Origin of the sequence: Paracoccus sp. FO-3 (assembly GCF_006386455.1) — a bacterium.
GTDB classification, from domain to species: Bacteria; Pseudomonadota; Alphaproteobacteria; order Rhodobacterales; family Rhodobacteraceae; genus Paracoccus; species Paracoccus versutus.
This window is the reverse complement of sequence record NZ_VCBQ01000018.1, coordinates 1-55,356: the sequence shown is the minus strand read 5'-3', so window position 1 is coordinate 55,356 and position 55,356 is coordinate 1. Positions and strand designations below refer to the sequence as shown.

Below are 55,356 nucleotides of genomic sequence, written 5' to 3'. Positions count from 1 at the left end.
CGGGGGCGACGGCGGTGGTGACGGATGTCTGCGTGCCGATGTCGCATCTGCCCGCCGCGGTGGCGGCGGCGGCCGAGGACATCCGCGCCGAGGGCCTGCTGGGCCCCATCGTCGGCCATGTCGGCGACGGCAATTTCCATGCCCAGATCCTGGTGGCGCCCGGCGACGAGGCCGAGCTTGCCGCCGCCAAGCGCGTCGCGCTGCGCATGGCCGAGCGTGCGATTGCGGTGGGCGGCACCATCACCGGCGAGCATGGCGTGGGCATCGGCAAGCGCCCCCTGATGCCCGCCCAGCACGGCGCGGCCATCGGCGTCATGGCGGCGATCAAGCAGGCGCTGGACCCCGAGGGGGTGCTGAACCCCGGCAAGCTGGTGCCCGAGGCCGATTGAGGCCCCTGGGGCCTGCCGTCAGCTGAAGATGAAATCGCCCGCGTCGAGCGCGGCGGAACCGACGCCCACGATCAGGATCGAGGTTCCGCCGGCCAGATCTATACGGCAATCCGCGCCGACATCGGTAAGCACAAGGTCGTCGAACGTCACGCCGCCGCCGGTATTGGTAAGCTGGATCCTGTCGGTGCCGCCCTCGAAATCCATGATGCGGTCGTTTCCTTCGTCGGAATCGTATTTGAAAAGAAAGGTATCGCTGCCGGTATAGCCCGCCAGTGCGTCATTGCCTGCGCCGCCGGACAGGGTGTCGTTTCCTGCCATTCCCAAAAGAAAGTCATCGCCGGCCATGCCATGGATAAGGTCGTTCCCGGCCGCGCCAGAAATCGTGTCGGAGTGCCAGGAAAAATTGAATCCGTAGATGGTGTCGTTGGTCGAACTGCCCCAGATCTGCCCCAGAGCGCCACCTGCTGACTCATAATCTCCTATGCTGGAAACATCGATAATTCCGGCGCCTTCTACCATGAGTTCCTTGTTCGTCCTGTTTTCCAGAACCTCTACCCAAGACACCTTCCCTAGTTTTATGGCAAGCAAGCTGCTGCTGGTGGTCGCTTCTGCCGCTATGGTATCCTCGCCAGAGCCGCCAGAAATATCATCGCCTGCAAGGGAATAATAATCCCTCACGTCGTTTACGATTATGACGTCATCTCCGCCGTCTCCATAGATGGTGTCCTTTCCATTTCCCCCCATGATCCAATCGTTGCCGGCCCCGCCCATGATGATGTCAGCACCGTCCATGCCGTAAATCGTGTCATTGCCGGCGCTGCCCAGGATAAAATCGTTTCCGGTGCCGCCGGTGATGCGGTCATTGCCGCTGGTGCCCGTGTAAGTCGCCATTAACCATCTCCACATGAAACAAAAAATTATAAATATCTTTCAGTTGCTTGCAGGAAGAGGATAGCCTATCAACCAACGATGTGCAATGTTTTTAATTGAACGGAATCGTTTCCATGCAGCTTTCATCTGCCGGTATTGCTCTGACCATCCTCAGCCAGCGTGATCCCTCTGCTGCCATCGCTGGACAGGGTGCGACGGCGACTGATGGCGTTGCCGGGCCACAGGCTGCGCCGATCCTGGACAGTCCGGGCGCCTCTGACAGATATGTTCCGGCCAGTGGCGTGTATGACCCGGCCAGCGGCCTTTACGACAGCGAATATATCGAGCGAATGGTTGCCGAAGGCAAGCGGAAAGCGGAACTCCGATATGCGCTCGGGGACGGTTCCAGAAGCCCGTTCGACCCGGAAATTGCCGATGCATTTGGATTTAAGAATGTGTGGGAGAAAACGCTCTCTGATCCCCGCAAGGTTTTCCCCGGCCATTTCGTAACTGCGCAGGAAATTCCCATGGGAACAAGGGCGCCGCAGCGCGATGCGGATTTTCTGTCGCGGCGTGACGCGATGGCCAATGCGTATCATTTCGCGACCGCATTGGTGAAAGCTGCGCGGGACGTCATCGGTTCCAGGATCGGGATAGAAACCCACAAGGATCAGATGCTGGATGCCTCTGGCAGGCTTTATGGTATCGGCTCGGACGGCCGCGCCGGCAGCGGCGACTGGAAGGCCGCAATAGAACGCGGAACCTATATCATACTGCATGAAATGGGAGAAATGGAAAAGATGGCGGCCTCTCTGGCCAATCTGTTCAGCTTCGATTCGACCAGCGTGACGCAGCCGGCCTATGACGGCAGCTTCCAGGGTTTCAGCATTACCCATGGCACGCTGGGCAAGATCATGGACGTGTCCGCCGACGGGACTCTTACGCTTTACGATGCCGAAGGCACCGCCTATTCGGCCGAGGAATATAACGCGGCCAATATCGACGGCGGCATCCCGCAGCTGCATAACGACCTGATCCGCCAAGCCGACGACCGCGCCGCACTTGCCAGCCGCGGGGTCCGCAGGGAGGCGTCGGGCAGGATCGTGCCCCTTTGACCACGGTCTCCGCCGCCGCTGACAAACTCGTGACTGTCACGCCATCGTGACAGAGCGTCGCACCTTTGCGATAAGGACGGACAGGCGCCGAACACAGGCGCAGGGACGAAGGCGCCGGAAAGGCGCGGGCAGAGGGCAGAGATGACATTCCTGGGCAAGATTATGGCAGTGCTGGCGCTGGTCGCGCTGGCCTCCTGCGGGGGGCCCTCGAGCGGGCCGGCGGTGATGGCGGGGCAGGGCAGCGGCCCGCAGTTCGGCGACAGCGCGCCGCATCCCTGGATCGGCGGGCATCCCTATGACCACCCGGTCCACGGCATCGACATCTCGCGCTGGCAGGGCGAGATCGACTGGCACCGGGTGCGCAGTTCGGGCATCAGCTTCGCCTTCATCAAGGCGACCGAAGGCGGCGACCATGCCGACCCGAACTTCCGCCGCTACTGGCAGGAGGCGGCGCAGGCCCGCATCCCGCGCGGCGCCTATCACTATTTCTATTTCTGCCGCTCGGGCTCGGAACAGGCGGCCTGGTTCATCGCCAACGTGCCCAGGGAACGCGGCGCCATGCCGCCGGTGCTGGACCTGGAATGGACCGCCTCCAAGACCTGCCCGCATCGCCCGGCCAGCCACGAGGTGCTGCGCGAGGCCAAGATCTTCAAGGACATCCTGCACCGGCACTATGGCCAGCGCCCGATCATCTACACGACGGTCGATTTCTACCGCGACAACAACCTCGGCTCCTGGCCCGAGGAGTTCTGGCTGCGCTCGGTCGCGGGCCATCCGCGCATCGTCTATCCCGGCCAGCGCTATACGTTCTGGCAATATACCGGCACCGGCATCGTGCCGGGGATCCGCGGCAACGTGGACCTGAACGTCTTTGCGGGCTCGCCCGCGCAGTGGCGGGCATGGCTGAGCCAGCGCCTGCAATAAGGCGCGGCCTGCTCTGGGCCGAATTCGCGGCGCTCTACCTGGGGGCGCCGCTGGTCATCGCGCTGTTCCTGCCCGGCCACTTGCTGTTCGAGGCGCTGGCGGTGTTCAGCCTGGCGGGGCTGGGCCTCTTGTGGCGCACCGGCGGCTTTCACTGGCACAGCCTGGTGCGCGGCTGGAGCCGCTTGCCCTGGCGCGAGATCCTGGCCATCGCGCTGGCCACCCTGCTGACGGGGCTGGCGATCCTGGCGCTCGACCGGCCGAACTCGATCTTCCAGATCGTGCGGCAGCGGCCCGAGTTCCTGCCGGTGATCTGGGTGTTCTACCCGATCCTCTCGGCCCTGCCGCAGGAGCTGATCTTTCGCCCGCTGTTCTTCCACCGCTACGCCGCGCTGCTGCCGGCGGGGCAGGGGGCGATCGCGCTGAACGCGGCGGTGTTTTCCTTTGCGCACCTGATGTATTGGTCCTGGGTGGTGGCGGTGCTGACCTTCGTCGGCGGCTGGTTCTTTGCCCGCGCCTATCTGGAGCGCGGCTTCCCCTCGGCCTGGGTCTTGCATGCGGTGGCGGGGAATGTCCTCTTTGCCGTCGGCATGGGCGCCTATTTCTACACCGGCAACGTGGTGAGGCCGTTCTGATTGCTTGACTTCGCCCGCGCGGCGCGGTTCATGCGGGGCCGATACGCAAGGGGAAAAACGATGAGCGCCTATCGCAGCCATACCTGCGGCGAGCTGACCGCCGCTGCCGCCGGGTCCGAAGTCCGTCTGTCCGGCTGGGTCCACCGGGTCCGCGACCATGGCGGGGTGCTGTTCATCGACCTGCGCGACCATTACGGCATCACCCAGGTGATCGCCGACAGCGACTCGCCCGCCTTCCCGGCACTGGAAAAGCTGCGGGCCGAGACGGTGATCCGCATCGACGGCCGCGTCAAGCTGCGCGACCCGAGCCTGGTCAACCCCAAGCTGCCCACCGGCGAGATCGAGGTCTATGCCACCGATATGGAGATCCTGGGCGCCGCGGACGACCTGCCGCTGCCGGTCTTCGGCGACCAAGACTATCCCGAGGAGACGCGGCTGGCCTATCGCTTCCTCGACCTGCGCCGCGAAAGCCTGCACAACAACATCATGCTGCGCTCGCGCGTGGTCAAATGGCTGCGCGACGCGATGTGGGACCAGGGCTTCACCGAGTTCCAGACCCCGATCATCACCGCCAGCTCGCCCGAGGGCGCGCGCGACTTCCTGGTGCCCTCGCGCCTGCATCCGGGCAAGTTCTACGCCCTGCCGCAGGCGCCGCAGCAGTTCAAGCAGCTGATCATGGTCGCGGGCTTCGACAAGTATTTCCAGATCGCGCCCTGCTTCCGCGACGAGGATCCGCGCGCCGACCGCTCGCCCACCGATTTCTACCAGCTCGACGTCGAGATGTCCTTCGTCGAGCAGGAGGACGTGTTCCGCGCCGTCCAGCCGGTGATCCAGGGCCTGTTCGAAACCTTCGGCGGCGGCCGCCGGGTCGACGCGACCTGGCCGCGCATCCCCTATGCCGAGGCGATGCTGAAATACGGCTCGGACAAGCCCGACCTGCGCAACCCCATCGAGATGCAGGTGGTCAGCGAGCATTTCCGCGGCTCGGGCTTTGCGATCTTCGCGAAGTTGCTGGAGCAGGAGGGCACCGAGGTCCGCGCCATTCCCGCGCCCACCGGCGGCTCGCGCAAGTTCGCCGACCGCATGAACGCATTCGCCCAGCAGCAGGGCCTGCCCGGCATGGGCTATATCTTCTGGCGCAAGGCCGAGGACGGCACGACCGAAGCCGCCGGCCCCATCGCCAAGGCGCTGGGCCCCGAGAAGACCGAGGCGATCCGCACCCAGCTGGGCCTGGGCGAGGGCGACGCGGCCTTCTTCCTGGGCGGCAAGCCCGAGGGTTTCGAGGCCGTCGCCGGCCGCGCCCGCAACGAGATCGGCCGCGAGCTGGGCCTGATCGACGAGAACCAGTTCAAGTTCGCCTGGATCGTCGATTTCCCGATGTATGAAAAGGGCGAGGACGGGCGGATCGACTTCAGCCACAACCCGTTCTCGATGCCGCAGGGGGGCCTGGATGCGCTGGCGGGCGACCCGCTGGCGGTCAAGGGCTATCAATACGACCTGGCCTGCAACGGCTATGAGCTGGTCTCGGGCGCGATCCGCAACCACCGCCCCGAGATCATGTTCCGCGCCTTCGAACTGGCCGGCTATGGCCGGGACGAGGTGGAAAAGCGGTTCGGCGGCATGGTCAAGGCCTTCCGCTATGGCGCGCCCCCGCACGGCGGCTGCGCGGCGGGGATCGACCGCATCGTCATGCTGCTGGCCGACGAGGTGAACATCCGCGAGGTCATCATGTTCCCGATGAACCAGCGCGCCGAAGACCTGATGATGGGCGCCCCCAGCGAGCCGACGAACGAGCAGCTGCGCGAGCTGCGCCTGCGCGTGCTGCCGCGCGAGTAAGCTTGGCGGCGCTGCGTCGGCAGTCTGTTGCCGCATCGCCGCATGCTGAAGAAAGCGTGAACTGACCTCGGGCCGAGGTCGTGCCATAACCTGCGCATGGGGGCGATTTCCCCTGCAAGGGATGATTGCATGAGCTTTGGATTTCCCGAACTGGCGGCGATCCGGCTGGGCTTTGGTCTGTCGCCGTTGATGCCGCCGCCCGCCGATGTCGAGGCGGTTCTGGCCGGTCCTGCAAGCGCCGGTCCTGGCCCCGAGGCGATGACCACCGAAAAGGCCAGCGCCCTTGCGACGCGGTTTCGCGATGTCCGCCTTGCCCGGCGCGAGGGGCGGCCCGAGCCGGCCGAGGGGCAGGAGGCCGAGCGCCAGCTCGGCGACCTGCCGGTCGAGGGCCTGCGCCGCCGGGTGATCCGCGCCCTGGACGACCCGATCGGCTTCGGCGAAAGGCTGGTGCAGTTCTGGGCCGACCATTTCACCGTCCGCGCGACGGACAAGATGAACAACGCCCTGGCGCTGGCCTTCGTGGACGAGGCGATCCGCCCGCATGTGAACGGCCGGTTCGAGGACATGTTCTTCGCCGCCGACACCCATCCGATGATGCTGGTCTATCTGGACCAGATCTCCAGCCGCGGGCCGGGCTCGCCCGTCGCGCGGCGCCGCCCGGACCGCAATTTCGGGCTGAACGAGAACCTCGCCCGCGAGGCGCTGGAGCTGCATTCGCTGGGCGTGGGCGCCGGTTATGAGCAAGAGGACGTGCGCGAACTGGCCGAGCTGCTGACCGGGCTCAGCTTTTCGCATCGGTCGGGCTTCGCCTTTCGCCCGCCCTGGGCCGAGCCTGGGGCCGAGACGGTGCTGGGCCGGGCCTATGGCGGCGGCCGGCGCGACGGGCTCGACGCCATCCGCGACGCCTTTCACGACATCGCCCGCCGGCCCGAGACCGCGCGGCACCTGTCGCGCAAGCTGGCGGTGCATTTCGTCTCGGACGACCCGTCCGAGGATCTGGTCGAGGCCATGGCGGCCACCTGGCGCGACACGGGCGGCGACCTGCCGCAGGTCTATCGCGTGCTGGCCAGCCATCCCGACCTGGCCTCCGGCCTGCGGCAGAAGGTGCGCCAGCCCTTCGATTTCTGCGTGGCCGGGCTCAGGGCGCTGGGCATCCGCGGCGAAGGGATCGCCCGGCTGGAGCTGCCCATGTTTCGCCGCATCGCCTGGGGCCCGCTCGAGGCCATGGGCCAGCCCTGGGGCCGGCCCAAAGGCCCCGACGGCTGGCCCGAGACGGCCGATGCCTGGATCGCGGCGCAGACGCTGGCCGCGCGGATCAACTGGTCGCTGCGCATTCCCCGCCTGCTGCTGGACGAATTGCCCGACCCGCGCGAGATGCTGGTCTCGGCTTTCGGCGGCACGCAGTCGGCGGAACTGGCCTGGGCCGTGCCCAAGGCGGAATCGGCGGCCGAGGGCGTGGCGCTGATCCTCGCCTCGGGCGATTTCAACCGGCGATAGGAGGGTAGGCAGATGCTGACACTGGACCGGCGCCTGTTTCTGAAGGGGGCGGCGCTGATCGGCTGCTCGGCCGCGGCGCATCCGTTGATGAGTTCCATGACCTTCGCCGCGCTTCCGGGCGAGAACCGGCTGGTCGTCATCATCCTGCGCGGCGCCATGGACGGGCTCGATGCGATCCAGCCCTATGGCGACCCGATGCTGGCCAAGCTGCGCCGCAACCTTTCGGTCGGGCCGGAAAACGGCGCGCTGGACCTCGACGGCTTCTATGCGCTGCATCCGCGGCTGGAGCCGCTGTTGCCGCTGTGGCAAAAGGGCGAGCTGGCCTTTGCCCATGCCGTCTCGACCCCCTATCGCGACAAGCGCAGCCATTTCGACGGCCAGGACCTGCTGGAGGCGGGGACCGGCAACGACCTGCCGGTGGACCGGCGGGTGGGCGGCTGGCTGAACCGGCTGTTGCAGGCGACGCCCGGCGCCACGGCCGAGACTGCCTATGCGGTCGGCGTCGAGCAGATGAAGATCCTGACCGGCAAGGCCGCGCATCTCAGCTGGGCGCCGCGGGCCTGGCTGAAGCTGTCGCCGCAGGCGCAGATGCTGCTGGAGCATGTCTATCACGACGACCCGCTGTTTCGCGATGCGGCGCAGGACGCGGTGCAGATCAGCGCCGAGACCTCGGACCTGGGCAAGATGCCGGGCCCGACCGCCGATGCCGAGGCGCTGGCCGCCTTTACCGCCAGCCGGCTGAACGCCGAAAGCCGCATCGCCGCCTTTTCCCTTGCCGGCTGGGACAGCCATGCCAACCAGCCCGTCGTGCTGGGCCGGGGGCTGGACCGGCTGGCGGCGGCGATCCTGAAGCTGCGCGAGGGGCTGGGGCCGAACTGGGGCCGGACCACGGTGCTGGCCATGACCGAATTCGGCCGCACCGTGCGCGAGAACGGCTCGGGCGGGACCGATCACGGCACCGGCGGCGCGCTGTTGATGGCGGGCGGCGCGATCCGGGGCGGGCGCGCCTTTGGCGACTGGCCGGGCCTGGGCGAGGACCAGCTTTACGCCGGCCGCGACCTGATGCCCACGCGCGACATCCGCGCCTATGCCGCCTGGGCCATGCATGGGCTGTTCGGCATCGGGCGCGACAGGCTGGAGCGCGAGATCTTTCCCGGCCTTGACCTTGGCGGCGATCCGGGGATGCTGGCCTGAGCCCTTGCCGGAGCCCTGCCCATGTCCCAGGATCACCCCGACCGCGCGCCCGCGCCTTTTGCCCAGGGCGACGGCCCGCGGCCGACCGGGCCCCTGGTCGCGGGTTTCGTGCCGCCGCCCCCGCCCGGTCCCGACCGGATCGAGGGCCGCCATGTCCTGCTGGAGCGCCTGGACCCCGAGCGCCATGCCGAGAATCTGTTCGCGGCCAACCGGGGCCAGGATTGGGTCTGGGACTACCTGGGCTATGGCCCCTTCGCCGACCTGCCGGCCTATCGCGCCTGGCAGGCCGGGATGGCGGCCAAGGCGGACCCGTATTTCTATGCCCTGCGCGACCGCGCGACCGGCAAGGTGGGCGGGCTTGCCTCGTTCCTGCGCATCGACCCGGCCAATGGGGTGATCGAGATCGGCCATATCGAGATCGCGCCGCCGATGCAGCGCAGCCCGGCCGCGACCGAGGCGATTTCGCTGATGATCGGCTGGGCCTTCGAGGCCGGCTATCGCCGGGTCGAATGGAAATGCGATGCGCTGAACGCCCCCTCGCGTCGGGCGGCGCTGCGCTATGGCTTTGTCTTCGAGGGCATTTTCCGCCAGCATATGATCTATAAGGGCCGCAACCGCGACACGGCCTGGTATGCGATCATCGACCGCGACTGGCCCGCCCTGGCGCGTGCGCACCAGGCATGGCTCGCGCCCGGCAATTTCGATGCCCAGGGACGCCAGCGGCAAAGCCTGTCGGCGCTGACCGCGGGCTAGGGCCTACGAGATCCGCGCGCTTGCCAGCCGGTCCTGCACCAGCCCGCTGATCCGCGCCAGGTCGGTGGCGAGCGCCCGGCCCTGCGCGTGGTCGCGCGCCAGCGTGGTCGCCGCATCCTCCAGCATCCGGTCATGGGCCGAGCGGGCGACCCCGGCCAGGAAGCGGGCGATATAGTCGATGGCGGCGGTGTCGTCGGCCTGCGCCAGCACGTCGGCGACATGCGCCAGGTCGTTGCGCAGCGCCTCGGGGTCGGCGGCGATCATGTCCTCGGGCAGGGCGCGCAGCCCTTGCGGCCGCGCGTCGGGCGGCAGGGCGGCCAGGATCGCCTCCTGGAACAGCGCCAGGCTTTCGACGGGCTTTGCCAGGAAACCGTCCGCGCCGGCCCGGATCGCCGCCTCGCGCCTGGCCGGATCGCCCGAGATGCCCAGGATCACCGGCACCCGCGGCATCGCGCGGGCGATGGTGGCGATCATGTCGGCGCCGTCGCCGTCGGGCAGGCCCATGTCCACGATCACCGCCCCCGGCCGATAGGTCTGAAGATGCCGCAGGGCCGAGCGGATGCAGTCGGCCCGCCGGATGCGCGCGCCCGAACGCAGGCACAGCAGCCGCACCGCCTCGGAGGCGACGCGCGAATCCTCGACCACCAGCACCGTCAGCCCGGCCAGCGGCCGGTTCGGCAGGGCGGCCCGCCAGGTGGGAAAGTCTTCCGCACCGATGCTTTCCTGTTCCATCTCGCAAAATCCTAACTGGGAATCACCAACTGTCCCAAGGATTGCGCGTTTTCCCTAAGAAGCGGTTAACGGCGGTTTGTTTTCCTTTCCCCGGCTGGGCTCTGGCCTTAGAAGGGCGCAAATGACGGAGGAAGTGATGATCGGACGCCTGAACCATGTCGCCATTGCCGTGCCCGACCTGAAGGCCGCGGCGGCGCAATATGAAAACAGCCTTGGCGCCAAGGTCGGCGCGCCGCAGGACGAACCCGACCATGGCGTCACCGTCGTCTTCATCGAGCTGCCGAACACCAAGATCGAGCTGCTCTATCCCCTGGGCGAGGACAGCCCGATCAAGGGCTTCCTGGAAAAGAACCCCTCGGGCGGCATCCATCACATGTGCTTCGAGGTCGACGACATCCTGGCCGCCCGCGACAAGCTGAAGTCCGAGGGCGCGCGCGTGCTGGGCAATGGCGAGCCCAAGATCGGCGCCCATGGCAAGCCGGTGCTGTTCCTGCATCCCAAGGACTTCAACGGCTGCCTGATCGAGTTGGAGCAGGTCTGATGAGCCTGACCGGGGGCATCGTCCTTTACGCCGTGCTGTGGTTCCTGGTGCTGTTCGTGCTGCTGCCGATCGGCCAGCAAAGCCAGGCCGATGTCGGGCAGGTGACGCCCGGCACCCCCGCCGGCGCCCCGCACGAGCCCAAGCTGAAGAAGAAGGCGCTGTGGGCGACGCTGATCGCCGGGCTGATCTGGGGCGTGATCGCCTATGTCATCATCGCCGGCGTCATCACCCGCGCCGACCTCGAGGCCTGGACGCGCTGAGATGGTAGAGGTGGGTGAACCCCGCCGCCGCCAGCACCGGGACGACCACGTTCAGCACCGGCACCGTCAGAAGCGCCGCGATCAGCACCCCCAGCGCCGTCGCCTGCATGGCCAGGCTGCGGCGCAGGGCGGTCGCCTGCGGCTCGTGCAGGTGGCGCCGCGCCGCCATCTGGAAGAACTCGCGCCCCAGCAGCCAGCCGTTGCCGCCATAGAACAGCAGCGAGGCCAGCGGGCCCAGGAAGGGCGTCAGCGCCAGCGTCGCCAGCGTGACCAGGATCACCGCGCCCATGACCGCCAGCGATTCCCACAGCCCGTCCCAGAAATCGACGGGCAGGCCCTTGGCGGCGGGATAATGCGTCTCCTCGACCGCCTCGGCGACGCGCTCGGCGAACAGACCTGAAAAGCCGGCGGCGACCGGGGTCATCAGGAAGATGCTCATCAAGGGGAACAGCAGCAGCGAGCCCCAGGACAGCGCGGGCGCCAGCGGCACGGCGCCGATCCAGGGCAGGGTCAGCGTCTCGGGGGCAAAGGCGCGGATCGCCCAGAAGGCGCCGGCCTGCAATACCAGGAACAAGGCCAGCGTCAGCGCCACGCCAAGCGCGACCACGCCGAAGATGCGCGGCCGCAGCAGGTCGCCCCAAGCCAGGATCAGCGCCCGCAGCACCATCACAGGAAGGTGGTCTTGGCCGCGACATCCGGGCGCGGACGCTCGGGCGGGGTCGGGCCGCGCCGGCCGATATGGACCAGCCCGACGATCCGCTCGCCCTCGGCCAGGCCCAGATGGGCGCGGGCGAAATCCGCCTCGGCCGCCGGGCCGGTCAGCCAGGCGGCGCCGTAGCCCGCCGCCAGCGCCGCGTTCACCAGCTCCAGGCAGACGGCGCCCGCGGACAGGAACTGTTCCCATTCCGGCACCTTGGGGCTTTCGACCGGGGCCGAGACCACTGCCACGATCACCGGCGAGCCAAAGGCCGAGCGGGCCTTTTCCGCCGCCGCCTCGTCCCCGCCCTGGTCCAGCACGTGCCGGGCCAGCACCGGGGCCAGCCGGTCGAGCGTCGCGCGCTCCAGCACGGCAAAGCGCCAGGGCTCCAGCTTGCCGTGGTCGGGCACGCGGGCGGCCAGTTCCAGCAGCTCCATCAGCGCCTCCCGCGAGGGGGGCGGGCCGGCCAGCAGTTTCGGCGGGTGCGAGCGGCGGCTGGCCAGGAAGGCCAGGGTGGCGGGATCGGCATATTCCATTCGGTCCTCGTCGGGTTCGCGCATGTCCTGGCCATCAGATAGCCGCGCCGGCCCGCCGGCACCAGCCGGCATTGCCTTTTTCGCCGCGCCCGGCTTGAAAGGGGCATGACCGACCTTAGCCATCTTGCCCGGCCCGGCGCCGAAATCGCGGTGCGCGTCACCCCGCGCGCCTCGCGCAATGCGGTGATCCTGGACGGCGAGGCGATCCGCGTCGCCGTCACCGTGGTCCCCGAGGACGGCAAGGCCAATGCCGCGGTGGTCAAGCTGCTGGCCAAGGCGCTGGGGGTGGCCAAGTCGCGGCTGGTGCTGGTCCGCGGGGCCACGGCACGTGACAAGCTGTTCCGCATCGACTAGCCGGACCGCCTGGCTAGCCGCGTTGCAGCCGATAGTTGCCCTCGGGCAGGTTCAGCGCGGCGCGCAGCTCTTCCAGCTGCTCGATGGTCAGGACGATCTGCGCCAGCTCGCCGGTGTCGGGGTCGAATTGCTCGACCACGACGCGGTCGTCGAAGCTGTGGATGACCACATCCTCGTTCAGCGGGCGCGAACCGATCTCGGCCTGTGGCAATTCGTCGATCAGGGTGATGACGGTCGCGTCGAAATCATGCTCGATGGTGAACATCGGGGATCCTTCCCGTTCGGCTTTCCCCGACAATCGCGTGATATTGCGGCCGGGGCAAGTCCGGGGCTTGGCGCGAGGCGGCCGCCGCGGCTAGAGTGGCGCGAACACGGGCAGGCGAGGGCGGCAGATGATGAGGACATGGCAGGCGGTGGCGGCGGTCGTGCTGGTGCTGGCGGGCTGTGTCGCCGCGCCCGTGCCGCAGCCGGGAGTGCCGCAGCCCGGCGGGCCTGACGTCATCATCACGCCCGCCCCGGACACGCCGGCCAATGCCTCGGCCTCGGCGCGCACCTTCGTCTCGGTGGTCAGCCGCATGGAGCCGGCGGTGGAACGCGAATGCCTGCAGCGGCGCACCCAGCCGATCAACTGCGATTTCCAGTTCGTCGTCGACGACCGCGCGGGGCTGGAGCCGAACGCCTTCCAGACCGTCGATCCCAGCGGCCGGCCGATCATCGGTTTCACCCTGTCGCTGATCGGCGAGGCGCGCAATGCTGACGAGTTGGCTTTCGTCATCGGGCACGAGGCGAGCCACCACATCCTGGGCCATATCAGCCGCAAGACCGGCGCCGCGACCGTGGGCGCGGTGATCCTGGGCGGGCTGGCCAGCGCCTATGGCGGCGATCCCGAGGCGATTCGCACCGCGCAGGATTTCGGCGCCCAGTTCGGCGCCCGCTACTATTCGAAGGACTGGGAACTCGAGGCCGATTACCTGGGCGCGATCATCACCCTGAACGCCGGCTTCGATCCCGAACACGGTGCGCTGTTTTTCGCCCGCATCCCCGATCCGGGTGATAAAATTCTGGGCACCCACCCGTCGCGCAGCGCCCGTATGGGCCAGGTTGCGCGGGCCGTGGCCGATTACCGGGCGGGCCGGGTGCGATAGCTCGGCCGCCGTTGCGCTGCTGCATCGGCCACAGGCTAGACGGAACAGTTTGTTTTCTCGTGAGAAAGATGAAATTCAGGCGGGCCGCAGCCGTAAAAGATCAATTTGACTGCCGATTCTCCCTCAAACTGAACGGTTCCGCCAGAAATTGCTTTCATAGGCGAGAAATTGCCGATAGTTTCCCGCTTGGGTTGGGTTACGTCCTTATTGCCGGGTGGCTTTTGTCTTTTAGGAGCTTTCATGATCGGGGTTATTTTATGGAGCAGTCCGGCCAAGGAGAAGGCCGTGATCTGGTGCGAGGATCATGGCGCCCTGGCCTATCTGCAGGGCAGGGAAAACCTGTTCGCCGGAACGGAATGGCCCGAGGCGGGCGACCTGGTCGAGCTTGAGATCGAAATGCAGGCCGACCTGCGCCATGCCCGCTTCGTCAGCATCGTCGGGGGCAACAAGCGGTCGGAACTGCCCAGCCTGCTGCGGAACATGGGCGAAAAACCCGAACCGGCCCGCCCGGTGCTGCGGGTGATTTCGAACCGCGAAGGCGAGGCGCAAGAGCGGCCGCTGAGACTGGCGGCCGCCCGCTGATTCGTCAGGCGCCGCGCGCCAGCGCGGCGACGCCGGTCCGGGCCTGGTCCGACAGGCCCAGGGGCCGCATCAACTCGGCAAAGGCGTCCAGCTTCTCGGGCGTGCCGGTGATTTCGAAGACAAAGCTCTCCAGGGTCGAATCGACCACGCTGGCGCGGAAGATCTCGGCGATCCGCAGCGCCTCGACCCGCTTGTCGCCCTTGCTCGTGACCTTGAACAGGCCCAGCTCGCGCTCGACGCAGGGGCCCTCGACGGTCAGGTCGTGGACATCATGCACCGGCACGATGCGGCCAAGCTGTGCCTTGATCTGCTCGATCACCGCGGGGGTGCCGCGGGTGACGATGGTGATGCGCGAGCGGTGGCCCAGGTGGTCCACCTCGGCCACGGTCAGGCTGTCGATATTGTAGCCGCGCCCGGAAAACAGGCCGATCACGCGCGCCAGCACGCCCGGCTCGTTCTCGACCAGCACCGCGAGGGTGTGGCTTTCGATGGTCTGGGCGTTGGGGTCGCGCAGGTCATAGGCCGAATGGCTGGATGCGCCCTTCTGGATGTTCAGTGCCGCCATGTTCTTCTCCTAACCTCAGACCAGGGCCGCGCCGGCGCCGGTGATGGCGCCTTCGGTCGATGCCTCGCCCAAGAGCATCTCGTTATGCGGCTTGCCCGAGGGGATCATCGGGAAGCAGTTCTCGTGCTTTTCGACCAGCACGTCCAGGATGAACGGGCCGTCATAGTCGATCATCTCCTGGATCGCCGCGTCCAGGTCGGCCGGGTCCGAAACCGTGCGCCCGCCGCAGCCAAAGGCCTCGGCCAGCTTGACGAAATCGGGCAGGCTTTCCGACCAGCTCTGGCTGTAGCGCTCGCCATGCAGCAATTGCTGCCATTGCCGGACCATGCCCAGGCGCTCGTTGTTCAGGATGAACTGCTTGACTGGCGCGCGGAACTGCACGGCGGTCGCCATTTCCTGCATGTTCATCAGCCAGGACGCCTCGCCGGCGACGTTGACCACCAGCGCCTCGGGATGGGCGACCTGCACCCCGATCGAGGCGGGCAGGCCATAGCCCATCGTCCCCAGCCCGCCCGAGGTCATCCAGTGGTTCGGATCCTCGAAATGCAGGAACTGTGCCGCCCACATCTGATGCTGGCCGACCTCGGTGGTGAAATAGGGCTTGCGCGCGGCGGTCAGCGCCTGCAGGCGCTGCAAGGCGTGCTGCGGCTTGATGACCTTGTCCGAGTTGCGATAGGCAAGGCAGTTGCGCGCCTTCCACTGCTCGATCTGCGCCCACCATGCCCGCAGCGCCTCGGCATTGGTCTTGCGGCCGCGGGCCTTCCAGACCTTCAGCATGTCTTCCAGCACATGGCCGACATCGCCGACGATGGGCAGGTCGACATGGATCACCTTGTTGATCGAGCTGGGGTCGATGTCGATCTGCGCCTTGACCGAGCCGGGGCTGAAATCCGCGACCCGCCCGGTGATGCGGTCGTCGAAGCGTGCGCCGATGGCGATCATCAGGTCGCAATCGTGCATGGCCATGTTGGCCTCGTAGAGGCCATGCATGCCCAGCATGCCGATCCATTTCGACCCCGAGGCCGGATAGGCCCCCAGCCCCATCAGCGTCGAGGTGACGGGAAAGCCCGTCGCATCCGCCAGCTCGCGCAACAGCTGGCTGGCGCCGGGGCCCGAGTTGATGACGCCGCCGCCGGTATAGAAGATCGGCCGCTCGGCCGTCTCCATCAGCTCGACCAGCCGGGTGATGGTGGCCAGGTCGCCCTTCTTCGCCGGCTGGTAGCTGGGCGTCTCGATCTGCTTGGGCCCGACATATTCGCCGGTGGCGAATTGCACGTCCTTGGGGATGTCGATCAGCACCGGCCCCGGACGGCCCGAGGTGGCGATGTGGAAGGCCTTGTGGATCGTCGCCGCCAGCTCGTCCGTCTCTTTCACCAGCCAGTTGTGCTTGGTGCAGGGGCGGGTGATGCCGATGGTGTCGGCCTCCTGGAAGCCGTCGGTGCCGATCAGGAAGGTCGGAACCTGCCCGGTCAGCACGACGATGGGGATCGAATCCATCAGCGCGTCGGTCAGCCCGGTGACGGCATTGGTCGCGCCGGGACCGGACGTGACCAGCACCACCCCCGGCTTGCCGGTCGAGCGGGCATAGCCCTCGGCCATGTGGACGGCGCCCTGTTCGTGGCGGACCAGGATGTGCTTGATGTCGTTTTGCTGGAAAATCTCGTCATAGATGGGAAGTACCGCCCCGCCCGGATAGCCGAATACCGTATCGACGCCCTGATCGCGCAGAGCCTCGATAACCATCCTTGCACCCGTCATCTGTCGGGACATGCCCATTCTCCATCTCTGAACAAAAACGCGGCGGGGACAGCCGCCCCGCTGCGACGCGGAAAACTATGGGTGCGGCGAGGCGCGGTCAATGGCGATTGTCCAAGAAAATGACCCGATGCCGCAAATTCTTGAAATATTCTTACCAAGACGCCGGCTTTTCGGTAATCATTTCCGGTTCGAGGGCAGGTTGATCCGCGCCACCTGCTCCACGATGGGGTCGATGGACAGGGGGTGGATGTCCGACGTATGCTGCGCCGGATCGCCGATCGGCTGCCAGACGCCGCCCTTGTAGATCTCCAGCGCCGAGAATTTCGCCTTGTAGTCCATCTTGCGGCTGCCGGGCACCCAATAGCCCAGGTAGACGAAGGGCAGGCCGGCGCTGCGCGCCAGATCGATATGGTCCAGGATGATATGCGTGCCCAGGCTCGCGCTTTCCAGCGCCGGGTCATAGAAGCTGTAGACCAGGCTCAGCCCGTCATCCAGCACGTCGGTCAGGCAGACCGCGACCAGACGGTCGCTGCCGGGCGGCGGCGGGATCTCGCTGCTGTCGCCCTGGTGCGTGCGATATTCGATGACGCGGGTGCGCACCGGCGTCTCCTCGATCATCGCGGCGAATTCGAAGATGTCCATGTCGGCCATGCCGCCGTCGGCATGGCGTTCGTCCAGATAGGCGCGGAACAGTTCATACTGTTCCTCGGTCGCCCAGGCGCTGGTGGCAAGGCGGCGCAGATGCACGTTCCTGCGCGCGATCCGGCGCTGCGTGCGCGAGGGCTGGAACTCGGACACCCGGATGCGCGCCGACATGCAGGCCACGCAGCTTTCGCAGCTGGGCCGGTAAAGCACGTTCTGCGAGCGGCGGAAGCCCTGGCGCGACAGGGCGTTGTTCAGCTCGTTGGCCGAATCGCCGGTCAGCGCGGTGAACAGCTTGCGTTCGGCCCGGCCGTGCAGATAGGGGCAGGGCTGCGGCGCCGTCACATAGAATTGCGGCGCATGAGGCAGGCTGTGCCGCATCAGCCGCGCCCCCGGCGTCTGGGGCGCGCCGCGCCTGGCGGCGCATGCTGCGGTCGGGTCACTCTCATCTCGGCGCGCATTGGCGGCGGTCGGGGCTGCGTTGTGGATTGCTCTTGGGCCGAGCCTAGCAACAGTTGCACCCCGCGCCAAGCAGGGAAAACCGCAAGAATTGAACCTCTCGGTCCATTCGCGCGGCATTGACGCGGCGCCGGCTGCGGCTAGGCTGCGGCCATGGATTTCGCCGCCCGCATCACCCGCCTGCCCATCCCCGCCGACCCCGCCCGCGGCCTTTCCGCGCTGCAAGCGACCGGGATCGCCGATCCCCGGCTGGGCGATCTGATCCGCGGCACCGCCGGTTGCAGCCCCTACCTGGCCGGGCTGATCGAGCGCGAGGCTGACTGGCTGCCCGGCGCGCTGGCGCACGGGGATGTCGTCGCCCGCGAGACGGCGGGGTTCGAGACGCTTTCCGCCGATGCCCTCGGCCCGGCGCTGCGCCGCGCCAAGCGGCGGGTGGCGCTGTGGACGGCGCTGGCCGACCTGGGCGGCGTCTGGCCGCTGGAACGGGTGACGGGCGCGCTGACCGACCTGGCCGACCGCGCCACGGACCTGGCCCTGCGCGCCCATGTCGCGGCCGAGCAGGCGCGCGGCAAGCTGCCCCCGACCGGGGCCGAGGCCGGCGGCATCGTCGCGCTCGCCATGGGCAAGATGGGCGCGGCAGAGCTGAACTACTCCTCGGACATCGACCTGATCGTGCTTTACGACGACGGCGCCTATGATCCCGATGACCAGTATGAGGCCCGCGCCGCCCTGATCCGCGCCACCCGCAAGGCGGCGGCGACGATCTCGGACAACACCGACCAGGGCTATGTCTTCCGCACCGACCTGCGACTGCGGCCCGATGCGGCGGTGACGCCGGTCTGCATCTCGATCTCGGCGGCGCTGGCCTATTACGAGGCCGAGGGCCGCACCTGGGAACGCAGCGCCTATATCAAGGCGCGGCCCTGCGGCGGCGACCTGGCGGCGGGCGCGCGCTTCCTGCGCGAGCTGCGCCCCTTCGTCTGGCGGCGGCACCTGGACTTCGCCGCCATCCAGGACGCCCACGACATGCGGCTGCGCATCCGCGACCACAAGGGGCTGCACGGCCGCATCGAGGTGCCGGGCCACAACATGAAGCTGGGCCAGGGCGGCATCCGCGAGATCGAGTTCTTCACCCAGACCCGCCAGCTGATCGCCGGCGGCCGCGACCCCGACCTGCGCCTGCGCGGCACGGTCGAGGGGCTGGCGCGGCTGGCCGAAAAGGGCTGGGTGCCGCCCGAGGTGGCCCAGGAGCTGACCGCGCATTACCGCGAGCATCGCGAGATCGAGCATCGCATCCAGATGGTGAACGACGCACAGACCCATTCGCTGCCCGCCTCGGCCGAGGGGCTGGACACCATCGCCCGCATGATGGGCGAGGGCGACACCGCCGCCTGGTCGGCGCGCCTGGCCACCCGCCTGGCGCGGGTCGAGGCGCTGACCGGCGATTTCTTCGCCCCCGGCGAGCAGCGGGCCCGCCCGGCGCTGTCCCCCGAGGCCGAGGCGATGGTGGAGCGCTGGCGCAGCTATCCCGCGCTGCGCTCGGCCCGCGGGCGCGAGGTCTTTGCCCGGATCGAGCCGGACCTGCTGACCCGGCTGACCGCCGCCGCCCATGCCGAAGAGGCGCTGGCGCGGTTCGACGCCTTCCTGGCCGGGCTGCCGGCCGGGGTGCAGCTCTTCTCGCTCTTCGAGGCCAATCCGCAGCTGATCGAATTGATCGCCGACATCTGCGGCACGGCGCCGGGGCTGGCGGCCTATCTGGCCCGCCACCCCGAGGTGCTGGACGGGGTGCTGGCCGGCAGCTTCTTTGCGGCCTGGCCCGGCGCCGCCGCCTTGCGCCGCCAACTGGACCAGGTGCTGGATGCGGCGCTGGCCGCGCCGGGCGGCGGCTACGAACAGGCGCTGGACGCCGCGCGGCGCTGGGCGCACGAGGGGCAGTTCCGCATCGGCGTGCATCATCTGCGCAGCCTGATCGGCGCCGAGGAGGCGGGCGGGCAATATGCCGATGTCGCCGATGCCGCAGTCGCCGCGCTGTTCCCGGTCGTCGCGGCCGAATTCGCCCGCCGCCACGGACCGCCGCCGGGTCGCGGGGCGGTGGTGCTGGGCATGGGCTCGCTGGGCGCGCGGCAGCTGAACGCCTCGTCGGACCTGGACCTGATCGTGATCTACGACGCCGCCGGGCAAGAGGCGTCCGAGGGGTCGAAACCCCTGGCGACGCGGGCCTATTACGCGCGGCTGACCCAGGCGGTGATCACCGCGCTCTCGGCGCCGACCTCGGCCGGGCGGCTTTACGAGGTGGACATGCGGCTGCGCCCCTCGGGGCGGCAGGGGCCGGTGGCGACCTCGGTGCAGAGCTTTCGCGACTACCAGATGACCGAGGCCTGGACCTGGGAGCATCTGGCGCTGACCCGCGCCCGCGTGATCGGCACCTGCGGCACCGATGCCGCCGCGCTGGCCGAGGAGGTCGAGGCGCTGCGGGTCGAGGTGCTGCAAACCCGCGGCACGGACCCGCGGGTGATGCCGGATCTGGCCGGGATGCGGGCCCGCATCTTCGCCGCCAAGGCCCCGGATGGCGCCTGGGAGGCCAAGATCGGCCGTGGCCGGTTGCAGGACATCGAGCTGCTGGCGCAATGTTTCGCGCTGCGGGCCGGTTCGGCCGCGCGGGCGGTGCAGGCGCAGTTGCGCACCGGCCCTCGGATCGGGCTGGTCGGGCGCGAGGATGGCGAAAGGCTGGCCTCGGCCCGGCGCTTCCTGTGGAGCCTGCAATGCGCCGGCCGGCTGTTGACCGAAAAGCCCTTGGACATGGACAACCTGGGCAAGGGCGGGCAGACCTTCCTGCTGCGCGAGACCGGCACGGCCTCGCTGGAGGAACTGGCCGAGCGGCTGGCCGCGACGATCGAGACCGCCGGCGCGATCATCGACGGCGTCCTGGCCGGGGTCGAGGTGCAGGCCGGATAGGCGCCGACGGGAACGCGCCGCCGCTGACCCGGCCGGTCGTGCGGCAGGAAGCCCGCGGCAGGTCCGCCACCTGCGCCGCCCGCCCCGCTCGGCCGTGCCTGCCCCCGAGGGCGGGCGACAGGCATCGCCGCAGTCGGCAGGGCGTTCATGTCGCCCGCTCGTTCCTGCCCGCGGGCGCGCGCGACATGCATCACGCCAAAGGGATTTCTGGAAACTCATGCAATCGTTCCTGCCCGGGCGCGCCACATGCATCTGCTCCGACGGCCTCTGATGGCCATCGGACCCGCTGTTCCTGCCCGCCGGGGCGTGCGCCGGGCATCGCTTCGCGCGGCGCGTGCGAGAACCGAGCGGCAGAGGTGCCCGGCCCTGCCGATCTTTCCATGCACCAAGAAGCCGTGGCAAGGCTCGCTGCCAGTGCCGCAGCCGACACCGGCTTTGCCGTTCCTGCCCGCCAAGGCCCGCCACGGGTCTCGCTTAGCAGGCTGCTGAAAAAGGATTTTGAGAGGGCGACGCAGCGGAAATCGTTCTGGAACCAGCTGATATCGGCCCGAAAATGGGGTGTTTTCGGCAAATTTGAGGCGGATTTCCTGGCTCCCCGCCCGCGCTGTCCTGTCGCAAGGACTTTTTCAGCAGCCTGTTAGAGCTCCGCAAGCGAAAACAGAGCGGGAGAAGTGTCTGGCCCCAGCCGGTCCTGTCCAGGGAGTGGACTTATAATTCCGCACCACAGTCTTGCGGCTGCGATTGTGACGGCTGCGAGAAATCCCTTGGCGAGTTTGTCGTAGCACGCTGCCCCGCCTTGGCCCATCGGTTGGAAGCGGTCGTATATGGACCGTAGCGCTCGGGAAGGTCGCGCCAGGGTGGCGCTGTCCGCAGGACGGAGAAAACCCGTTCAGGACGCGCCGGTCGTTCGTCCGCGCAAGGCCACGAGGCTTGTCGGGAAGAAGCGGTGCAATCAGCGCCCGTTCCCGGTCCCTCAGCGCGAGAGGTGCCATTCAAGCTCCGCAAGGCGCTCGAAGCACGAACCGTTCCCAAACGGAAGCCCGCCTGTGAGTACAGAACCTAGCGCCCCGAAGCGGCGGCAGTCTCCTCTATCTGTGCTGCAGCCGGCACCGGGCGCCCGGTTCGGCCAGTCCTGCCTCGCACCAGGAAGCCGAGGTAGGTTCGCTGCAGGGTCCGCGGCTCCTCCTGCCGGGGGTGCCAGGTGGCTGCATCGGTTCAGTCGATCTTGCCCAGCAAGGGGACCAGCAGCGGGTCGAGGTCCGGGTCGGTTTCGGCGGCGATGGGGCTTGCGGGCTCTCCGGCGGCGGTTTCGCGCAGGGGGATCAGCCGGCCGGCGGGCGGCGGCGCGGGCTCGGGCGGCTCGTCCAGGCCGGCCTCGAAGATGCCGTGCTGGGTCTTGTCCCAGTAGAAGGGCTTGACCACCACCTCGTAGATCGCCTTCCAGGCCGCCAGGCAGCCGAGCGGGAAATACAGGTGCAGCGTCGGCACCCAGGGCAGCAGGTGGCGATGCGCCCGCCCGCGCACCGCCCAGAGGCCGACGGCGATGTTCAGCAATTCCGAGGCCACGAACAGCGCGAACAGCAGGGCGATGGCATGGCCGCCCAGCAGGCCCGACAGCATGTCCCGCATCGGATGCGGCAGGCCCAGGCTGAGCAGCCAGAAGCTCCACAGCACCGGCGCCAGCAGGTATTGCGAGACCGAGGCGAAAAGCTGCACCTGCAAGGCAAGGAAGCGCCGCGTCCCCAGGTCGCGCCACAGCGCCACCGGGTCGCGCATATGCACGCCCCAGGTCATCGCGAAGCCCTTGAGCCAGCGCGAGCGCTGCTTGACCCAGGGGATCAGGCGGCAGTTCGCCTCTTCATGGGTGACGGTGTCCAGCATCCGCGTGCGATAGCCGCGCCGGGTCAGGCGCACGCCCAGGTCGGCGTCCTCGGTCACGTTCCAGGCGTCCCAGGCGCCGATCTCTTCCAGCGCGTCGCGGCGGAAGAACAGCGTCGTCCCGCCAAGCGGCACCACCAGGTCCAGCGCCGCCGCCCCGGCCAGCGTGCCGCGGAACCAGGCGGCATATTCGATGGTGAAGGCGCGGGCCAGCCAGTTGGTGCGGGGGTTGTAATAGTCCAGCACGCCTTGCAGGCAGGCCACCTCGGGCGGGGCGAAGTGAAAGCCGCGCGCGACCTTGTGCAGCTGGCCCGGCTCGGGGCGGTCCTCGGCGTCCCAGACCCCGATGATCGAGCCGCGGCAGAAGTTCAGCGCATAGTTCAGCGCCCGCGGCTTGGTGCGCACCGGCCCGTCGGGCACCTGGATCACGCGCAGCCAGCGCGGCAGCCGGACGCCCTGCAGCGCCTCGCAGGTGACGCGGTCGGTCTCCTCGACCACGATCAGGATGTCCATCAGCTCGCGCGGGTAGTCCAGCCGCGACAGCCGGCCGATCAGCTTTTCGGCGATGTCGGCCTCGGCGAACAGCGGCACCATGACCGAGATTACCGGCAGCGGCGCCGTCATCTCGGGCTGCGGCCGGGCGGCATGGGCCGGCTTTTGCAGGCGGTCCTGCCGGTGCCGGCGCAGGACGGCGGCAAAGGAGAACAGCTTCAGCGTGGCCGAGGCGACCAGCGTCAGCACCGCCCAGGCCGTCAGCAGCGCGATCACCGCGTTCGGCGCCAGCATCAGCCCCAGCGCCGCTGCCGCCATCAGCCCCACGGCAATGCGGCCGAAGCGGCGCTCGTTGCGGGTGCGGCAGCTTTCCTGGGCGGGCACGCGGGTTTCGGCCTGGCGGATCAGCGCGGTGCGGCGCAGGGCCAGGATCGCCTCGCGCGCGGCGTTTTCCGAACACAGCAGCATGCGCACCGCGCCGAACCCCTCGGGCAGGCGGTCCTGCAATGCCTCGAATCCCTCGGGGCGCGCGGTGGCGATGAAGGTGACGCCGCCGACCCGGCGCCAGGGCACCGCGCCCTCGGCCAGGCAAAGCTGCGCGCCCATCGCATCGACCAGCCGTGGATCGGGCGGCAGCGCCGCCAGGTCCAGCACGCTGGCGCGCCATTGCCGGGACAGTGCGCGCAGCAGCGCCTCTTCCCGCACCCAGCCGTGCGCCAGCAGGATCTCGCCCAGCCGCGCCGATTGGCGCTCGCGCATGACCAGCGCCTTGAGCAGGTCGCGCGGATCGACCGCGCCATCCTCGATCAGGATCTGGCCCAGCGGGCGCAGGTCGCGGGTCGCGATCACCGTGCCCGTCAAGGCGGGCACGGCGGCCTCGGCCGGGGCACCAGCAAGGGGCCAGATGAGGGCGGGGCGGGCCATAGGCGATTCCCGGTCTGGGTCGTTCCGGTCCCCTCTCTGCCATGCAGAGGGTTAAGAACCGGTTAACCGCCGCCAGGCCCGCGCCCGGATCAGCCGCGCCGGCTGCGCATCGCCTCGGTAAAGCGCTCGAACAGATAGGCGCTGTCCTGCGGGCCGGGGCTGGCCTCGGGGTGGTATTGCACCGAGAAGACCGGCTTGTCGGCCACGCGCAGCCCGCAGTTCGAGCCGTCGAACAGGCTGACATGGGTCTCGATCACGCCTTGGGGCAGGGTCTGGGCATCGACGGCGAAGCCGTGGTTCATCGAGGTGATCTCGACCTTGCCGGTTTCGACGTCCTTGACCGGGTGGTTCGCGCCGTGATGGCCGTGGTTCATCTTCACGGTATGGGCGCCAAGCGCCAGCGCCAGCATCTGGTGGCCCAGGCAGATGCCAAAGATCGGCAGGTCGCGGTCCAGCAGCTCGCGGATCATCGGCACGGCGTATTCGCCGGTCGCGGCCGGGTCGCCCGGTCCGTTCGATAGGAACACGCCCTCGGGCTCGTGGGCCAGCACTTCCTCGGCGGTGGCGGTGGCGGGCAGCACCGTCACCTCGGCGCCGCTTTGCGCCAGCGAGCGCAGGATGTTGCGTTTCGCGCCGTAATCGACGGCGACGACGCGGAAGGGTTTCTTTTCCTCGGACTGGCCGAAGGTGCCGGGCCAGGACCACAGCCCCTCGGTCCAGCGATAGCTTTGCCGGCAGCTGACCTCCTTGGCGAGGTCCAGGCCGACGATGCCCTTCCAGCCGCGCGCCTTGGCGACCATGGCGGCGATGTCGAAATTCCCCTCGGGGTCATGGGCCAGGACGACATGGGGCGAGCCCTGCTGGCGGATCGCGCGGGTCAGGCGGCGGGTATCGACGCCGCCGATGCCGATGCGGCCGCGGCGCGCCATCCATTCGACCAGGTCGGCGCTAGCGCGCCAGTTCGAGGGCTCGGTCGGATCCCATTTCACCACGATGCCCGAGGCGACGGGCTCGGGCGCCTCGTCGTCCTGTTCGGTCACGCCGGTATTGCCGATATGGGGGAAGGTGAAGGTCACGACCTGGCTGGCATAGGAGGGATCGGTCATGATCTCCTGATAGCCGGTCATCGCGGTGTTGAAGACCAGCTCGGCCACCACTTCCCCGACCGCGCCGAAGCCCTGGCCGTGGAACACGGTGCCGTCGGCAAGCGCAAGACATGCGGTCGGTTTCTGGGGCATCGTCACTCTCCGGGTAAATCGGCGGGAACCTAGGTAAAGGGCGCAGGCGCGTCAAGGCGGGAACGGGCGGCGCGCGGAACTTTGCGGCCGGGGCGGGGTTGAGGGCACGGCTTGACTGCGGGGGCGAAGCCGGGCACCACCCGGCGGAATACATTCAGCGAGGATCACATGGGACTGCGCGAACGCATTCTGGCCGATACGAAAGAGGCGATGAAAGCCAAGGACTCGGCGCGGCTGTCCACGCTGCGCCTGATCTCGGCCGCGATCAAGGACCGCGAGATCGCCGCCCGCGGCGAAGGCGGCGACGAGGCCGGGCTGGCCGAGGCCGAGCTGACCGCGATCCTGTCCAAGATGGTCAAGCAGCGCCAGGAATCGGCCAAGGCCTATGAAGAGGGCGGCCGGCTGGAACTGGCCGAGCGCGAACTGGACGAGATCAAGGTGATCCAGTCCTACCTGCCGCGCCAGCTGGACGCCGAGGAAACCCACGCCGCCATCGACAAGGCCATCGCCGAACTGGGTGCCGAGTCGATCCGCGACATGGGCCGGGTCATGGCCGAGCTGCGCGCCCGCCATGCCGGGCAGATGGATTTCGGCGCCGTCGGCCCCATGGTCAAGGACCGGCTGATGAAATGACCGCCCTGATTCTTTGCGACCAGGGCCGGATCGCCTGCGCTGCCGCAGCCGGCGCATAGCTTTTCCGGCGCATCGCTGATACAATTATTCTTCTGATGAGCAAAAGCTCGCGCCCTGCGCGGGTTTTTGTTTACATGCGCCCCGACTCGCCGCCAAAGACGCGAGTCGAGGGCGCCCGAAGGGCGGCGCGGCCATCAGGAGGACGGGCGATGAAGGCATTGGTGCTGGAAGAAAAGGGCAAGCTGTCGCTGCGGGATTTCGACATCCCCGCCACGCTGGGGCCCAGGGACGTGCGGATCAGGACGCATACGGTCGGGATCTGCGGCTCGGACGTGCATTATTATACCCATGGCAAGATCGGGCATTTTGTCGTGCGCGAGCCGATGGTGCTGGGGCACGAGGCATCCGGCACGGTGATCGAGGCGGGGACCGAGGTCACGCATCTGAAGCCCGGCGACCGGGTCTGCATGGAGCCGGGGATTCCCGACCCGACCTCGCGCGCGGCCAAGCTGGGGATCTACAACGTCGATCCTGCCGTGACCTTCTGGGCGACGCCGCCGGTGCATGGCTGCCTGACGCCCGAGGTCGTCCACCCCGCGGCCTTCACCTACAAGCTGCCCGGCAATGTCAGCTTCGCGGAAGGCGCGATGGTCGAGCCCTTTGCCATCGGCATGCAGGCCGCGCTGCGCGCCCGCATCCAGCCGGGCGACGTGGCGGTGGTCACGGGCGCCGGCCCCATCGGCATGATGGTGGCGCTGGCGGCGCTGGCCGGCGGTTGTGCGCGGGTGATCGTGGCCGACCTCGCCCAGCCCAAGCTGGACATCATCGGCGCCTATGACGGCATCGAGACCGTGAACATCCGCAACCACCCGCTGGCCGAGGCGGTGGCCGAGGCGACCGACAACTGGGGCGCCGACATCGTCTTCGAATGCTCGGGCGCGGCGCCGGCGATCCTGGGCATGCACCAGCTTGCGCGTCCCGGCGGCGCCATCGTGCTGGTCGGCATGCCGGTCGATCCGGTGCCGGTGGACATCGTCGGGCTGCAGGCCAAGGAGCTGCGGGTCGAGACCGTGTTCCGCTATGCCAATGTCTATGACCGCGCCATCGCGCTGATCGCCTCGGGCAAGGTGGATCTCAAGCCGCTGATCTCGGCCTCGATCCCCTTCGCGGACAGCATCGCCGGCTTCGACCGCGCCGTCGAGGCGCGCGAGACCGACGTGAAGCTGCAGATCGTCATGCCGGAGTAAGCGCCATGTATCTGGGACTGGACCTGGGCACATCGGGCATCAAGGCGATGCTGGTGGACGAAAGCTTCGCGACCGTCGGCGTCGCCCATGCGGCCCTGACCGTCAGCCGCCCGCATCCCGGCTGGTCCGAGCAGGCGCCGGCCGACTGGATCGCCGGCGCCGAGGCGGCCATCGCGGCGCTGCTGCGCGAGCATCCGGCCGCGATGGCGCGGCTGCAGGCCATCGGCCTGTCGGGGCACATGCATGGCGCCACGCTGCTGGACGGCGCGGACCATGTGCTGCGGCCCTGCATCCTGTGGAACGACGGCCGCTCGGGTCCGCAATGCGCCGAGCTGACGGCGCGCGCGGATTTCCACGGCATCGCCGGCAACCTGGTCATGGCGGGCTTTACCGCGCCGAAGCTGCTCTGGGTGGCGCAGAACGAGCCCGAGATCTTTGCCCGGACCGCCAAGGTGCTGCTGCCCAAGGACTACCTGCGGCTGTGGCTGACCGGCGAGCATGTCGCCGAGATGTCGGACGCGGCGGGGACGCTGTGGCTGGACGTGGGCAAGCGCGACTGGTCGGATGCGCTGCTGGCCGCGACCGGGCTGACGCGCGCCCAGATGCCGCGGCTGGTCGAGGGCAGCGAGGTGTCCGGCCATCTGCGCGCCGAACTGGCCGAGCGCTGGGGCATCCCGCGCGTGCCGGTGGCGGGCGGCGGCGGCGACAATGCCGCCACGGCCTGCGGCATGGGGGTGATGACGCCCGGCACGGGCTTTCTGTCGCTGGGCACCTCGGGCGTGCTGTTCGCCGCGACCGAGGCTTACGCGCCGAACACCGGCGATGCGGTGCATACCTTCTGCCATGCCGTGCCGGACACCTGGCACCAGATGGGGGTGATCCTGTCTGCGACCGACAGCATGACCTGGCTGTCCGAGATCACCGGCAAACCCGTGCCCGAGCTTGCCGGGCTGGTGGGCGCGGTGACGGCGCCCTCGCCGGTGCTGTTCCTGCCTTACCTGTCGGGCGAGCGCACGCCGCTGAACGATCCCGATGCGACCGGCGCCTTCCTGGGGCTGCGCCGCGCCACCGGGCTGGCCGATCTGGCGCAGGCGGCGATGGAGGGCGTGGCAATGGCATTCGCCGATTGCGTCCATGCGCTGCGCAAGGCCGGCACCCCCATCGAGGCCGCCTATGCGGTGGGCGGCGGCGCGCGCTCGCGCGCCTGGCTGCGAATCATGGCCTCGGCCACCGGGCTCACGCTGCTGGAGCCCGAGGACGGCGATTTCGGCGCAGCCTTCGGGGCGGCCAAGCTGGCGGCGGCCTGCGCGACGGGCGATACCTCGGACCGCATCTTTGCCAGGCCCGCCATTCGCGCCGAGGTTGTGCCCGATCCTGAACTGGCCGCAGCCTATGCGAAAAAGTATGAGGCCCATCATGCGGCTTATCCGCGGCTGCGGGATCTGACCGCTCTGGGCGCTTGATAGCGTTAACAGAGGGTTTTTCCGAAAAAGCAGGCCCATGCCGCTGCGCTGCGGCATGGGCTTTCTGCTATGCAGCATATGCCCGTCGCGGTGCCTTGCGCCTGCCTCTTCAATTCCTGCACCGATCGGTGCAAAAAAGTATCGGTATTTTTTTCGCCCTGATGTGGATCGCCGGCGGGCATGAAGCCTATGGTTCCTGAACGTCCGCGGCAGGCCCGGCAGGGTCCGCGGCGTGCAGGGAGGAAGGCGAATGCAACCCGATCTGGAGCTGGTCCACATCCGCAAGGGCGAATCCTTCGCCGCGTGGATGCATGGCTATCCGTTCCGCACGGTGCGCTGGCATTACCATCCCGAATACGAAATCCACCTGGTCGTCGCCACCTCGGGCACATTCTACATCGGCGACCATGTCGGCAGCTTCCAGCCCGGCCAGCTGATCATGACCGGGCCGAACCTGCCGCAGAACTGGATCAGCGACATCCCGCCCGGCGAGGCGGTGCCGCTGCGCTCGCTGGTGATCCAGTTCCCCGAAGCCTTCATCGAAGAGGCCAGCGCCGCCATGCCCGAGATGGAGGCGCTGCGCCCGCTCCTGGAACGCTCGCGCCGCGGCTTGCTCTTCGACGACGAGACCAGCGCCCGCGTCCGCCCGCTGATGGAGCGGCTGGTCGAGGCGCAGGGCCTGCGTCGCCTGGCGCTGTTCTGGGACATCCTGGACCTGCTGGCCCATGCGCCGGAATACGAGGTGCTGGCCAGCCTCAGCTTCGAGCTGGACCTGACGCGCACCCATGACGGCGGCATCAACCGCGCGCTGTCGCATCTGCGCGAACACCTGACCGAGCAGATCGAGGAGGGCGAGCTGGCCGAGATGGTCGGGCAAAGCCAAAGCGCCTTTTCCCGCGCTTTCAAGCGCCATACCGGCACCACGCTGGTGCGCTATCGCAACCAGCTGCGCATCGACCTGGCCTGCCAGATGCTGCTGACCGATCCCGACGTCAAGGTGGCCGAGATCTGCTACGAGGTCGGGTTTTCGAACCTGTCGAACTTCAACCGGCATTTCCTGAAGCTCAAGGGAATGTCGCCCTCGCAGTTCCGCGCGACTTTCGCGGCCCAGAAGGCGCTGGTCATGGCGGACTGACAAGGACCGAAATCGCCAATTTCACCAATTCGGGCGGCGCGGCGCCGCCCGGAGACGCGCAGGCCATGCCTGCTTTCATCCAGATGGGAGGGAACCCAGATGAAAACGAAACTGCTCACCGCCTCGGCCGCGCTTGCGCTCATGGCGGCCCCGGCGCTGGCCCAGGACAAGCTGAAGATCGGCATGACCTTCCAGGAGCTGAACAACCCCTATTTCGTGTCCATGCAGGAGGCGCTGAACGAAGCCGCCGCCAGCCTGGGCGCCGATGTCGTCGTCACCGACGCCGGCCATGACGTGGCCAAGCAGATCTCGGACGTCGAGGACATGCTGCAGCAGAATATCGACATCCTGCTGCTGAATCCGACCGACAGCGCCGGGATCGAGGCCGCGGTCCACGCCGCCAAGGCCGCGGGCGTGACCGTGGTCGCGGTCGATGCGAACGCGAACGGCCCGGTCGATACCTTCGTCGGCTCCAAGAACCGGGACGCGGGCTACATGTCCTGCAAGTATCTGGGCGAGGCGCTGGAGGGCAAGGGCGAGGTCGCGATCCTGGACGGCATCCCGGTGGTGCCGATCCTGCAGCGCGTCGAGGGCTGCAAGGCCGCGCTGGAGGAGTTCCCGGAAATCACCCTGGTCGATACCCAGAACGGCCGGCAGGACCGCTCGGTCGCCCTGGGCGTGGTCGAGAACATGATCCAGTCCAAGCCGAACCTGGCCGGCATCTTCTCGGTCAACGACGGCGGCGCCATGGGCGCGCTGGCGGCGATCCAGGGCTCGGGCAAGGACATCAAGCTGACCTCGGTCGACGGCGCACCCGAGGCGGTCCAGGCCATCGCCGCGGGCGGCCCCTTCATCGAGACCACCGCGCAATTCCCGCGCGACCAGGTCCGGGTGGGCCTGGCCATGGCGCTGGCGCAGAAATGGGGCGCCCGCGTGGTGCCGAAGGAAGTGCCGATCGACGTCATGGTCGTTGACGCCGAGAACGCTGCCGAGTTCAGCTGGTAAGGGTTCCTCCCCGCTCCCGTCCCCGCATGCCGCGGGGGCGGGACATTTCCCAGCCATTCAGGAGGGCATCATGCTGGAACTGAAGGGAATCCGAAAAAGCTTCGGCAAGATCGAAGTCCTGCACGGCGTCGACATGGAGGTCCGCGCCGGCGAGGTGCATGCGCTTCTGGGCGAGAACGGCGCCGGCAAGTCCACGCTGATGAAGATCCTGTGCGGCATCATCCAGCCCAGCGAGGGCACGATCCGCATCGAGGGGACCGAGCGCCACTTTGCCGATTACGACCAGGCCATCGCCGCCGGCGTGGGCATCGTGTTCCAGGAGTTCAGCCTGATCCCCTATCTCGACGCGGTCGAGAACATGTTCCTGGCGCGCGAGATCCGCGGACGCTTCGGCACGCTGGACCGCAAGGCGATGCGCGCCCGCGCCGCCGAGATCATGCGCCAGCTGGCCGTCGACGTGGCCCTGGACGTGCCGGTGCATCGCCTGTCCGTCGCCGAGCAGCAATTCGTCGAGATCGCCAAGGCGCTGTCCCTGAACGCCCGCATCCTGGTGCTGGACGAGCCGACCGCGACCCTGACCCCCTCCGAGGTCGAGCACCTGTTCAAGGTCATGCGCGAGCTGCGCCGGCAGGGCGTGGCGATCATCTTCATCTCGCATCACCTGGAAGAGATCTTCGAGATCTGCGACCGCATCACCGTGCTGCGCGACGGCGAGTTCATCGCCTCCTGCGCGGTCCCGGACGTGGACAACGACCGGCTGGTCGAGATGATGGTCGGCCGCCGGATCGAGAACAACTTCCCGCCCAAGCCGGCCCCCTCGACCGCCTCCGTTGTCGTCGAGGTCGAGGAGGTGCAGCTGAAGAAGGGCGGCCCCGTCTCGCGCTTTGCCCTGCGCAAGGGCGAGATCCTGGGCTTTGCCGGGCTGGTTGGCTCGGGCCGCACGGAAACCGTGCTGGCCATGCTGGGCGCATACCCGGCGGCGCGCTGCAAGGTGAAGGTGGACGGGGTCGAGAAACGCTTTCGCGGCCCCGACGAGGGGCTGGCGCATGGCATCGGCCTGCTGCCCGAAAGCCGCAAGGAACAGGGGCTGATCACCAGCTTCTCGATCCTGCAGAACGTCTCGCTGAACAATTACGGCAAGTATCGCAAGAACCATTGGTTCATCGACCTGAAAAAGGAACTGGCCGCGACCGAGACCGCCATGGCGCAGGTCCGCGTCAAGGCGCAGGGGCCGCATGCCCGCGTCGATACGCTGTCGGGCGGCAACCAGCAGAAGGTCGTGATCGCCCGCTGGCTGAACCACGACATGCAGGTGCTGATCTTCGACGAGCCGACGCGCGGCATTGACGTGGGCGCCAAGGCGGAAATCTATGCGCTGATGCGTGAATTCACCGCCAAGGGCGGCGCCATCATCATGATCTCGTCCGAACTGCCCGAGGTGATCGGCATGTCCGACCGGGTCTGCGTGTTCCGTTCGGGCGGGATCGTGGCCACGGTCGAGGGCGACCAGATCGATTCCGAAACCATCATGACCCATGCCACGACCGGGAGAGTTGAACATGTCGCATGACGCAAACACCGGCTCGGCCGGGAAAACCGGAGGCTTCTCGCTTGGCCGCCTGCTGCATTCGCCGCTGGCGCTGCCGCTGATCGGGCTGATCACCGTCTCGGTGCTGATGGGGCTGGCGAGCGACAATTTCTTCAGCCTGAACAACATCATGAACGTGCTGCGCCAGGTGTCGGTCGTCGGCATCCTCGCCGTCGGCATGAGCTTCGTCATCCTGACCGGCGGGATCGATTTGTCGGTCGGCGCGGTCATGGCGCTGGTCGGCACGCTGAGCGCGGGGATGATGGTCAACATGGGCCTGCCCGCGCCGGTGGCGCTGCTGGTCGGGCTGCTGATCGGCCTGGGCATCGGGCTGGCCAACGGCGTGCTGGTCGCCTGGGGCCGGATGCCGGCGATCATCGTGACGCTGGCCACCATGGGCATGGCGCGCGGCCTGGGTCTGATCTATTCCGGCGGCTATCCGATCAGCGGCATCCCCAGCTGGATTTCCTGGTTCGGGGTGGGGCGCATCGGCGTCGTGCCGGTGCCGGTCATCGTCATGGTCCTGATCTATGCCGTGGCCTGGGTGCTCTTGCAGCGCACCGCCTTCGGCCGCCATGTCTATGCGCTGGGCGGCAACGAGACCGCCGCGCGGCTTTCGGGTGTCAAGACCCAGCGGGTGAAGCTGGCGGTCTACGGCATCTCGGGCCTGACCTCGGCCTTGGCCGCGGTGATCCTGACCGGGCGGCTGATGAGCGGCCAGCCCAATGCCGGCCAGGGCTTCGAGCTGGACGCCATCGCCGCCGTGGTGCTGGGCGGCACCGCGATCTCGGGCGGGCGGGGCCTGATCCTCGGCACGCTGATCGGCGCGGTGCTGCTGGGCATCCTGAACAACGGCCTGAACCTGATGGGCATCAACCCCTACCTGCAGGACGTCATCAAGGGCGCGATCATCCTGCTGGCCATCTATATCGGGCGCGAATGGCGCTGAGCCCCGCCCGCATCATTCTGAAGACAGGAGAACGGAATGTCTGAATCGCTGGACGGCAAGATCGCCGTCATCACCGGCGCGGCCTCGGGGATCGGGCTCGCCACCACCGAGCGGCTGCTTGCCCGCGGCGCCACCGTGGTCATGGTGGACTGGAACCAGGCGGCGCTGGCCGAACTGGCCGCCAAGCTGGGCGACAAGGCGATCCCGCAGGTGACGAACCTGCTCGACGCGGACAGCTGCAACGCCATGATCCCCGAGATCCTGGCCAAGACCGGCCATATCGACATCCTCTATTGCAACGCCGGCACCTATATCGGCGGCGACCTGACCGAGACGACGCCCGAGGCCATCGACCGGATGCTGAACCTCAACGTCAACGCGGTGATGAAGAACGTCCGTGCCGTGGTGCCGCACATGAGCGAGCGCAAGACCGGCGACATCGTCGTCACCTGTTCGATCGCCGGCCATTTCCCGACCTATTGGGAGCCGGTCTATTCCGGCTCGAAATGGGCGATCACCAGCTTCGTCCAGGGCATGCGCCGGCAGATGATCCCGCATGGCGTGCGGGTCATGCAGGTCTCGCCCGGCCCGGTCGTCTCGGCGTTGCTGGCCGACTGGCCCGAGGAGAACCTGCGCAAGGCCAAGGAAAGCGGCAGCCTGATCGACGCGGAAGAGGTCGCGGATGCGGTCGAATACATGCTGACCCGCAAGCGCACCGTCACCATCCGCGACATGCTGGTGCTGCCGACCAATTTCGACCGCGTCTGACGCCCGGCACCCGGAACGGAGTAGCGCCATGGACCAGTATCTGATCGGCATCGACGTGGGCACCGGCTCGGCGCGGGCCGGGGTCTTCGACCGCGCAGGCCGCCTGCTTGCCACGGCCAAGCGCCCCATCGCGATGCACCGCGAGCGCGGCGTGATCGCCGAGCAGTCCAGCGAGCAGGTCTGGCGCGCGGTCTGCGACTCCGTCCGGGAATGCGTGACCCGCGCCGGGATCGACCCGGCGCGGGTCACGGGCATCGGCTTCGATGCCACCTGCTCCCTTGTCGTCCGCGGGGCGGGGGATGCGACGCTGCCGGTGGGCGACCCCGCCCACCCCGAGCGCGACATCATCGTCTGGATGGACCACCGCGCCGTCGAGCAGGCCGAGCGCATCAATGCGCTGGGCCACGACGTGCTGGCCTATGTCGGCACCCGCATCTCGCCCGAGATGGAGACGCCGAAGCTTCTGTGGCTGCGCGAGAACCGGCCCGAGGTCTATGCGGCGGCGGCGCATTTCTTCGACCTGACCGACTTCCTGACCTGGAAGGCGACCGGCGCGCTGGAGCGCTCCGCCTGCACCGTGACCTGCAAATGGACCTATCTGGCGCATGAGGGGCGCTGGGACGCGGGCTATTTCCGCCAGATCGGCCTGGGCGATCTGGCCGACGACGGTTTCGCCCGCATCGGCGCCCGCGTCGTCGATCCCGGCACGGCGCTGGGGCAGGGACTGACCCCGGCCGCGGCCGAGGCCATGGGCCTGCGGCCCGGCACCGCGGTCGCGGCCGGGCTGATCGACGCCCATGCCGGCGGCGTCGGCACGGTGGCGGCGGGGGGCGATGCGACGGCTTGCCTGGGCTATGTCTTCGGCACCTCCTCCTGCACCATGACCACGACGCGCGAGCCGGCCTTCGTGCCGGGCGTCTGGGGCCCCTATTACTCGGCCATGGTGCCCGGCATGTGGCTGAACGAGGGCGGCCAGTCCGCCGCCGGCGCCGCCATCGACCAGCTGGTGCAGCTGCACCCCGCCACGGCCGAGGCGACGGCGCTGGCCGAGGCGGCGGGCAAGTCGCTGCCGCAATGGCTGGCCGACCGGGCGCTGGAGCTGGCGGGCGATGCCAGCGCCGCCCTGCGGCTGGCCGACGAGCTGCATGTGGTGCCCGAGTTCCTGGGCAACCGCGCGCCCTTTGCCGATCCCCATGCCCGCGCCGTCATCATGGGGCAGGGGATGGAGACGGGGCCGGATTCGCTGGTCGCGCTTTATGTCGCCGGGATCTGTGGCCTGGGCTATGGCCTGCGCCAGATCATCGAGACCCAAGGCCAGCATGGCGCCCCGGTTCAGACGATCAGCGTCAGCGGCGGCGCCGGCGCGCATCCGCTGACCCGGCAGCTGCTGGCGGATGCGACCGGGCTGCCGGTCGAGGTGACGGAATGCCCCGAGCCGGTGCTGCTGGGCTCGGCCATGCTGGGCGCGGTGGCGGCGGGGGTGTTCCCCGACCTGCACACCGCCATGCCCGCCATGTCGCGCATCGCCACGCGCTGCGCCCCCGATCCCGCCAGCCGCGCGCGGCAGGACGCGCGCCATGCCGCCTTCCTGGCGCTGCAATCCACGGCGCGGCAGATCCGCGCCGCCATGGCGGCCTTGCCGCAAAACTGAACACGGGCGGCCCTGCCGCCGAACCGGACATGCGAGGAACCATGCAATTCTCGGGCAAGACCGTCATCATCACCGGCGCGGGCAAAGGCATCGGCCGCGCCTGCGCGCGTCTCATGGCCGAACGCGGCGCGAAGGTCGTGGCGCTGAGCCGCACCCAATCCGACCTCGACAGCCTCGCGGCCGAGATCGGCGCGCGCGGCATCCGCGTCGACCTGGCCGACCCGGCCGCCACCCGCGCCGCCATGGTGCAGGCGGGGACCGCCGACTACCTGATCAACAGCGCCGGCATCAACGTGCTGGAAAGCGTGCTCGACATGACCGAGGCCGGCTATGAGGCGGTCCTGGGCATCAACCTGCGCGCGGCGCTGATCTGCTGCCAGGAATTCGCCCGCGCCCGCGTGGCGGCGGGCGGCGGCGGCGCCATCGTCAACATCACCTCGATCGCCGGTCATCGCGGCTTCCAGGACCACCTGTGCTATGCCGCCTCGAAGGCCGGGCTCGAGGGCGCGACCCGCGTGCTGGCCAAGGAACTGGGCCCGCACGGCATCCGCGTGAACGCGGTCGCGCCCACCATCACCCTGACCGAACTGGCGGCCGAGGCCTGGTCGGACCCGGCGAAAAGCCAGCCGATGATGGTGCGCCACCCGCTGAACCGCTTTGCCGAGGCCGAGGAGGTCGCGCAAAGCATTGCGCTGCTGCTTTCGGACGACAGCCGCATGGTCTCGGGCGCGGTGTTGCCGGTGGATGGCGGCTTCCTGGCCGTCTAGGTTTTCCGGCGCCGGTGCGCGGGGCGTGGAACCGGCGCCCCGGATCGCGGCTTGTCCCTTGGCGCAAACCGGCGCGGGCAGGGGACGGCGGCCATGCTTGACGAACTTCACCGCATCTTCCTGGGCGATCAGGATCTGTCCTTCGCCTGGGAAGTCTTTCTTCGCACCGTCATCATCTATTTCTACACGCTGGCGTTGATGCGCTGGCTGGGCGGACGCACGGTGGCGCAGCTTTCCATCGTCGAGTTCCTGCTGGTCATCGCCATCGGCTCGGCGGTGGGCGATTCGCTGTTCTATCCCGACGTGCCGATGCTGCCGGCGATGTTCGCAATCTTCCTGGTCGCCGCCTTCAACAAGCTGGTGGACGAGGCGATCCTGTCCTCGGACCTGCTGTCGCGGATCTTCGAGGGCAGGCCGCGCATCGTCGTCACCGAGGGCCGCGTCCACCAAGACCGCCTGCGCCGGCAGGGCATCGGCATCGGCGAGTTGCACGCCAAGCTGCGCGAAAAGGGCGTGGCCGACCTGGCCGACGTCAAGTTCGCCATTCTCGAGGCCGACGGCGCGCTTTCGGTGCTCAGGCGGGACCGGGACGGCACGGCGGGGCTTTACCAGCCGCCCGCGATCCCGCAGCGGGAAATGGCCTGGGCGGGCAAGGAATGACCGGGCCCCGGCGCACCATCCAGCGGCGGCTGCGCACGGCGCATCCCTTCTGGGCCGAGACGCCGCATATCTCGGTCGCGCATCGGGCAGAGCCCTCGCAGCCGCGCTGGGACGTGGTGATCGTCGGCACCGGCATTTCCGCGGCCCTGCTGGCCGAGCGGCTGACGCGGCGCAAGCGGCGGGTGCTGCTGGTGGACCGGCGCCAGCCGGTGCGGGGCTCGTCGCTTGCTTCGACGGCGATGATCCAGCACGAGATCGACGTGCCGCTGAGCCGGCTGGCGCGCCAGATCGGCCCCGACAAGGCGGCGCGGGCCTGGCTGCGCTCGGTCAAGGCGGTCGAGGAACTGCTGCGGCTGTCGCGCCGGCTGCGGCTCGACTGCCAGATGCAGCGCAAGCGGGCGCTTTACCTGGCCGGCGACGAGATGGGCTTTCGCGCGCTGGAGGCCGAGGCGGCGCTGCGCCGCGAAACCGGCATCGCGGCCGAGTTCCTTTCGCGCCGGCGCCTGCTCGAGGCATACGGCATCGACCGCACGGGGGCCATCCGCTCCACCGCCTCGGCCTCGGCCAATCCGGCGCAGCTGACGGCCGGGCTGCTGCGGCTGGCGCAGGAACGCGGGGCCGAGATCGTCTCGCCCTTCGAGGTCGTGGATTTCGCGGAACTGGCGGACGGGGTGGCGCTGGCATCCTCGGCCGGGCGGGTGGTGGTGGCGGGCCATGCGGTGTTCTGCACCGGCTACGAATTCCTGCCGCAGCTTGCCTCGGCGCATCACCGCATCATCTCGACCTGGGCCGTCGCCTCGGCCGAGGGGGTGCGCCATCCGGCCTGGCTCGACGACTATCTGGTCTGGGAGGCGGCCGATCCCTACCTGTATTTCCGCACCACGCCCAGCGGCCGGATCATCGCCGGCGGCGAGGACGAGGCAAGCCCCGATGCCTACGAGGATGCCGGCAAGCTGCGCCGCAACGCCGCCGAGATCGCCCGCAAGCTGCGCGAGACCTGCGGCATCCGCATCGGCCGCCCGGCCTATCGCTGGGCCGCGGCCTTCGGCGACAGCGACGACGGGCTGCCGATCGTCGATGCGGTGCCGGGCTGCCGGCGTTGCCATGCGGTGATGGGCTTTGGCGGCAACGGCATCACCTATTCCGTCATCGCCGCCGAACTGACCGCGCGCCGGATCGACGGCCGCGCCGATCCCGACGCCGATCTCTATCGCTTTCGCTGAGCCCGGCCATGTCGCTGTCAACCCGAATCTGCCCGGCGAAAGGGCAATGACGCAATGTGACACCGACTTCGTCGCCTGCGTCCTTCCGGCCGGCTGCACAAGTGAGTTGCATTCCCCGACAAGCGCCGATTACTGTTGGCTGGCGGAACGAAGAACCAATAGAAACAGGGAGCCCGCATCGTGACAGCAGACCCCGGCAACGACGCTTTCGTTGTCTTCGATCACGTCCAGAAAAGCTATGACGGGCAATCGCTTGTCGTCAAAGATCTGAACCTGGCCATCGGCAAGGGCGAGTTCCTGACCATGCTCGGCCCCTCCGGCTCGGGCAAGACCACCTGCCTGATGATGCTGGCCGGATTCGAGACGGCGACCCATGGCGAGATCCGGCTGGACGGCCGCAACATCAACGACGTGCCGCCCCATCGGCGCGGCATCGGCATGGTGTTCCAGAACTACGCGCTTTTCCCGCATATGAGCGTGGGCGAGAACCTGTCCTTTCCGCTGGAAGTGCGCGGCATGGGCAAGGACGAGCGCGAAAGCCGCATCACCCGCGCCCTCGACATGGTGCAGATGGGCCAGTTCAAGAACCGCCGCCCGGCGCAGCTTTCCGGCGGCCAGCAGCAGCGCATCGCGCTGGCCCGCGCCTTGGTGTTCGATCCCAAGCTGGTGCTGATGGACGAGCCGCTGGGCGCGCTCGACAAGCAGCTGCGCGAGCATATGCAGTTCGAGATCAAGGCATTGCACGACCGGCTGGGCATCACCGTGGTCTATGTGACCCACGACCAGGGCGAGGCGCTGACCATGTCGGACCGCATCGCCGTGTTCAATGACGGCCGCATCCAGCAGCTCGCGCCGCCCCCGGTGCTTTACGAGCAGCCCGAGAACAGCTTCGTCGCCGGCTTCATCGGCGAGAACAACGCCCTGCGCGGCACCATCGAGCAGCTGCAGGGCGACAAGGCGCTGGTGCGGCTGGACAATGGCGAGCTGATCGACGCCACCGCCGTCAACATCCGCGAAAGCGGCCAGGTCACGACGGTCTCGATCCGGCCCGAGCGGGTCGAGTTCAAGCCCGAGCTGATGCCGGCCGGTGCCCATACCATCGAGGCGCAGGTGCGCGACGTGATCTACATGGGCGACATCCTGCGGGCGCGGCTGCATGTCGCCGGGCAGGACGATTTCGTGATGAAATACCGCAACACGCTGGGGCAGGTGAAGCTGTCGCCCGGCCAGACGATACGGATCGGCTGGCATCCCGAGGATGCCCGCGCCCTCGATCCGGTGTGAACGTGCATTACGCAAGGAACCAGGGAGTTATGATGAAACGCACGCTGATACTGACCTCTGCGCTGGTCGTCGTCGCGGCTGCGGCCCAGGCACAGGACCAGCAGGTCAACCTGCTGTCCTGGGGCGGGGCCTATGGCATGAGCCATGTCGAGGCCTATGCCAAGCCCTTCGAGGCCCAGACCGGCAAGAAGGTCGTGGTTTCGGATGCCGACAACCCCGCGACGCCGGTCAAGGCCCAGGTCGAGGCGGGCAATGTCTCGATCGACGTGGCCTCGGTCGAATATGCCGATGCCGTGCGGCTTTGCGACGAGGGGCTGCTGGAAGTGATCGACCCGGCGATCCTGACCCCCGCCGCCGACGGCACCCCGGCCGCCGACGATTTCATCGAGGGCGCGATCACCGAATGCTTCGTGGGCACGGACGTCTATTCGATGATCCTGGCCTATGACGACGGCAAGTTCCCCGATGCCAAGCCCGCCGGCGCGGCCGATTTCTTCGACACGGCCAAGTTCCCCGGCAAGCGCACCATGCGCAAGGGCGCCAAGTTCAACCTGGAATTCGCGCTGATGGCCGATGGCGTCGCGCCCGACCAGGTCTATGAGGTGCTGGGCACCCCCGAGGGCGTGGACCAGGCCTTCGCCAAGCTCGACACGATCAAGAACGACGTGATCTGGTGGGAAGCCGGCGCGCAGCCGCCGCAGCTTCTGGCCGATGGCGAGGTGTCGATGGCCTTTGCCTTCAACGGCCGGATCTTCAACGCCGCCCAGCAGGAGGGCAAGCCCTTCAAGATCGTCTGGGACGGCCAGATCTACGAGATGGAGGGCTGGGTGATGCCGAAGGGCGCCCCGAACCCCGAGGCCGCCAGGGAGTTCATCGCCTTCTCGACCGCGCCCGAGCAGCAGGCCCGCGCCGCCGAGTTCATCAGCTACGGCCCGCCGCGCGTCTCGGCCGCCGCCCTGGTCGGCAATATCGAGGGCACCGACGTGCCGATGGGCCCGAACCTGCCCACCTATGCCGAGAACCTGGAAAACGCGCTGGCCTCGAACCTGGACTTCTGGGTCGACCACGACGCCGAGCTGCAGGAACGCTTCAACGCCTGGCTGGCGAACTGACATGCAAGGCCCGCGGCGGGAGCATCCCGCCGCGGCCACCCGGCAAGCCCGAACGGGCAAAGAGCGGCCAAAGAGCCGCAAAACCAACGGGAGTAGAACATGAAAACCACATTGATCCTGACCTCGGCGCTCTGCAGCCTTGGCCTTGCGGCGCAGGCCCAGAACAAGGAGGTCAACGTCGTCTCCTGGGGCGGCGCCTATGAGCGTTCGCAGGTCGAGGCCTATAACATCCCCTTCGCCGAGCAGACCGGCATCAAGGTGAACATGCTGGCCGCCGACAACCCGGCCACGCCGCTGAAGGCGCAGGTCGAGGCGGGCAACATTACCGGCGACGTGTTCGACATCGAGGTCTCGGACGCGATCCGGCTTTGCGACGAGGGCGCGCTGGTCGAGATCGACCCGGCCATCCTGCCGCCCGCCCCCGACGGCACGCCCGCGACCGAGGATTTCATCCCCGGCGCGCTTCAGGAATGCGCGGTGGCGAACATCTTCTGGGGCACGGTCATCGCCTTCGACAGCACGAAATTCGACGGCGAGAAACCCTCGACCGCGGCGGATTTCTTCGACACCGCCAAGTTCCCCGGCAAGCGCGGGCTGCCCAAGAACCCCAAGCGCACCCTGTATCTGGCGCTGATCGCCGATGGCGTGGCGCCCGACCAGATCTATGAGGTGCTGGGCACGCCCGAGGGCGTGGACCAGGCCTTCGCCAAGCTCGACACCATCAAGGGCGACGTGGTCTGGTGGGAGGCCGGCGCCCAGCCGGTGCAGTTGCTGGCCGATGGCGAGGTGGTGATGGCCACCGGCTATAACGGCCGCTTCTTCGACGCCATGGTCGGCGAGGGCAAGCCCTTCGAGATCATCTGGGACGGGCAATACATGGACATGGACATGTTTGCCATTCCCAAGGGCTCGCCCAACCCCGAGGCGGCGCTGGAATACCTGAAATTCGCCACCGCGACCGAGCAGCTGGCCAACCAGGCGAAATACATCGCCTATGGCCCGTCGCGGAAAAGCTCGGCGGCGCTGGTCGGGCTGTTCCAGGACGGCAAGACCGAGATGGCGCCGCACATGCCCACCAGCGAAGAGCATATGAAGACCGCCGTCATGGACGACCCGGAGTTCTGGGCCGACCATTCCGCCGAACTGGCCGAGCGTTTCAACGGCTGGCTGGCCGCCAACTGACCTGCGCAATGCCGCGGCCCGGACCGTCCGGGCCGCGGCTTCGACCCCGGATTGCCCGACAAAGGACCAAGATGGCCAAAGCCCTCGACCCCCATGCCGCCATCGTGACCGAGGCCGGCGGCCTTGACCAAGGCGGCACGCTGAGAACCGCGGACGGTCGTCCGTTGAAGTCTGCGCTTGCGCGGAGTTCGCGTCGTGCGCGTCGGCGGGCGTTCCTGCTGGTGCTGCCGCTCTTGCTGTTCATCCTGATCACCTTCGTGGTGCCGATCGGGCAGATGCTGCAGCGCTCGGTCAAGAACGACGGCTTCTCGGCCAACATGCCGCAGCTCTCGGCCTGGTTCCACGACAACCCCCGCGGCACCGAACCCGACGATGCCGCCTGGGCGGCGCTGGCCGCCGACCTGACCGCCGCCGCCCAGGCGCGCACCGTCGGCGTCGTCGGCACCCGCATCAACTACGACATGCCGGGCACGCGCTCGCTGTTCACCTCGGCCGGGCGCCAGGCCCGCGGCGGCATCGAGCCGCCCTATCGCGAGGCCATCCTCGAGATGGACGCGAAATGGGGCGATCCCAGGCTGTGGTCGGTGATGCGCGAGGCCTCCTCGCCCTATACCAGCAACTTCTACCTGGCGGCGGTCGACCGCACCCGCGACGACCAGGGCGAGGTGGTTGCCGCCCCGGCGCAGCAGCAGATCTATGTCAAGCTGTTCATGCGCACCTTCTGGCTGTCGCTGGTCATCACCTTCACCACCTTCCTTCTGGGCTTTCCGGTCGCGCACCTGCTGGCGACGCTGCCGATGCGGCAGTCGAACCTGTTGATGATCCTGGTGCTCCTGCCGTTCTGGACCTCGCTGCTGGTCAGGACCACGGCCTGGATCGTGCTGTTGCAGCAGCAGGGCGTGGTCAACGACGTGCTGGTCTGGCTGGGGGTGATCGGCAACACCCAGCGGCTGCAGATGATCTTCAACCAGACCGGCACGATCATCGCCATGACCCATATCCTGCTGCCCTTCATGATCCTGCCGCTCTATTCGGTGATGCGCACGATCAATCCCAGCTATGTGCGCGCCGCGCGCAGCCTGGGGGCGACCAGCTGGACCGCCTTCCGCCGGATCTATTTCCCGCAGACCCTGCCGGGGCTGGGGGCGGGGGCGCTTCTGGTGTTCATCCTGGCGGTGGGCTACTACATCACCCCCGCGCTGGTCGGCGGCTCGTCGGGGCAGCTGATCTCGAACATGATCGCGATGCACATGACGCAGACGCTGAACTGGTCCATGGCGGCCGCGCTGGCGGCGCTGCTTCTGGGCGGGGTCCTGATCCTCTACTGGGTCTACGACCGGCTCGTCGGCATCGACAACCTGAAACTGGGGTAATCGCCATGGCGCTTCCGACTTACGCATCGCCCTTGGAGAAGGTCTGGCACTACGCCTATCTGGTGATCTGCGGCGCGATCTTCTTCTTCCTGATCGCGCCCATCGTGGTGGTGATCCCGCTGAGCTTCAACGCCGAGCCCTATTTCACCTTCACCGACCGGATGCTGTCCTTCGACCCCGAGGGCTATTCGCTGCGCTGGTACGACAGCCTGCTGACCTTCGGCATGGCGCGGCCGGACGCGCCGCGCGACCTGAGCTGGTGGGCGGATGCCTGGCAGAACGCGAAATGGGTGAATGCGGCGAAAAGCTCGATCATCATCGGCTTTTTCTCGACCATCCTGGCCACGGTGCTGGGCACGCTGGCGGCGCTGGGTCTGTCGCGGCCCGAGATGCCCTGGCGCCGGGCGATCATGGCCATGCTGATCTCGCCGATGATCGTGCCGATCATCATCACCGCGACGGGGATGTTCTTCTTCTACTCGAACCCCTGCGAGCCGCTGAGCTGGATCGGGCTGGACCCGGAATGCGGCCGGCTGGCGGGCACCTATCTGGGGGTGATCCTGGCCCATGCCACGCTGGGCATTCCCTTCGTGATCATCACGGTGACGGCGACGCTGATCGGCTTCGACCAGTCGCTGAACCGGGCGGCGGCGAGCCTGGGGGCGAACCCGCGCACGACCTTCTTCCGCATCACCATGCCCTTGATCCTGCCCGGCGTGATCTCGGGGGCGCTGTTTGCCTTCGTGACCTCCTTCGACGAGGTGGTGGCGGTGCTGTTCATCGCCGGGCCGGACCAGCAGACCATCCCGCGGCAGATGTGGAACGGCATCCGCGAGCAGATCTCGCCCGCCATCCTCGCCGTCGCCACGCTGCTGGTCATCTTCTCCATCGCGCTCCTCACCACCGTCGAGCTCCTGCGCAGGCGCTCGGAACGGCTCAGGGGGCTGACCCCAAGGTAGAACCGGACGCCGCCCTTCGGGGCGGCGTTCGCGCATCAGGGCAGGGCGCCGAGCCAGAACCAGACAGACAGCATCGACAACCCCGTCGCCATCAGCACCGTCGAGGCCGAAACCCGCTTGGCAACCCCGTAAAGCGACGCGAAAAGATAGGCGTTGACCCCCGGCGGCATGGCGGCCGTCATCACCGCCGAGCGCATCTCGGCCACGCTCAGCGCGAACAGCTTGCCCAGCCCGAAGGTCACGCCCGGATGCAGCAGCAACGAAATGCAGCAGCACAGCGCGATGGCCCGCGCCTCGCCCTCGGGGCGATAGCGGTATAGCACGCCGCCCAGCCCGAACAGCGCTGCCGGCAGCGCCGCGCTGGACATCATCCTGACCGCGGCCCAGAAACCCTCGGGCAGGACCAGCCCGGCCTGGGTCAGCAGGTTCACGGCAAAGCCGCAAAGGATGCCGATGACCAGCGGCGTATGCAGCACCCCCGACAGCGCCCGCAGGGCCACCCCGCCGACCGACAGGTCCTGGCCGCGGGCGCGGGCGAATTCCATCGCGGTGATTCCGAAGGTGTAAAGCAGCGGCGAATGCAGCGAGATGATGGTGAAATTGCCCAGCAGCGCCTCGGGACCATAGGCGCGCTCGGTGATCGGCACGCCCAGCAGCAGCGAGTTCGAGAACAGGCAGACGAAGCCGATGGCGATGGCGTCCTCGATGGGCCGCCGGAGCCAGCGAAACGCCAGGACGGTTCCCAGTGCAAAGGACAAGAGCGCGCCGCTGTAGAAGGCCAGCAGCAGAAGCGGGTTGTAGTTCGCGCCCAGGTCCAGCCCGGCGATGGCGCCGAACAGCAGCACCGGCAGGGCGAAGTTCTGGGCAAAGCGCATGACGCCATCGACCGCGACCTCGGTCAGCCATTTGCGCCAGCAGACCAGATAACCGAAGCCAACCACCAGGAAAACCGGCAGGATGACGTCGAAAAGTGCGGTCATATCAGCTCGATCCGCATCCCGTCATGGGCGGGCACCACATTCTCGGGCGTCTCGCGCATCATGGCGTCGTAATCCAGGTCGACATGCATGTTGGTCAGGATCCCCCGCGCGCAGCCCGAACGCGCGATCCATTCCAGCGTCAGCGCCAGATGGGCGTGGCTGGGATGCGGGATGCGCCGCAGCGCGTCGCAGATGAACACCTCGCAGCCCATGATCGTCGGCCAGGCGTCCTCGGGGATCGCCAGCACGTCGGGCAGGTAGACCAGGCTCTGCTCGACCCCGCCTATGCGAAAGCCAAGCGCGTTCATGTCGCCGTGGTTGACCTCGAAGGGTGCAAGTTCGATGCTGCCGCCCGCGCCCTCGATGGCGAAGGGGCCGCGGATCGGCTGCAAATCGCAGATCGGCGGGTAGGAGGAACCGGGCGGCGTCTCGAAGATATAGCCAAAGCGGGTCTTCAGCGCCGCCGCGGTCGGCAGGTCGGCCCAGACCGGCATCCGCCGGCGCATGTTGAAGACGATCTGCCGCAGGTCGTCGATGCCGTGGATGTGGTCGGCATGGGCATGGGTATAGGCCACCGCGTCCAGTTCCGCGACATCCGCGTCCAGCAGCTGCGGCACCAGGTCGGGGCCGGTGTCGACCAGCAGCCGCGTCACCCCGTCATGGCCGAAGCGCTCGACCAGGAGCGCGCAGCGGCGGCGGCGGTTGCGCGGGTTCGCCGGATCGCATTCGCCCCAGCGATTGCCCAGCCGCGGCACGCCGCCCGAGGAGCCGCAGCCCAGGACGGTGGCGCGGATCATGCCGCGGCCTTGCGAAACAACCGCTCGAAGTTCAGCGTGGTGAGGCTGGCGAATTCGTGCTGGGTCATGCCCAGCAGGTCCGCGCCGACCTTTGCGGTATGGGCGACGAAGGCCGGCTCGTTGCGCTTGCCGCGATGGGGCGGCGGGGCGAGGTAGGGCGCGTCGGTCTCGACCAGGATGCGGTCGGCGGGGGCGGCGGCGAAGATCTCGCGGATCTCGGTCGAGCGCGGGAAGGCCGCGATCCCCGACATGGACAGGTAGAAGCCCAGGTCCAGCGCCAACCGCGCCAATTCGGGCCCGCTGGTATAGCAATGCATGACGCCGGTGAAGGCGCCGGCGCGATGTTCCTCGGTCAGGATGCGGGCCATGTCCTCGTCCGCATCGCGGGAATGCACGATCAGCGGCAGGCCGGTGCGGCGCGCGGCCTCGATATGGATGCGCAGGCTTTCGGCCTGAACGGCGGCGCTGTCGGCGGTATAGTGATAGTCGAGCCCGGTCTCGCCGATGCCGACGAAACGCGGATGGCGCGACAGGGCCACCAGTTCCTCGACCGTGGCCAGCGGCTCTTCGGCGGCATGCATCGGATGGGTGCCGGCGGCATAGAAGACGCCCGGATGCGCCTCGGCGATGGCGCGCACGGCGGGCTCGTTGCGCAGCCGGGTGCAGATCGTCACCATGCGGGTGACGCCCGCCGCATGGGCGCGCGCGACCAGCTCGGCCTGCTGGCCGTCGAAATCGGGGAAGTCCAGGTGGCAATGGCTGTCCACCAGGATGGGAAGATCGGATTCGGGCATGATCGGTTTCCGTCAGACGGCGGGCTGGTTCGCAAGCCCGACCAGCATATCCAACACCAGCGCGGAAGGGTCAAGGTTGACCGCCCGCCCGGCGCGGGCCCGCGCCGACAGCTCGGCCTGGGCGGCGGCCCAAAGCCGTGCCGCCGCGGGGTCGGGGGCGACGCGGCCCAGCACCTCGGCCTCGCCCTCGGCCGCCTCGGGCAGGGGGGCGCCCAAGAGGCCGGTGCGCGCCGCGCGGGTCAGGAAACGGTCGAGCAGGGTCACGACCAGGTCGAAGGGATCGCCCTCGGCCCCTGCGCGTCCCGCCGCCAGATCGGCCAGGGCGGCGGCGGCGCGGCGGTCCATGCGCGGATATTCGGCGAAAAGCCCGGTGATGCGCTGGTAAAGCGCCAGCCCGTCCTGGCCGGCCAGCCGCAGCGCCTCGCCGATCGAGCCGCCGGACAGCGCCGCCAGCCGCGCCGCGTCGTGGTCGAGCCCAAGGTCGTGCAGCACCCGGCCCATGTCCTCGGGGCTCAGCGGGTGCAGCCGCAATTCGCGGCAGCGCGAGCGGATCGTCGGCAGCAGCCGCGCCGGTTGATGCGCGACCAGCAGCAGCGTGGCATGCTGCGGCGGCTCCTCCAGCAGTTTCAGCAGCGCGTTGGCGGCGGCCTGGTTCATTTCGTCCGCGGCGTCGATAATGGCGACGCGGCGCCCGCCCTCGGCCGCGCTCATGTGGAAAAAGCCCTGCAGGCGGCGGATTTCGTCCACGGTGATCTCGGCGCGCAGGCGCAGGGTCTTGTCATCGACCGGGCGCCGGACCAGGTGCAGCCGCGGTTCGGACAGCGCCCGGATGCGGCGGACGGTCGGATCGTCCTGCGGCGTGGTCAGGTCGGGCGTCGCGGCGCCGCTCAGCAGCCATTTGGCGACGGTCCAGGCCAGGGTGGCCTTGCCGGTGCCGCGCGGGCCCGAGATCAGCCAGGCATGATGCAGCCGATGCGCCTGGGCGGCGGCCAGGAAATCCGCGACCGCGGCGTCCTGGCCGATGATGCGGGCCGCATCGCGGGGATGGGGGGCGCCCGGCACGCGGTCGGGTTCGGGCAGCGGCTCGTCGCTCATGCCGGATCTGCTCATGTCAGGGCGGCCAGAACGCGGGCGGCAACCTCGTCCTCGCTGCCGCGGCCGTCGATCACCCGAATGCGTCCGGGCGCCTCGGCGGCAAGGGCCAGGAAGCCTGCGCGCAGTTTCTGCTGGAAGCCCAGGCCCAGCGTTTCGAACCGGTCCTCGGCCCCGCCGCGGGCCTGGCCGCGGGCCAATGCCACCGCCGGGTCGATGTCGATGATGAAGGTGCGGTCGGGCTCGATGCCGATGGTCAGCCGGTGCAGCTCCTCGACCAGTTGCCGCAGGTCGGCGCGGGCGAGGCCCTGGTAGACCCGGCTGGAATCGGCGAAGCGGTCGGTGACGATCCAGGCGCCCCGTTCCAGCGCCGGCCGGATCAGCCGCTCGACATGGTCGCGGCGGGCGGCGGTGAACAGCAGCAGCTCGGTTTCGGGGGACCAGCGCTCGCCGCCGCCCTCGACCAGAAGGCGGCGGATTTCCTCGGCGCCGGCGCTGCCGCCGGGTTCGCGGGTCAGCAGCGTTTCGGTGCCGCGCGCATTCAGCGCTTGCGCCAGCCGCCGCGCCTGGGTGGATTTTCCCGATCCGTCGATGCCCTCGAAGCTGATGAACATGGCGGGCGCGGCGTCAGTTGCGCACCGCCTGGACGGCCCTTTCGCCCAGGCGAAAGGCCGCGCTTTGCATGCGGCCCAGCACGCCGGTGCGGGCGACGTCGCTGGCGGCGAACAGTGGCAGGCGCGATTGCCCGGCGCCGGGGATGTCCACGATCAGCTCGCCCAGCTGGTCGCCCTGGGCGATCGGCGCCTCGATGGGGCCGTTGAACACGGCCTCGGCCTTTACGCCCGCATGCGAGCCGGCGGGGATCAGCACCCGGACCCCGTCCTTGGTGGTCAGGCCGACGCGGCTCTTGTCGCCCAGCCAGACCGGGGCCTGGACCACGATTTCGTCCTTGGGGATGATGGTGCGCATGGTGAACTGGCGATAGGCCCAGTTCACGATCTGCTCGGATTCCTCGGCCCTGGCCTTTTCACTGGGCAGGCCGGTGATGACGAAGACGATGCGCCGGTCGCCCTGCACGGCCGAGCCGACAAGCCCGTAGCCCGCTTCCTGGGTGTGGCCGGTCTTCAGCCCGTCGGCCTTCCAGTCGCCCGTTCCCAGCCGCAGCAGCGGATTGCGGTTGCTGGCGTTCGAGGGCACCCGGCCCTTGTAGTTGTATTCGGTGAGGGCGAAATTCTTGTAGAGGTCCGGGAATTCGGTGATCAGCCGGGTGGCAAGCAGGCCCAGGTCGTGCATCGACATCCGGTGCCGGGGGTCCGGCCAGCCCGACGAATTGACGAAATGCGAATTCGTCATGCCGAGCTGCCGGGCGCGTTCGTTCATCAGCCGCGCAAAGGCTTCCTCGGTTCCCGCCAGCCCCTCGGCCGCCACGACGCAGGCGTCGTTGCCCGAGTTGATGATGATGCCGTGGATCAGATCCTCGACCGTAGGGCGGTCGGCGGGTTCGACGAACATCTTCGACCCGCCCATCTGCCAGGCCTTGGTCGAGACCGGGAAGGTCGTGTCCATCGCCACGCGGCCGTCGCGCAGCGCCTCGAACAGCATGTTCAGGGTCATCAGCTTGGACATGGAGGCCGGCGGCAGCGGCTCGTCGGCGTTCTTTTCCATCAGCACGGTACCGGTGGCCACGTCATAGACCCAGGCGGCGCGGGCCGTGGTGTCGAAGGCCTGCGCCGGCAGCGCAAGCAGCATGGCCAGAGCGAAGATGCGGAACGTCAGAGCGCGCATGGATTATCCTTGACCTGTCGCCTTTGGCCCATGGTTATCCCAGCGGGCCAAGACCCGCAACGCCGCCCGGCGGCCTGTGCCGCGCAAGTGAACGGCGCGCGGCCTAATAGCTGCGGATCAACCCCACCAGCCGGCCCTGGACGCGGACCTTGTCCTCGGGCAGGACACGGGTTTCATAGGCGGGGTTGGCGGCCTCCAGCGCGATCATGCCGCCCTTGCGGCGATAGCGTTTCAGCGTCGCCTCGAAACCCTCGACCAGCGCCACGACGATGTCGCCGTTCTCGGCCGTGTCCTGTTCGCGGATCACCACCACGTCGCCGTCGTTGATCCCGGCCTCGATCATCGAATCGCCGCGCACTTCCAGCGCGTAATGGCGGTCCTGGCCCGAGAGCATCGAGCCGGGCACGGCGATGTGATGCGACACTTCGGAAATCGCCTCGATCGGGACGCCGGCGGCGATGCGGCCCATCACCGGCAGTTCGATGGCCGAGACGGAGATTTCCATGGCGCCGCGCGGCAGGGGCGCGGGGCGGTCGGGGACGACCCCTTCGATCACGCGGGGCTGGAAGCCGGAACCCTTGCTGAGGCTGTCGGGCAGGCGGACGATTTCCAGCGCGCGGGCGCGATGCGGCAGGCGGCGGATGAACCCGCGTTCTTCAAGGGCGGTCACGAGGCGATGTATTCCCGATTTCGAGCGCAGGTCCAGCGCGAGTTTCATTTCGTCGAACGAGGGCGGCACCCCGTCGCGAGCCATCCGCGCCTGAATGAATTCAAGAAGCTGGATCTGTTTCTTCGTCAGCATGCTTTGCCCCCGATCTGCTGCGGCCGCCATCATGTTCATAGAATGTTCTAGCGCGCCCCGTCCCATGCGTCAATCACTATGACGATTCGGGTAAATGTCCGGTTAACCGGGCTAGAGCGGCAGGTAGCCCATGCGCTCGCCCGCCCGGCGGGCCGGGTCGTGGGCGGGGCGGATCAGCAGCGCGTCGGCCTCGGCCAGAAGCCAGAGCCGGGCGGAATCCTGGTCGGCGAAGGGCTCGATCGCCGGCAGGCCGTCACCGGGCGAAAGCCGGGCGCGCAGGTAGTGCTGGCGGTCGCCCTCGGGAGGCAGGTCGCGGGCGAGCGTGGCTTGCAGGGGCTCGGGCCCCGGCGGCAGGCCCTGCATGGCGCGGATCAGCGGCTGCATGAAGAGTTTCGCGCAAACCACGGCCGAGACGGGATTTCCCGGCAGGCCCAGCATGGCGGCCGATCCGATGCGGCCGGCCATCAGCGGCTTGCCGGGCCGCATCGCCAGCTTGTAGAAGGCGCGCTCCATGCCCAGGTCGGCCGCGACCTTGCCGATCAGGTCGTGGTCGCCGACCGAGGCGCCGCCGATGGTCACGATCAGGTCGCAACCCGCGGCCTGGGCGAAGCGGTCGCGCAGGCTTTCCTCGGTATCGCGGGCCAGCGGCAGGACCAGGGGCTCGGCCCCGGCCTCGCGCGCCAGCGCGGCGATGGCGAGGTCGTTCGAACTGATGATCTGGCCCGGCGCGGGATCCGAGCCGGGGGGAACCAGCTCGTCGCCGCCGGCCAGGACGGCGACGCGGGGGCGGCGCGCGACCGTCACCTGCGGCACGTTCATCGCCGCCAGCAGCGCCAGGTCGGCGGGGCGCAGCGGGCGCCGCGGCAGGAATTCCGAGCCCTCCGCGAAATCATTGCCCCTGGGGCGGATGTTGGGGTTGCCGCCGGGCTCGGCGACGGTGATCCGGTCGCCGTCGCGCGTGACCATCTCTTGCATGACCACGCGGTCGTAGCCGGCGGGAACCGGGGCGCCGGTAAAGATGCGGATGGCGCTGCCGGGGGACGCCTCGCCCTGCCAGGGCTGGCCGGCGGCGGCGGTGCCGATCACCGCCAGCGGTCCGGGCAGGTCGGCCGAGCGCAGCGCATAGCCGTCCATGGCCGAGGCGTCGAAGGGCGGCTGCGTCAGCCGGGCCAGCGCCGGCGCGACCATGGCGCGGCCAAGCGCATCGGCCAGCGCGACCTGCCGGGGCTCGGGGGCCGGGGCAAGGGCCAGGACGCGGGCGCGGGCTTCTTCGACGCTGATCATGGTTTCCCCCTTCAGGGTGCGGCGCGGAACGGGCCGGATTTGCCGCCGGTCTTGGACAGCAGGCGGATGCCTTCGATCCGCATGTCCTTCTGCGCGGCCTTGAGCATGTCATAGACGGTCAGGCAGGCCGTCGAGACGGCGGTCAGCGCCTCCATCTCGACCCCGGTCTTGCCGGCGGTGCGGACGGTGGCGGTGACGCGGATGCCGGGCAGGGCGGGGTCGGCGGCCAGGTCGACCGAGACCTTGGTGATCGGCAGCGGGTGGCACAGCGGGATCAGGTCCGCGGTGCGCTTGGCGCCCATGATCCCGGCCAGCCGCGCCACGCCCATCACGTCGCCCTTGGCCGCGCCGCCCTGCGCCAGGGCCAGCGTCTCGGGCGCCATGATCACCACGCCCTCGGCCACCGCCTCGCGCGCGGTCTCGGGCTTGTCCGAGACATCGACCATATGCGCTTGGCCCTGGGCGTCGAAATGCGTCAGGCTCATGCCGCGAGGCCCAGGATCTGACGGGTGGCGCCGGTCACGTCGGGCTGGCGCATCAGGCTTTCGCCGATCAGGAAGCGCCTGACCCCGGCCTCGGCCATGCGGTTCAGGTCGGCAGGCGTGAACAGCCCGCTTTCGCAGACCAGGTCGCGATCGGCGGGCACATGCGGCGCCAGGTCCAGCGTCACGTCCAGGCTGACCTCGAAGGTCTTGAGATTGCGGTTGTTCACCCCGATCAGCGGCGATTTCAGCCGCAGCGCGCGGTCGAGTTCGGCGCGGTCATGCACTTCGACCAGCGCGTCCATGCCCCAGTGGAAGGCGGCGTCCTCAAGCTCGGCGGCCAAGGCGTCGTCGACCGAGGCCATGATGATCAGGATGCAATCGGCACCCCAGGCGCGGGCCTCGGCCACCTGGTAGGGATCGTAGAGGAAATCCTTGCGCAGCGCCGGCAGGTCGCAGGCATCGCGCGCGGCGGTCAGGAACTCGGGCGCACCCTGGAAGCTGGGGGCGTCGGTCAGCACCGACAGGCAGGCCGCCCCCCCGGCCTCATAGGCGCGGGCCAGCGCGGGCGGGTCGAAATCCGGGCGGATCAGACCCTTGGAGGGGCTGGCCTTCTTGATCTCGGCGATCAGCGCATGGCCGGTCGCGGCCTTGCCCTCCAGCGCGCGGGCAAAGCCGCGCGGCGGGGTGGCGGCACGGGCCGCGGCCTCGACCCCGGCCAGCGGGCGGGCGGCCTTGGCGGCGGCGATTTCTTCCAGCTTGTAGGCCTTGATGCGGTCGAGAATATCCATGGCGTCGGTTTACCCCGCGGCGGCGGTTTCGGAAAGGGCCCAGTCGATCGGCGGCTCGCCCCGCGACCGCAGCCAGTCGTTCACCCGGCCGAAGGGGCGCGAGCCGAAGAAGCCGCGCCGCGCCGACAAGGGCGAGGGATGGGCGCTTTCGATCACCAGGTCCTGCGGCCGCGGCAGCCCGGCCAGCGCCTTTTGCGCATGCGCGCCCCAGAGGATGAAGGCCAGCGGCCGTTCGGCCTGGGCGCGGGCGACGGCCTGGCGCGCCAGCTTCTCCCAGCCCCATTTCGCATGGGCGCCGGCCTGGCCGGGCAGCACGGAAAGCGAGGTGTTCAAAAGCAGCACCCCCTGCCGCGCCCAATGGCTGAGGTCGCCGTTCGGCGGGGCGGCGCCCAGATCGTCGCGCATCTCGGCATAGATGTTTTTCAGCGACCGCGGCAGGGCGGTTTCCGGCGTGACCGAAAAGGCCAGCCCGTTGGCATGGCCCGGCGTGGGATAGGGGTCTTGCCCCAGGATCACCACCCGGACCTGCTCGGGCGGGGTCAGCTCCAGCGCGGCAAAGACGCGGGCGGGACCGGGCAGCCAGTCGCCGTCCCGCAGGCGGGCGGCGATGGCCGGCCAGTCCTGGCGAAAGAACGGCAGTTCGGCCCAGGCGGCGGGAACGGGGATGCCCTCAGCCATGGGGCTCGGCCGGCGCGCCCACCTCGGCGGCCAGCGCGGCCAGCTTGGCCCTGGCCTTGCCGCTGTCGATCGAATCGCGGGCGATCTCGGCCCCTTCGCGCAGCGAGGCGGCCTTGCCGGCGATCAGCAGCGCGGCGGCGGCGTTCAGCACCACGGCGTCGCGATAGGCGCCCGGCGCGCCCTCCAGCAGCGCCCGCAGCGCTGCGGCGTTCTGCGCAGGATCGCCGCCCAGGATCGCCTCGAATGGATGGACGGGCAGGCCGGCATCCTCGGGCGAGATCTGGAACTCGGTGATCTCGCCGTCCTTGAGCTGCGCCACCCAGGTCGGCTCGGCGATCGAGATCTCGTCGGTGCCGTCGCCGCCATGCACCAGCCAGGCGCATTCCGAGCCAAGCTCGCGCAGCGTCTCGGCCATGGGCCGGTTCCAGACCCGGTCGAAGGTGCCGGTCAATTGCCGCCTGACCGAGGCGGGGTTGGTCATCGGCCCCAGCAGGTTGAAGATCGTCCGCGTGCCCAGTTCCGCCCGCGCCGGGCCGACATGGCGCATGGCCGGATGATGCACCGGCGCCATCATGAAGCAGATGCCGGTGGCGGCCAGCGCGGCCTCGGCGATCTCGGGCGTGCCCATCACGTTCAGTCCCAGATGGGTGATCGCGTCGGCCGAGCCCGATTTCGAGGACAGGTTGCGGTTGCCGTGCTTGGCGACCGGCACGCCGGCGCCCGCGACCACGAAAGCGGTGGCGGTCGAGATGTTCAGCGTGCCCTTGCCGTCGCCGCCGGTGCCGACGATGTCCATCGCGCCCTCTGGCGCCTGGATGCGGTTCATGCGGGCGCGCATGGCGCGGGTGGCGGCGGCCATCTCCTCGACCGTCTCGCCGCGCACGCGCATGGCCATCAGCAGGCCGCCGATCTGGGCGGGGGTGGCCGCGCCCTCGAACAGCGCGCCAAAGGCCGCCTCGGCCTCGGTCCCGGTCAGGGGCCGGTTGGCGGCCAGGCCGATCAGCGGGCGGATGTCGGTCGCCGCGCTCATGCGGCGCGGTCCAGGTTCGAGCAGCGGCGCAGGAAGTTGCGGATCATGTCGTGGCCATGTTCCGAGGCGATGCTTTCGGGATGGAACTGCACGCCCTCGACCGGCAGGGTCCGGTGCATCAGCCCCATGATCGTGCCGTCCGCGGCAGTGGCGGTGACGCGCAGGCATTCGGGCAGGCTTTCCGGCTCGACCGTCAGCGAATGATAGCGCGTCGCGGTCAGTGGCGAGGGCAGGCCGGCGAACACCCCGGTCCCGTCATGGCTGATCGCGTCGGTCTTGCCATGCACGATGCGGCCGGCGCGCACCACCTTGCCGCCGAAGGCCTCGCCGATGGCCTGGTGGCCCAGGCAGACCCCGAACAGCGGCACGCCCTTGTCCGCCGCCGCGCGGATCAGCGGCACGATGATCCCGGCATGGGCCGGATCGCAGGGGCCGGGCGAGATCACGATGCCCTGCGCGCCCATCCCCAGCGCCTCTTCGACGGACAAGGCGTCGTTGCGGCGGACGACGACCTCGGCCCCGGCCTCGCCCATGTAATGCACGAGGTTCCAGGTGAAGCTGTCGTAATTGTCGATGAGCAGGATCATGGTCTGGGCCTTCCGGCTGGGGCGCCTTGCATTGGGGGGTGAACCCCGGAAATTCTGCGGCTATAGATGGGCTAAAGCCTTGCCGCGGGTCAAGAGCGCGAGGCAAGAAAAACGGCGCCAGGGCGCATGCGGCGCGGCATTGGGGGCAGGGGCTGGGCAAGGGCATGGCAAGAGGGTTCGCGACGGGTCTGGTTCATGGCGCGCTGGCCTGCGGCGCGGCGCTGGTCGGGCTGTCGCTGGCGCTGCCGCAGCCGCCGCGCCCGCAGGCGCCCGGCCCCGTTGGCCAG

54 protein-coding genes and 1 pseudogene (1 of these 55 only partly in view) are annotated in these 55,356 nt (G+C 68.6%); 31 read left to right on the top strand and 24 right to left on the bottom strand.

Annotated elements, in window-relative coordinates:
- On the top strand, window positions 1-389 hold the 3' portion of the coding sequence (locus FE811_RS07295; RefSeq protein ID WP_116223274.1) for an FAD-binding oxidoreductase. The gene continues 991 nt to the left of window position 1, outside the view; the window shows 389 of its 1,380 coding nt (coding positions 992-1,380); its start codon lies beyond the left edge, outside the window; its stop codon occupies window positions 387-389.
- Window positions 390-407: 18 nt separating this feature from the next.
- Here the strand turns inward: FE811_RS07295 and FE811_RS07290 are convergent, their stop codons facing one another.
- On the bottom strand, window positions 408-1,280 hold the full coding sequence (locus tag FE811_RS07290; RefSeq protein ID WP_166435608.1) for a calcium-binding protein: 873 nt from the start codon (window positions 1,278-1,280) through the stop codon (window positions 408-410).
- A 113-nt stretch (window positions 1,281-1,393) separates the two neighbouring features.
- On the opposite strand from FE811_RS07290, the gene FE811_RS07285 reads away from it, so the two are divergent.
- The 7 genes from FE811_RS07285 (at window position 1,394) to FE811_RS07255 (ending at window position 9,210) form a co-directional block, all read left to right on the top strand.
- Window positions 1,394-2,374 (top strand): hypothetical protein, encoded by a 981-nt coding sequence (locus tag FE811_RS07285; protein WP_140847001.1) that lies wholly within the window; start codon window positions 1,394-1,396, stop codon window positions 2,372-2,374.
- Between the two features lie 141 nt (window positions 2,375-2,515).
- Complete coding sequence (locus FE811_RS07280) at window positions 2,516-3,298, top strand: GH25 family lysozyme (RefSeq protein WP_036751300.1); 783 nt, start codon at window positions 2,516-2,518, stop codon at window positions 3,296-3,298.
- The gene (locus FE811_RS07275) at window positions 3,274-3,930 is read left to right on the top strand and encodes a type II CAAX prenyl endopeptidase Rce1 family protein (protein ID WP_036751299.1); all 657 of its coding nucleotides are present in this window, start codon (window positions 3,274-3,276) and stop codon (window positions 3,928-3,930) included. Before FE811_RS07280 ends, FE811_RS07275 begins: the two co-directional genes overlap by 25 nt.
- A 60-nt stretch (window positions 3,931-3,990) precedes the next feature.
- Window positions 3,991-5,766: an aspartate--tRNA ligase gene (aspS, locus tag FE811_RS07270; RefSeq protein WP_036751297.1), complete on the top strand. Its 1,776-nt coding sequence runs from the start codon at window positions 3,991-3,993 to the stop codon at window positions 5,764-5,766.
- Window positions 5,767-5,895: 129 nt separating this feature from the next.
- The gene (locus FE811_RS07265) at window positions 5,896-7,263 is read left to right on the top strand and encodes a DUF1800 family protein (RefSeq protein ID WP_116222929.1); all 1,368 of its coding nucleotides are present in this window, start codon (window positions 5,896-5,898) and stop codon (window positions 7,261-7,263) included.
- 12 nt (window positions 7,264-7,275) lie between these two features.
- On the top strand, window positions 7,276-8,457 hold the full coding sequence (locus FE811_RS07260; RefSeq protein ID WP_116222928.1) for a DUF1501 domain-containing protein: 1,182 nt from the start codon (window positions 7,276-7,278) through the stop codon (window positions 8,455-8,457).
- A 21-nt stretch (window positions 8,458-8,478) separates the two neighbouring features.
- Window positions 8,479-9,210 (top strand): GNAT family N-acetyltransferase, encoded by a 732-nt coding sequence (locus FE811_RS07255; protein WP_116222927.1) that lies wholly within the window; start codon window positions 8,479-8,481, stop codon window positions 9,208-9,210.
- A 3-nt stretch (window positions 9,211-9,213) separates the two neighbouring features.
- On the opposite strand, the gene FE811_RS07250 is transcribed toward FE811_RS07255, so the two are convergent.
- On the bottom strand, window positions 9,214-9,942 hold the full coding sequence (locus tag FE811_RS07250) for a response regulator (protein ID WP_116222926.1): 729 nt from the start codon (window positions 9,940-9,942) through the stop codon (window positions 9,214-9,216).
- Window positions 9,943-10,078: 136 nt separating this feature from the next.
- Between FE811_RS07250 and mce the strand changes: the two genes are divergently transcribed.
- Window positions 10,079-10,483: a methylmalonyl-CoA epimerase gene (mce, locus tag FE811_RS07245; RefSeq protein WP_116223273.1), complete on the top strand. Its 405-nt coding sequence runs from the start codon at window positions 10,079-10,081 to the stop codon at window positions 10,481-10,483.
- Window positions 10,483-10,743, top strand: a complete 261-nt coding sequence (locus FE811_RS07240; RefSeq protein ID WP_036751289.1) for a DUF1467 family protein — start codon at window positions 10,483-10,485, stop codon at window positions 10,741-10,743. Before mce ends, FE811_RS07240 begins: the two co-directional genes overlap by 1 nt.
- Here FE811_RS07240 and FE811_RS07235 read toward each other — a convergent pair.
- Window positions 10,709-11,410 (bottom strand): EI24 domain-containing protein, encoded by a 702-nt coding sequence (locus FE811_RS07235; protein ID WP_114534848.1) that lies wholly within the window; start codon window positions 11,408-11,410, stop codon window positions 10,709-10,711. The two genes, FE811_RS07240 and FE811_RS07235, sit on opposite strands and share 35 nt — an antisense overlap.
- Window positions 11,410-11,976 carry a nitroreductase gene (locus FE811_RS07230; RefSeq protein WP_116223272.1) on the bottom strand — a complete coding sequence of 189 codons (567 nt, stop codon included), beginning with the start codon at window positions 11,974-11,976 and terminating at the stop codon, window positions 11,410-11,412. The genes FE811_RS07235 and FE811_RS07230 overlap by 1 nt, the downstream gene beginning before the upstream one ends.
- Before the next feature lie 105 nt (window positions 11,977-12,081).
- Here FE811_RS07230 and FE811_RS07225 point away from each other — a divergent pair, with 105 nt between their 5' ends.
- Entirely contained in the window at window positions 12,082-12,330 is a 249-nt protein-coding gene (locus tag FE811_RS07225; RefSeq protein WP_116222925.1) for a DUF167 domain-containing protein, read from the top strand.
- A gap of 13 nt (window positions 12,331-12,343) precedes the next feature.
- On the opposite strand, the gene FE811_RS07220 is transcribed toward FE811_RS07225, so the two are convergent.
- The gene (locus FE811_RS07220) at window positions 12,344-12,595 is read right to left on the bottom strand and encodes a hypothetical protein (protein ID WP_036751286.1); all 252 of its coding nucleotides are present in this window, start codon (window positions 12,593-12,595) and stop codon (window positions 12,344-12,346) included.
- 127 nt (window positions 12,596-12,722) lie between these two features.
- Here FE811_RS07220 and FE811_RS07215 point away from each other — a divergent pair, with 127 nt between their 5' ends.
- The gene (locus FE811_RS07215) at window positions 12,723-13,475 is read left to right on the top strand and encodes a M48 family metalloprotease (protein ID WP_036751284.1); all 753 of its coding nucleotides are present in this window, start codon (window positions 12,723-12,725) and stop codon (window positions 13,473-13,475) included.
- A gap of 240 nt (window positions 13,476-13,715) precedes the next feature.
- Complete coding sequence (locus FE811_RS07210) at window positions 13,716-14,057, top strand: hypothetical protein (protein WP_116222924.1); 342 nt, start codon at window positions 13,716-13,718, stop codon at window positions 14,055-14,057.
- A gap of 4 nt (window positions 14,058-14,061) precedes the next feature.
- On the opposite strand, the gene ilvN is transcribed toward FE811_RS07210, so the two are convergent.
- The 3 genes from ilvN to FE811_RS07195 form a co-directional block, all read right to left on the bottom strand.
- Entirely contained in the window at window positions 14,062-14,622 is a 561-nt protein-coding gene (gene ilvN / locus FE811_RS07205; RefSeq protein ID WP_028712010.1) for an acetolactate synthase small subunit, read from the bottom strand.
- Window positions 14,623-14,637: 15 nt separating this feature from the next.
- On the bottom strand, window positions 14,638-16,392 hold the full coding sequence (locus tag FE811_RS07200) for an acetolactate synthase 3 large subunit (protein WP_116223271.1): 1,755 nt from the start codon (window positions 16,390-16,392) through the stop codon (window positions 14,638-14,640).
- A 165-nt stretch (window positions 16,393-16,557) separates the two neighbouring features.
- The gene (locus FE811_RS07195; protein ID WP_036751281.1) at window positions 16,558-17,403 is read right to left on the bottom strand and encodes an arginyltransferase; all 846 of its coding nucleotides are present in this window, start codon (window positions 17,401-17,403) and stop codon (window positions 16,558-16,560) included.
- A gap of 231 nt (window positions 17,404-17,634) precedes the next feature.
- Between FE811_RS07195 and FE811_RS07190 the strand changes: the two genes are divergently transcribed.
- Window positions 17,635-20,436, top strand: coding sequence for a glutamine-synthetase adenylyltransferase (locus tag FE811_RS07190; protein ID WP_116222923.1), 2,802 nt, complete (start codon window positions 17,635-17,637; stop codon window positions 20,434-20,436).
- Between the two features lie 789 nt (window positions 20,437-21,225).
- On the opposite strand, the pseudogene FE811_RS28200 reads toward FE811_RS07190, so the two are convergent.
- The 3 genes and pseudogenes from FE811_RS28200 to carA form a co-directional block, all read right to left on the bottom strand.
- Window positions 21,226-21,428, bottom strand: a pseudogene (locus tag FE811_RS28200) (transposase); the annotation flags it as partial.
- 223 nt (window positions 21,429-21,651) lie between these two features.
- Window positions 21,652-23,730, bottom strand: a complete 2,079-nt coding sequence (locus FE811_RS07180; RefSeq protein ID WP_116222921.1) for a glycosyltransferase — start codon at window positions 23,728-23,730, stop codon at window positions 21,652-21,654.
- An 89-nt stretch (window positions 23,731-23,819) separates the two neighbouring features.
- On the bottom strand, window positions 23,820-24,968 hold the full coding sequence (gene carA, locus FE811_RS07175) for a glutamine-hydrolyzing carbamoyl-phosphate synthase small subunit (protein ID WP_036751278.1): 1,149 nt from the start codon (window positions 24,966-24,968) through the stop codon (window positions 23,820-23,822).
- Between the two features lie 168 nt (window positions 24,969-25,136).
- Between carA and FE811_RS07170 the strand changes: the two genes are divergently transcribed.
- The 17 genes from FE811_RS07170 to FE811_RS07090 all read left to right on the top strand — a co-directional run bounded on the left by FE811_RS07170 (window position 25,137) and on the right by FE811_RS07090 (window position 43,967).
- Entirely contained in the window at window positions 25,137-25,601 is a 465-nt protein-coding gene (locus tag FE811_RS07170; RefSeq protein ID WP_116222920.1) for a GatB/YqeY domain-containing protein, read from the top strand.
- 209 nt (window positions 25,602-25,810) lie between these two features.
- Window positions 25,811-26,848, top strand: coding sequence for an NAD(P)-dependent alcohol dehydrogenase (locus FE811_RS07165; protein ID WP_116222919.1), 1,038 nt, complete (start codon window positions 25,811-25,813; stop codon window positions 26,846-26,848).
- A 5-nt stretch (window positions 26,849-26,853) separates the two neighbouring features.
- Entirely contained in the window at window positions 26,854-28,311 is a 1,458-nt protein-coding gene (xylB, locus tag FE811_RS07160) for a xylulokinase (protein WP_116222918.1), read from the top strand.
- A 250-nt stretch (window positions 28,312-28,561) separates the two neighbouring features.
- The gene (locus FE811_RS07155; RefSeq protein WP_036751272.1) at window positions 28,562-29,446 is read left to right on the top strand and encodes an AraC family transcriptional regulator; all 885 of its coding nucleotides are present in this window, start codon (window positions 28,562-28,564) and stop codon (window positions 29,444-29,446) included.
- A gap of 99 nt (window positions 29,447-29,545) precedes the next feature.
- Window positions 29,546-30,451, top strand: a complete 906-nt coding sequence (locus FE811_RS07150; RefSeq protein WP_036751270.1) for an ABC transporter substrate-binding protein — start codon at window positions 29,546-29,548, stop codon at window positions 30,449-30,451.
- Between the two features lie 70 nt (window positions 30,452-30,521).
- A complete protein-coding gene (locus FE811_RS07145; RefSeq protein ID WP_116222917.1) occupies window positions 30,522-32,021 on the top strand; it encodes a sugar ABC transporter ATP-binding protein in 1,500 nt (499 codons plus the stop codon).
- Window positions 32,011-32,988: an ABC transporter permease gene (locus FE811_RS07140; RefSeq protein ID WP_114534857.1), complete on the top strand. Its 978-nt coding sequence runs from the start codon at window positions 32,011-32,013 to the stop codon at window positions 32,986-32,988. Before FE811_RS07145 ends, FE811_RS07140 begins: the two co-directional genes overlap by 11 nt.
- 36 nt (window positions 32,989-33,024) lie before the next feature.
- Window positions 33,025-33,756, top strand: coding sequence for an SDR family oxidoreductase (locus FE811_RS07135; protein WP_116222916.1), 732 nt, complete (start codon window positions 33,025-33,027; stop codon window positions 33,754-33,756).
- Between the two features lie 28 nt (window positions 33,757-33,784).
- A complete protein-coding gene (locus FE811_RS07130) occupies window positions 33,785-35,407 on the top strand; it encodes an FGGY-family carbohydrate kinase (RefSeq protein ID WP_036751262.1) in 1,623 nt (540 codons plus the stop codon).
- A gap of 41 nt (window positions 35,408-35,448) precedes the next feature.
- Window positions 35,449-36,174 (top strand): SDR family oxidoreductase, encoded by a 726-nt coding sequence (locus FE811_RS07125; RefSeq protein ID WP_116222915.1) that lies wholly within the window; start codon window positions 35,449-35,451, stop codon window positions 36,172-36,174.
- 93 nt (window positions 36,175-36,267) lie between these two features.
- Window positions 36,268-36,834, top strand: coding sequence for a DUF421 domain-containing protein (locus FE811_RS07120; RefSeq protein WP_052095748.1), 567 nt, complete (start codon window positions 36,268-36,270; stop codon window positions 36,832-36,834).
- Entirely contained in the window at window positions 36,831-38,057 is a 1,227-nt protein-coding gene (locus tag FE811_RS07115) for an FAD-binding oxidoreductase (protein ID WP_116222914.1), read from the top strand. The genes FE811_RS07120 and FE811_RS07115 overlap by 4 nt, the downstream gene beginning before the upstream one ends.
- A 180-nt stretch (window positions 38,058-38,237) precedes the next feature.
- Window positions 38,238-39,341 carry an ABC transporter ATP-binding protein gene (locus FE811_RS07110; RefSeq protein WP_116222913.1) on the top strand — a complete coding sequence of 368 codons (1,104 nt, stop codon included), beginning with the start codon at window positions 38,238-38,240 and terminating at the stop codon, window positions 39,339-39,341.
- 32 nt (window positions 39,342-39,373) lie between these two features.
- Complete coding sequence (locus FE811_RS07105; RefSeq protein WP_036751416.1) at window positions 39,374-40,453, top strand: ABC transporter substrate-binding protein; 1,080 nt, start codon at window positions 39,374-39,376, stop codon at window positions 40,451-40,453.
- A gap of 99 nt (window positions 40,454-40,552) precedes the next feature.
- Window positions 40,553-41,635, top strand: a complete 1,083-nt coding sequence (locus FE811_RS07100; RefSeq protein WP_036751254.1) for an ABC transporter substrate-binding protein — start codon at window positions 40,553-40,555, stop codon at window positions 41,633-41,635.
- A gap of 71 nt (window positions 41,636-41,706) precedes the next feature.
- Window positions 41,707-43,008 carry an ABC transporter permease gene (locus FE811_RS07095; RefSeq protein WP_116170997.1) on the top strand — a complete coding sequence of 434 codons (1,302 nt, stop codon included), beginning with the start codon at window positions 41,707-41,709 and terminating at the stop codon, window positions 43,006-43,008.
- Between the two features lie 5 nt (window positions 43,009-43,013).
- Complete coding sequence (locus tag FE811_RS07090) at window positions 43,014-43,967, top strand: ABC transporter permease (protein ID WP_116222912.1); 954 nt, start codon at window positions 43,014-43,016, stop codon at window positions 43,965-43,967.
- Window positions 43,968-44,002: 35 nt separating this feature from the next.
- Here FE811_RS07090 and FE811_RS07085 read toward each other — a convergent pair whose 3' ends face one another.
- The 13 genes from FE811_RS07085 to FE811_RS07025 all read right to left on the bottom strand — a co-directional run bounded on the left by FE811_RS07085 (window position 44,003) and on the right by FE811_RS07025 (window position 55,069).
- Complete coding sequence (locus tag FE811_RS07085) at window positions 44,003-44,947, bottom strand: AEC family transporter (RefSeq protein ID WP_116222911.1); 945 nt, start codon at window positions 44,945-44,947, stop codon at window positions 44,003-44,005.
- Window positions 44,944-45,744 carry an MBL fold metallo-hydrolase gene (locus FE811_RS07080; protein WP_036751832.1) on the bottom strand — a complete coding sequence of 267 codons (801 nt, stop codon included), beginning with the start codon at window positions 45,742-45,744 and terminating at the stop codon, window positions 44,944-44,946. The genes FE811_RS07085 and FE811_RS07080 overlap by 4 nt, the downstream gene beginning before the upstream one ends.
- Entirely contained in the window at window positions 45,741-46,538 is a 798-nt protein-coding gene (locus FE811_RS07075) for a TatD family hydrolase (RefSeq protein WP_140846998.1), read from the bottom strand. Before FE811_RS07075 ends, FE811_RS07080 begins: the two co-directional genes overlap by 4 nt.
- A gap of 12 nt (window positions 46,539-46,550) precedes the next feature.
- Complete coding sequence (locus FE811_RS07070) at window positions 46,551-47,633, bottom strand: DNA polymerase III subunit delta' (RefSeq protein ID WP_166435607.1); 1,083 nt, start codon at window positions 47,631-47,633, stop codon at window positions 46,551-46,553.
- Window positions 47,634-47,644: 11 nt separating this feature from the next.
- Window positions 47,645-48,244 carry a dTMP kinase gene (gene tmk, locus FE811_RS07065; protein ID WP_036751825.1) on the bottom strand — a complete coding sequence of 200 codons (600 nt, stop codon included), beginning with the start codon at window positions 48,242-48,244 and terminating at the stop codon, window positions 47,645-47,647.
- 13 nt (window positions 48,245-48,257) lie between these two features.
- Window positions 48,258-49,415: a D-alanyl-D-alanine carboxypeptidase family protein gene (locus FE811_RS07060; RefSeq protein ID WP_116222909.1), complete on the bottom strand. Its 1,158-nt coding sequence runs from the start codon at window positions 49,413-49,415 to the stop codon at window positions 48,258-48,260.
- 103 nt (window positions 49,416-49,518) lie between these two features.
- Window positions 49,519-50,217 carry a transcriptional repressor LexA gene (lexA, locus tag FE811_RS07055; protein ID WP_036751856.1) on the bottom strand — a complete coding sequence of 233 codons (699 nt, stop codon included), beginning with the start codon at window positions 50,215-50,217 and terminating at the stop codon, window positions 49,519-49,521.
- Window positions 50,218-50,328: 111 nt separating this feature from the next.
- Window positions 50,329-51,501, bottom strand: coding sequence for a gephyrin-like molybdotransferase Glp (gene glp, locus FE811_RS07050; RefSeq protein ID WP_114536166.1), 1,173 nt, complete (start codon window positions 51,499-51,501; stop codon window positions 50,329-50,331).
- Between the two features lie 11 nt (window positions 51,502-51,512).
- Window positions 51,513-51,986, bottom strand: coding sequence for a cyclic pyranopterin monophosphate synthase MoaC (moaC, locus tag FE811_RS07045; protein WP_036751819.1), 474 nt, complete (start codon window positions 51,984-51,986; stop codon window positions 51,513-51,515).
- Window positions 51,983-52,774, bottom strand: coding sequence for an indole-3-glycerol phosphate synthase TrpC (trpC, locus tag FE811_RS07040; protein ID WP_036751817.1), 792 nt, complete (start codon window positions 52,772-52,774; stop codon window positions 51,983-51,985). Before trpC ends, moaC begins: the two co-directional genes overlap by 4 nt.
- Before the next feature lie 9 nt (window positions 52,775-52,783).
- Window positions 52,784-53,452, bottom strand: a complete 669-nt coding sequence (locus FE811_RS07035; RefSeq protein WP_116222908.1) for a uracil-DNA glycosylase — start codon at window positions 53,450-53,452, stop codon at window positions 52,784-52,786.
- On the bottom strand, window positions 53,445-54,482 hold the full coding sequence (gene trpD, locus FE811_RS07030; RefSeq protein ID WP_116222907.1) for an anthranilate phosphoribosyltransferase: 1,038 nt from the start codon (window positions 54,480-54,482) through the stop codon (window positions 53,445-53,447). Before trpD ends, FE811_RS07035 begins: the two co-directional genes overlap by 8 nt.
- A complete protein-coding gene (locus FE811_RS07025) occupies window positions 54,479-55,069 on the bottom strand; it encodes an aminodeoxychorismate/anthranilate synthase component II (protein WP_036751810.1) in 591 nt (196 codons plus the stop codon). Before FE811_RS07025 ends, trpD begins: the two co-directional genes overlap by 4 nt.
- Window positions 55,070-55,356: the final 287 nt, after the last annotated feature.

Excerpts from the sequence above, each read along its gene's own strand:
- FE811_RS07290 (WP_166435608.1), bottom strand. The coding sequence starts at position 1,280 with ATGGCGACTTACACGGGCACCAGCGGCAATGACCGCATCACCGGCGGC.
- FE811_RS07285 (WP_140847001.1), top strand. The coding sequence starts at position 1,394 with ATGCAGCTTTCATCTGCCGGTATTGCTCTGACCATCCTCAGCCAGCGT.
- FE811_RS07280 (WP_036751300.1), top strand. The coding sequence starts at position 2,516 with ATGACATTCCTGGGCAAGATTATGGCAGTGCTGGCGCTGGTCGCGCTG.
- FE811_RS07275 (WP_036751299.1), top strand. The coding sequence starts at position 3,274 with ATGGCTGAGCCAGCGCCTGCAATAAGGCGCGGCCTGCTCTGGGCCGAA.
- aspS (WP_036751297.1), top strand. The coding sequence starts at position 3,991 with ATGAGCGCCTATCGCAGCCATACCTGCGGCGAGCTGACCGCCGCTGCC.
- FE811_RS07265 (WP_116222929.1), top strand. The coding sequence starts at position 5,896 with ATGAGCTTTGGATTTCCCGAACTGGCGGCGATCCGGCTGGGCTTTGGT.
- FE811_RS07260 (WP_116222928.1), top strand. The coding sequence starts at position 7,276 with ATGCTGACACTGGACCGGCGCCTGTTTCTGAAGGGGGCGGCGCTGATC.
- FE811_RS07255 (WP_116222927.1), top strand. The coding sequence starts at position 8,479 with ATGTCCCAGGATCACCCCGACCGCGCGCCCGCGCCTTTTGCCCAGGGC.
- FE811_RS07250 (WP_116222926.1), bottom strand. The coding sequence starts at position 9,942 with ATGGAACAGGAAAGCATCGGTGCGGAAGACTTTCCCACCTGGCGGGCC.
- mce (WP_116223273.1), top strand. The coding sequence starts at position 10,079 with ATGATCGGACGCCTGAACCATGTCGCCATTGCCGTGCCCGACCTGAAG.
- FE811_RS07240 (WP_036751289.1), top strand. The coding sequence starts at position 10,483 with ATGAGCCTGACCGGGGGCATCGTCCTTTACGCCGTGCTGTGGTTCCTG.
- FE811_RS07235 (WP_114534848.1), bottom strand. The coding sequence starts at position 11,410 with ATGGTGCTGCGGGCGCTGATCCTGGCTTGGGGCGACCTGCTGCGGCCG.
- FE811_RS07230 (WP_116223272.1), bottom strand. The coding sequence starts at position 11,976 with ATGGAATATGCCGATCCCGCCACCCTGGCCTTCCTGGCCAGCCGCCGC.
- FE811_RS07225 (WP_116222925.1), top strand. The coding sequence starts at position 12,082 with ATGACCGACCTTAGCCATCTTGCCCGGCCCGGCGCCGAAATCGCGGTG.
- FE811_RS07220 (WP_036751286.1), bottom strand. The coding sequence starts at position 12,595 with ATGTTCACCATCGAGCATGATTTCGACGCGACCGTCATCACCCTGATC.
- FE811_RS07215 (WP_036751284.1), top strand. The coding sequence starts at position 12,723 with ATGATGAGGACATGGCAGGCGGTGGCGGCGGTCGTGCTGGTGCTGGCG.
- FE811_RS07210 (WP_116222924.1), top strand. The coding sequence starts at position 13,716 with ATGATCGGGGTTATTTTATGGAGCAGTCCGGCCAAGGAGAAGGCCGTG.
- ilvN (WP_028712010.1), bottom strand. The coding sequence starts at position 14,622 with ATGGCGGCACTGAACATCCAGAAGGGCGCATCCAGCCATTCGGCCTAT.
- FE811_RS07200 (WP_116223271.1), bottom strand. The coding sequence starts at position 16,392 with ATGTCCCGACAGATGACGGGTGCAAGGATGGTTATCGAGGCTCTGCGC.
- FE811_RS07195 (WP_036751281.1), bottom strand. The coding sequence starts at position 17,403 with ATGCGGCACAGCCTGCCTCATGCGCCGCAATTCTATGTGACGGCGCCG.
- FE811_RS07190 (WP_116222923.1), top strand. The coding sequence starts at position 17,635 with ATGGATTTCGCCGCCCGCATCACCCGCCTGCCCATCCCCGCCGACCCC.
- FE811_RS07180 (WP_116222921.1), bottom strand. The coding sequence starts at position 23,730 with ATGGCCCGCCCCGCCCTCATCTGGCCCCTTGCTGGTGCCCCGGCCGAG.
- carA (WP_036751278.1), bottom strand. The coding sequence starts at position 24,968 with ATGCCCCAGAAACCGACCGCATGTCTTGCGCTTGCCGACGGCACCGTG.
- FE811_RS07170 (WP_116222920.1), top strand. The coding sequence starts at position 25,137 with ATGGGACTGCGCGAACGCATTCTGGCCGATACGAAAGAGGCGATGAAA.
- FE811_RS07165 (WP_116222919.1), top strand. The coding sequence starts at position 25,811 with ATGAAGGCATTGGTGCTGGAAGAAAAGGGCAAGCTGTCGCTGCGGGAT.
- xylB (WP_116222918.1), top strand. The coding sequence starts at position 26,854 with ATGTATCTGGGACTGGACCTGGGCACATCGGGCATCAAGGCGATGCTG.
- FE811_RS07155 (WP_036751272.1), top strand. The coding sequence starts at position 28,562 with ATGCAACCCGATCTGGAGCTGGTCCACATCCGCAAGGGCGAATCCTTC.
- FE811_RS07150 (WP_036751270.1), top strand. The coding sequence starts at position 29,546 with ATGAAAACGAAACTGCTCACCGCCTCGGCCGCGCTTGCGCTCATGGCG.
- FE811_RS07145 (WP_116222917.1), top strand. The coding sequence starts at position 30,522 with ATGCTGGAACTGAAGGGAATCCGAAAAAGCTTCGGCAAGATCGAAGTC.
- FE811_RS07140 (WP_114534857.1), top strand. The coding sequence starts at position 32,011 with ATGTCGCATGACGCAAACACCGGCTCGGCCGGGAAAACCGGAGGCTTC.
- FE811_RS07135 (WP_116222916.1), top strand. The coding sequence starts at position 33,025 with ATGTCTGAATCGCTGGACGGCAAGATCGCCGTCATCACCGGCGCGGCC.
- FE811_RS07130 (WP_036751262.1), top strand. The coding sequence starts at position 33,785 with ATGGACCAGTATCTGATCGGCATCGACGTGGGCACCGGCTCGGCGCGG.
- FE811_RS07125 (WP_116222915.1), top strand. The coding sequence starts at position 35,449 with ATGCAATTCTCGGGCAAGACCGTCATCATCACCGGCGCGGGCAAAGGC.
- FE811_RS07120 (WP_052095748.1), top strand. The coding sequence starts at position 36,268 with ATGCTTGACGAACTTCACCGCATCTTCCTGGGCGATCAGGATCTGTCC.
- FE811_RS07115 (WP_116222914.1), top strand. The coding sequence starts at position 36,831 with ATGACCGGGCCCCGGCGCACCATCCAGCGGCGGCTGCGCACGGCGCAT.
- FE811_RS07105 (WP_036751416.1), top strand. The coding sequence starts at position 39,374 with ATGAAACGCACGCTGATACTGACCTCTGCGCTGGTCGTCGTCGCGGCT.
- FE811_RS07100 (WP_036751254.1), top strand. The coding sequence starts at position 40,553 with ATGAAAACCACATTGATCCTGACCTCGGCGCTCTGCAGCCTTGGCCTT.
- FE811_RS07095 (WP_116170997.1), top strand. The coding sequence starts at position 41,707 with ATGGCCAAAGCCCTCGACCCCCATGCCGCCATCGTGACCGAGGCCGGC.
- FE811_RS07090 (WP_116222912.1), top strand. The coding sequence starts at position 43,014 with ATGGCGCTTCCGACTTACGCATCGCCCTTGGAGAAGGTCTGGCACTAC.
- FE811_RS07085 (WP_116222911.1), bottom strand. The coding sequence starts at position 44,947 with ATGACCGCACTTTTCGACGTCATCCTGCCGGTTTTCCTGGTGGTTGGC.
- FE811_RS07080 (WP_036751832.1), bottom strand. The coding sequence starts at position 45,744 with ATGATCCGCGCCACCGTCCTGGGCTGCGGCTCCTCGGGCGGCGTGCCG.
- FE811_RS07075 (WP_140846998.1), bottom strand. The coding sequence starts at position 46,538 with ATGCCCGAATCCGATCTTCCCATCCTGGTGGACAGCCATTGCCACCTG.
- FE811_RS07070 (WP_166435607.1), bottom strand. The coding sequence starts at position 47,633 with ATGAGCGACGAGCCGCTGCCCGAACCCGACCGCGTGCCGGGCGCCCCC.
- tmk (WP_036751825.1), bottom strand. The coding sequence starts at position 48,244 with ATGTTCATCAGCTTCGAGGGCATCGACGGATCGGGAAAATCCACCCAG.
- FE811_RS07060 (WP_116222909.1), bottom strand. The coding sequence starts at position 49,415 with ATGCGCGCTCTGACGTTCCGCATCTTCGCTCTGGCCATGCTGCTTGCG.
- lexA (WP_036751856.1), bottom strand. The coding sequence starts at position 50,217 with ATGCTGACGAAGAAACAGATCCAGCTTCTTGAATTCATTCAGGCGCGG.
- glp (WP_114536166.1), bottom strand. The coding sequence starts at position 51,501 with ATGATCAGCGTCGAAGAAGCCCGCGCCCGCGTCCTGGCCCTTGCCCCG.
- moaC (WP_036751819.1), bottom strand. The coding sequence starts at position 51,986 with ATGAGCCTGACGCATTTCGACGCCCAGGGCCAAGCGCATATGGTCGAT.
- trpC (WP_036751817.1), bottom strand. The coding sequence starts at position 52,774 with ATGGATATTCTCGACCGCATCAAGGCCTACAAGCTGGAAGAAATCGCC.
- FE811_RS07035 (WP_116222908.1), bottom strand. The coding sequence starts at position 53,452 with ATGGCTGAGGGCATCCCCGTTCCCGCCGCCTGGGCCGAACTGCCGTTC.
- trpD (WP_116222907.1), bottom strand. The coding sequence starts at position 54,482 with ATGAGCGCGGCGACCGACATCCGCCCGCTGATCGGCCTGGCCGCCAAC.
- FE811_RS07025 (WP_036751810.1), bottom strand. The coding sequence starts at position 55,069 with ATGATCCTGCTCATCGACAATTACGACAGCTTCACCTGGAACCTCGTG.